The sequence below is a fragment of the Aurantimonas sp. genome, from assembly GCF_964217435.1.
GTDB lineage: Bacteria > Pseudomonadota > Alphaproteobacteria > Rhizobiales > Rhizobiaceae > Aurantimonas > Aurantimonas coralicida.
This window is the reverse complement of sequence record NZ_CAXPJM010000012.1, coordinates 1-56833: the sequence shown is the minus strand read 5'-3', so window position 1 is coordinate 56833 and position 56833 is coordinate 1. Positions and strand designations below refer to the sequence as shown.

General features: G+C 66.9%; 51 protein-coding genes, 1 tRNA gene, 1 other RNA gene and 3 pseudogenes. 43 read left to right on the top strand and 13 right to left on the bottom strand.

The window, feature by feature from the left end; all coding sequences use genetic code 11:
• Window positions 1-441: 441 nt before the first annotated feature.
• Window positions 442-1515, bottom strand: a complete 1074-nt coding sequence (locus ACEQX1_RS06455) for a serine/threonine protein kinase (RefSeq protein ID WP_370196629.1) — start codon at window positions 1513-1515, stop codon at window positions 442-444.
• Between ACEQX1_RS06455 and ACEQX1_RS06450 the strand changes: the two genes are divergently transcribed.
• From ACEQX1_RS06450 to ACEQX1_RS06435, 4 genes are all read left to right on the top strand, one after another.
• Window positions 1514-2128: a cupin domain-containing protein gene (locus ACEQX1_RS06450; protein WP_370195973.1), complete on the top strand. Its 615-nt coding sequence runs from the start codon at window positions 1514-1516 to the stop codon at window positions 2126-2128. The two genes, ACEQX1_RS06455 and ACEQX1_RS06450, sit on opposite strands and share 2 nt — an antisense overlap.
• Before the next feature lie 128 nt (window positions 2129-2256).
• On the top strand, window positions 2257-4068 hold the full coding sequence (locus tag ACEQX1_RS06445; RefSeq protein WP_370195974.1) for a chloride channel protein: 1812 nt from the start codon (window positions 2257-2259) through the stop codon (window positions 4066-4068).
• Window positions 4069-4273: 205 nt separating this feature from the next.
• A complete protein-coding gene (locus ACEQX1_RS06440) occupies window positions 4274-4738 on the top strand; it encodes a DUF2231 domain-containing protein (RefSeq protein WP_009209083.1) in 465 nt (154 codons plus the stop codon).
• A complete protein-coding gene (locus tag ACEQX1_RS06435) occupies window positions 4731-6443 on the top strand; it encodes a PQQ-dependent sugar dehydrogenase (protein WP_370195975.1) in 1713 nt (570 codons plus the stop codon). The genes ACEQX1_RS06440 and ACEQX1_RS06435 overlap by 8 nt, the downstream gene beginning before the upstream one ends.
• A gap of 165 nt (window positions 6444-6608) precedes the next feature.
• Here ACEQX1_RS06435 and ACEQX1_RS06430 read toward each other — a convergent pair whose 3' ends face one another.
• Together ACEQX1_RS06430 and ACEQX1_RS06425 are read right to left on the bottom strand one after the other, a co-directional pair.
• Window positions 6609-7736: a diguanylate cyclase gene (locus tag ACEQX1_RS06430; RefSeq protein WP_370195981.1), complete on the bottom strand. Its 1128-nt coding sequence runs from the start codon at window positions 7734-7736 to the stop codon at window positions 6609-6611.
• 156 nt (window positions 7737-7892) lie between these two features.
• The gene (locus ACEQX1_RS06425; RefSeq protein ID WP_228238600.1) at window positions 7893-8384 is read right to left on the bottom strand and encodes a thioesterase family protein; all 492 of its coding nucleotides are present in this window, start codon (window positions 8382-8384) and stop codon (window positions 7893-7895) included.
• Window positions 8385-8541: 157 nt separating this feature from the next.
• On the opposite strand from ACEQX1_RS06425, the gene ACEQX1_RS06420 reads away from it, so the two are divergent.
• Both ACEQX1_RS06420 and ACEQX1_RS06415 read left to right on the top strand, forming a co-directional pair.
• Window positions 8542-9951, top strand: a complete 1410-nt coding sequence (locus tag ACEQX1_RS06420; RefSeq protein WP_370196628.1) for an FAD-binding oxidoreductase — start codon at window positions 8542-8544, stop codon at window positions 9949-9951.
• 140 nt (window positions 9952-10091) lie between these two features.
• A complete protein-coding gene (locus ACEQX1_RS06415; protein ID WP_370196627.1) occupies window positions 10092-14063 on the top strand; it encodes an AsmA-like C-terminal region-containing protein in 3972 nt (1323 codons plus the stop codon).
• Window positions 14064-14144: 81 nt separating this feature from the next.
• Here ACEQX1_RS06415 and ACEQX1_RS06410 read toward each other — a convergent pair whose 3' ends face one another.
• The 4 genes from ACEQX1_RS06410 to ssrA form a co-directional block, all read right to left on the bottom strand.
• The gene (locus ACEQX1_RS06410; RefSeq protein WP_370193230.1) at window positions 14145-14366 is read right to left on the bottom strand and encodes a ribbon-helix-helix domain-containing protein; all 222 of its coding nucleotides are present in this window, start codon (window positions 14364-14366) and stop codon (window positions 14145-14147) included.
• Entirely contained in the window at window positions 14363-14587 is a 225-nt protein-coding gene (locus tag ACEQX1_RS06405; RefSeq protein WP_370193232.1) for a DUF4169 family protein, read from the bottom strand. Before ACEQX1_RS06405 ends, ACEQX1_RS06410 begins: the two co-directional genes overlap by 4 nt.
• Window positions 14588-14615: 28 nt before the next feature.
• A complete protein-coding gene (locus tag ACEQX1_RS06400) occupies window positions 14616-15185 on the bottom strand; it encodes an SspB family protein (RefSeq protein ID WP_370193234.1) in 570 nt (189 codons plus the stop codon).
• 63 nt (window positions 15186-15248) lie between these two features.
• Window positions 15249-15619, bottom strand: a transfer-messenger RNA (tmRNA) gene (ssrA, locus tag ACEQX1_RS06395).
• 76 nt (window positions 15620-15695) lie between these two features.
• Here ssrA and ACEQX1_RS06390 point away from each other — a divergent pair.
• The 7 genes from ACEQX1_RS06390 (at window position 15696) to ACEQX1_RS06360 (ending at window position 22063) form a co-directional block, all read left to right on the top strand.
• Complete coding sequence (locus ACEQX1_RS06390; RefSeq protein WP_370193236.1) at window positions 15696-15998, top strand: DUF2853 family protein; 303 nt, start codon at window positions 15696-15698, stop codon at window positions 15996-15998.
• Window positions 15999-16078: 80 nt separating this feature from the next.
• A complete protein-coding gene (locus tag ACEQX1_RS06385) occupies window positions 16079-16873 on the top strand; it encodes a thymidylate synthase (protein ID WP_370193238.1) in 795 nt (264 codons plus the stop codon).
• 46 nt (window positions 16874-16919) lie between these two features.
• The gene (locus ACEQX1_RS06380; RefSeq protein ID WP_370193240.1) at window positions 16920-17444 is read left to right on the top strand and encodes a dihydrofolate reductase; all 525 of its coding nucleotides are present in this window, start codon (window positions 16920-16922) and stop codon (window positions 17442-17444) included.
• Window positions 17445-17632: 188 nt separating this feature from the next.
• Window positions 17633-18820, top strand: coding sequence for an FtsH protease activity modulator HflK (gene hflK, locus ACEQX1_RS06375; RefSeq protein ID WP_024348533.1), 1188 nt, complete (start codon window positions 17633-17635; stop codon window positions 18818-18820).
• On the top strand, window positions 18820-19929 hold the full coding sequence (hflC, locus tag ACEQX1_RS06370; protein WP_370193243.1) for a protease modulator HflC: 1110 nt from the start codon (window positions 18820-18822) through the stop codon (window positions 19927-19929). Before hflK ends, hflC begins: the two co-directional genes overlap by 1 nt.
• Window positions 19926-20111: a DUF2065 domain-containing protein gene (locus tag ACEQX1_RS06365; RefSeq protein WP_024348531.1), complete on the top strand. Its 186-nt coding sequence runs from the start codon at window positions 19926-19928 to the stop codon at window positions 20109-20111. The genes hflC and ACEQX1_RS06365 overlap by 4 nt, the downstream gene beginning before the upstream one ends.
• A gap of 266 nt (window positions 20112-20377) precedes the next feature.
• A complete protein-coding gene (locus ACEQX1_RS06360; RefSeq protein ID WP_370193245.1) occupies window positions 20378-22063 on the top strand; it encodes a Do family serine endopeptidase in 1686 nt (561 codons plus the stop codon).
• Window positions 22064-22075: 12 nt separating this feature from the next.
• On the opposite strand, the gene serB is transcribed toward ACEQX1_RS06360, so the two are convergent.
• Complete coding sequence (gene serB / locus ACEQX1_RS06355) at window positions 22076-22969, bottom strand: phosphoserine phosphatase SerB (protein WP_370193247.1); 894 nt, start codon at window positions 22967-22969, stop codon at window positions 22076-22078.
• Between serB and miaA the strand changes: the two genes are divergently transcribed.
• The 4 genes from miaA to ACEQX1_RS06335 all read left to right on the top strand — a co-directional run bounded on the left by miaA (window position 22968) and on the right by ACEQX1_RS06335 (window position 27699).
• Window positions 22968-23894, top strand: a complete 927-nt coding sequence (miaA, locus tag ACEQX1_RS06350; RefSeq protein WP_370196626.1) for a tRNA (adenosine(37)-N6)-dimethylallyltransferase MiaA — start codon at window positions 22968-22970, stop codon at window positions 23892-23894. The genes serB and miaA overlap by 2 nt on opposite strands.
• Window positions 23895-23970: 76 nt before the next feature.
• Window positions 23971-24786: a GGDEF domain-containing protein gene (locus tag ACEQX1_RS06345; RefSeq protein WP_188077385.1), complete on the top strand. Its 816-nt coding sequence runs from the start codon at window positions 23971-23973 to the stop codon at window positions 24784-24786.
• Between the two features lie 39 nt (window positions 24787-24825).
• On the top strand, window positions 24826-25632 hold the full coding sequence (locus tag ACEQX1_RS06340) for a DUF1206 domain-containing protein (protein WP_370193251.1): 807 nt from the start codon (window positions 24826-24828) through the stop codon (window positions 25630-25632).
• 282 nt (window positions 25633-25914) lie between these two features.
• On the top strand, window positions 25915-27699 hold the full coding sequence (locus ACEQX1_RS06335; protein ID WP_370196625.1) for an acetolactate synthase 3 large subunit: 1785 nt from the start codon (window positions 25915-25917) through the stop codon (window positions 27697-27699).
• Between the two features lie 70 nt (window positions 27700-27769).
• Here ACEQX1_RS06335 and ACEQX1_RS06330 read toward each other — a convergent pair whose 3' ends face one another.
• Window positions 27770-29824: a hypothetical protein gene (locus tag ACEQX1_RS06330; protein ID WP_370193255.1), complete on the bottom strand. Its 2055-nt coding sequence runs from the start codon at window positions 29822-29824 to the stop codon at window positions 27770-27772.
• 190 nt (window positions 29825-30014) lie between these two features.
• On the opposite strand from ACEQX1_RS06330, the gene ilvN reads away from it, so the two are divergent.
• The 3 genes from ilvN to ACEQX1_RS06315 all read left to right on the top strand — a co-directional run bounded on the left by ilvN (window position 30015) and on the right by ACEQX1_RS06315 (window position 33962).
• On the top strand, window positions 30015-30587 hold the full coding sequence (ilvN, locus tag ACEQX1_RS06325; RefSeq protein WP_187391451.1) for an acetolactate synthase small subunit: 573 nt from the start codon (window positions 30015-30017) through the stop codon (window positions 30585-30587).
• 96 nt (window positions 30588-30683) lie between these two features.
• Window positions 30684-32669: a PAS domain S-box protein gene (locus tag ACEQX1_RS06320; protein ID WP_370193258.1), complete on the top strand. Its 1986-nt coding sequence runs from the start codon at window positions 30684-30686 to the stop codon at window positions 32667-32669.
• A gap of 165 nt (window positions 32670-32834) precedes the next feature.
• On the top strand, window positions 32835-33962 hold the full coding sequence (locus ACEQX1_RS06315) for an ATP-dependent RecD-like DNA helicase (RefSeq protein ID WP_370193256.1): 1128 nt from the start codon (window positions 32835-32837) through the stop codon (window positions 33960-33962).
• Window positions 33963-33995: 33 nt separating this feature from the next.
• On the opposite strand, the gene ACEQX1_RS06310 is transcribed toward ACEQX1_RS06315, so the two are convergent.
• Together ACEQX1_RS06310 and ACEQX1_RS06305 are read right to left on the bottom strand one after the other, a co-directional pair.
• Window positions 33996-34397: a hypothetical protein gene (locus ACEQX1_RS06310; RefSeq protein WP_187391448.1), complete on the bottom strand. Its 402-nt coding sequence runs from the start codon at window positions 34395-34397 to the stop codon at window positions 33996-33998.
• A 226-nt stretch (window positions 34398-34623) separates the two neighbouring features.
• Window positions 34624-36231: a hypothetical protein gene (locus ACEQX1_RS06305; RefSeq protein WP_370196624.1), complete on the bottom strand. Its 1608-nt coding sequence runs from the start codon at window positions 36229-36231 to the stop codon at window positions 34624-34626.
• 198 nt (window positions 36232-36429) lie between these two features.
• Between ACEQX1_RS06305 and ACEQX1_RS06300 the strand changes: the two genes are divergently transcribed.
• The 13 genes from ACEQX1_RS06300 (at window position 36430) to ACEQX1_RS06240 (ending at window position 45937) form a co-directional block, all read left to right on the top strand.
• Window positions 36430-37173, top strand: a complete 744-nt coding sequence (locus ACEQX1_RS06300) for a pyridoxine 5'-phosphate synthase (protein ID WP_370195132.1) — start codon at window positions 36430-36432, stop codon at window positions 37171-37173.
• Between the two features lie 136 nt (window positions 37174-37309).
• Complete coding sequence (locus ACEQX1_RS06295) at window positions 37310-37960, top strand: TetR/AcrR family transcriptional regulator (protein WP_370195134.1); 651 nt, start codon at window positions 37310-37312, stop codon at window positions 37958-37960.
• 40 nt (window positions 37961-38000) lie between these two features.
• Window positions 38001-39020 carry a ketol-acid reductoisomerase gene (gene ilvC, locus ACEQX1_RS06290; protein WP_009209110.1) on the top strand — a complete coding sequence of 340 codons (1020 nt, stop codon included), beginning with the start codon at window positions 38001-38003 and terminating at the stop codon, window positions 39018-39020.
• Window positions 39021-39177: 157 nt separating this feature from the next.
• Window positions 39178-39615, top strand: a complete 438-nt coding sequence (locus ACEQX1_RS06285; RefSeq protein ID WP_187391445.1) for a PilZ domain-containing protein — start codon at window positions 39178-39180, stop codon at window positions 39613-39615.
• A gap of 165 nt (window positions 39616-39780) precedes the next feature.
• Window positions 39781-39856 (top strand) — tRNA-Lys (locus ACEQX1_RS06280).
• Window positions 39857-40821: 965 nt separating this feature from the next.
• Complete coding sequence (locus ACEQX1_RS06275) at window positions 40822-40986, top strand: hypothetical protein (protein ID WP_154653360.1); 165 nt, start codon at window positions 40822-40824, stop codon at window positions 40984-40986.
• A gap of 17 nt (window positions 40987-41003) precedes the next feature.
• The gene (locus ACEQX1_RS06270; RefSeq protein ID WP_024348516.1) at window positions 41004-41192 is read left to right on the top strand and encodes a hypothetical protein; all 189 of its coding nucleotides are present in this window, start codon (window positions 41004-41006) and stop codon (window positions 41190-41192) included.
• 196 nt (window positions 41193-41388) lie between these two features.
• Window positions 41389-41769: a hypothetical protein gene (locus ACEQX1_RS06265; protein ID WP_024348515.1), complete on the top strand. Its 381-nt coding sequence runs from the start codon at window positions 41389-41391 to the stop codon at window positions 41767-41769.
• Entirely contained in the window at window positions 41762-42367 is a 606-nt protein-coding gene (locus ACEQX1_RS06260) for a metallophosphoesterase (RefSeq protein ID WP_370195327.1), read from the top strand. Before ACEQX1_RS06265 ends, ACEQX1_RS06260 begins: the two co-directional genes overlap by 8 nt.
• A 152-nt stretch (window positions 42368-42519) precedes the next feature.
• Complete coding sequence (locus tag ACEQX1_RS06255) at window positions 42520-42846, top strand: hypothetical protein (RefSeq protein WP_156421800.1); 327 nt, start codon at window positions 42520-42522, stop codon at window positions 42844-42846.
• Window positions 42847-43288: 442 nt separating this feature from the next.
• Complete coding sequence (gene istA, locus ACEQX1_RS06250; protein WP_187392770.1) at window positions 43289-44788, top strand: IS21 family transposase; 1500 nt, start codon at window positions 43289-43291, stop codon at window positions 44786-44788.
• A complete protein-coding gene (gene istB, locus ACEQX1_RS06245) occupies window positions 44788-45516 on the top strand; it encodes an IS21-like element helper ATPase IstB (protein ID WP_370196623.1) in 729 nt (242 codons plus the stop codon). The genes istA and istB overlap by 1 nt, the downstream gene beginning before the upstream one ends.
• 157 nt (window positions 45517-45673) lie before the next feature.
• The gene (locus tag ACEQX1_RS06240) at window positions 45674-45937 is read left to right on the top strand and encodes a hypothetical protein (RefSeq protein WP_024352448.1); all 264 of its coding nucleotides are present in this window, start codon (window positions 45674-45676) and stop codon (window positions 45935-45937) included.
• Window positions 45938-46216: 279 nt separating this feature from the next.
• Here the strand turns inward: ACEQX1_RS06240 and ACEQX1_RS06235 are convergent, their stop codons facing one another.
• Window positions 46217-46570, bottom strand: a complete 354-nt coding sequence (locus ACEQX1_RS06235; protein WP_024352447.1) for a metalloregulator ArsR/SmtB family transcription factor — start codon at window positions 46568-46570, stop codon at window positions 46217-46219.
• Window positions 46571-46674: 104 nt separating this feature from the next.
• Here ACEQX1_RS06235 and ACEQX1_RS06230 point away from each other — a divergent pair, with 104 nt between their 5' ends.
• The 8 genes and pseudogenes from ACEQX1_RS06230 to ACEQX1_RS06195 all read left to right on the top strand — a co-directional run bounded on the left by ACEQX1_RS06230 (window position 46675) and on the right by ACEQX1_RS06195 (window position 53772).
• Complete coding sequence (locus ACEQX1_RS06230) at window positions 46675-47508, top strand: cation transporter (protein WP_370194194.1); 834 nt, start codon at window positions 46675-46677, stop codon at window positions 47506-47508.
• A 16-nt stretch (window positions 47509-47524) separates the two neighbouring features.
• The gene (locus ACEQX1_RS06225; RefSeq protein ID WP_009209123.1) at window positions 47525-48271 is read left to right on the top strand and encodes a cytochrome c biogenesis CcdA family protein; all 747 of its coding nucleotides are present in this window, start codon (window positions 47525-47527) and stop codon (window positions 48269-48271) included.
• A gap of 52 nt (window positions 48272-48323) precedes the next feature.
• Entirely contained in the window at window positions 48324-49325 is a 1002-nt protein-coding gene (locus ACEQX1_RS06220; protein ID WP_024352445.1) for a sodium:calcium antiporter, read from the top strand.
• The gene (gene lspA, locus ACEQX1_RS06215; protein ID WP_009209125.1) at window positions 49325-49852 is read left to right on the top strand and encodes a signal peptidase II; all 528 of its coding nucleotides are present in this window, start codon (window positions 49325-49327) and stop codon (window positions 49850-49852) included. The genes ACEQX1_RS06220 and lspA overlap by 1 nt, the downstream gene beginning before the upstream one ends.
• Window positions 49853-49862: 10 nt before the next feature.
• Complete coding sequence (locus tag ACEQX1_RS06210) at window positions 49863-51128, top strand: cytochrome P450 (RefSeq protein WP_009209126.1); 1266 nt, start codon at window positions 49863-49865, stop codon at window positions 51126-51128.
• Window positions 51109-52017: an IS5/IS1182 family transposase gene (locus ACEQX1_RS06205; RefSeq protein WP_024352443.1), complete on the top strand. Its 909-nt coding sequence runs from the start codon at window positions 51109-51111 to the stop codon at window positions 52015-52017. The genes ACEQX1_RS06210 and ACEQX1_RS06205 overlap by 20 nt, the downstream gene beginning before the upstream one ends.
• A 25-nt stretch (window positions 52018-52042) precedes the next feature.
• Window positions 52043-52806, top strand: a pseudogene (locus ACEQX1_RS06200) (IS5 family transposase).
• Between the two features lie 360 nt (window positions 52807-53166).
• Complete coding sequence (locus ACEQX1_RS06195) at window positions 53167-53772, top strand: transglutaminase-like cysteine peptidase (protein ID WP_009209130.1); 606 nt, start codon at window positions 53167-53169, stop codon at window positions 53770-53772.
• Between the two features lie 174 nt (window positions 53773-53946).
• Here the strand turns inward: ACEQX1_RS06195 and ACEQX1_RS06190 are convergent.
• Window positions 53947-55096: pseudogene (locus ACEQX1_RS06190) on the bottom strand (IS3 family transposase); the annotation flags it as partial.
• A 279-nt stretch (window positions 55097-55375) separates the two neighbouring features.
• Between ACEQX1_RS06190 and ACEQX1_RS06185 the strand changes: the two are divergent.
• Together ACEQX1_RS06185 and ACEQX1_RS06180 are read left to right on the top strand one after the other, a co-directional pair.
• Entirely contained in the window at window positions 55376-56143 is a 768-nt protein-coding gene (locus ACEQX1_RS06185; RefSeq protein WP_081451349.1) for a heparan-alpha-glucosaminide N-acetyltransferase, read from the top strand.
• A gap of 520 nt (window positions 56144-56663) precedes the next feature.
• A pseudogene (locus tag ACEQX1_RS06180) lies at window positions 56664-56833 on the top strand (IS256 family transposase); the annotation flags it as partial.

The following is a 56833-nucleotide window of genomic DNA, read 5'->3' as shown; positions in this document are numbered from 1 at the left end:
GCGCCGCCGCGGCGTTGCCGAACAGCAGCCCTGCAAACGGCGGCTCATCTCATGGCAATCGCCACGTGTATCGATAGCCCCGGCTAACGCTTGATGAAGTCGCGGCGGTCTTCCGCAATGCGCTGCGGTTATGGCGAAGGTGCCGGCCTGTCACCGTCGCGGCGGTGTCGGCGCTGAGGCATGGGTCCTCGGGTCAAGCCCGAGGATGACGCGGAGAGGAAGGGCGGAGCCAGTCGCGGACGCCGGTGGGCGACCCGCGCGACCGTGAGCGAGCCGTCTGGGCTGCAGGATGATCGCGCCCTCAAACACGGGCGTCATCCTCGGGCTTGACCCGAGGACCCATGCCAAGCCCTCCGCGTTGCCGCAGCGTTGCCGAAAGCCCCCCGCCAAACGGCAGCTCACCCTGCGGCTATCGCCCGCACATCACCCGCCATCGCGCCCCTACCGCTTGAAGCGGCGGTCGGTGAAGTTGCGGCGGTCTTCGGCGATGCGCTGGGTGATGGCGAGGGCGGTGTCGTCGCCGGCGACGGCGGCGAGGCGTTCGACCTGGTTGATCGCCACCAGCCGCAGCAGATCCTCGCGCACGGTGCCATTGGTGTCGCGGGGCAGGGTCGCGACCATTTGGACGAGGTCGGGACGGGGACGCGGCGCGTCGCGCAGGCGTTGCTCCAGCGCCGGCGCATCGGTGCCCGGTGCCGGTTCGGCGAAGAGATAGAGGCCGACGCCGCGCTGGCGCGGATAGGGATAGGGCACGAGGGCGAAGCCCGCGATGGCGGGATCGGCGGCGACCCGCGCCTTGATCGCCACCCCGTCGGTGTCCATCCGGTCGCGCGTGCCCTCGCCATCCGACCAGTTGAAGATGCCCCGGGTGACCATGTTGTAGACCGGCTTGAAGGTGGCCATCCAGACCCGCGCCGGCAGGCTCTTGGTGGCGAGCATGCGCTTTTCGGACGCCGTCAGCGCCTCGCGGCAGAAGCTGCGCTTGTGCTTGAGGAGATGACGCAGATCCTCGCGGGCCAGGAGCCGGAACAGGCGCGTGCGGCGCGGAAAGAAGGTGGCGAGCTGCATGTCGATCAGCGCCGCTTTGCCGTCCGGGGTCATCAGCCAGTTCTGCGGCTTGGCGAGATCGTTATGGGTGATGCCGGCCCGGTGCAGCGAACGCAGCAGCCGCTTGGCGTCGCGGAAATAGGCGGTGTTGCCGATCGGACGGGCGACGTGCAGCGGCGTGCCCTCGATCCAAGACCGGTAGAGCGCCTCGGAATCGACGCCGAGAAGGGTCGGGGTCCCGGCGACTGGACCCAGCGTCTGCAGCGCCCGGATCTCGCGCCCGGCAAGGTGCCAGGCGAAGCGGCGGACCCACCGGGCGGCGCTGCCCACACGACGACGCGTCACCGGAGTGTCGGGTGCATTGGCGAGGTGACCGGCGGCGATCTCGCCGAAGACGTCGCGTTTGAGTACCGTATCGACAACGAAGGGCGCGGCAAGAACGGGAAGCGGGGGACGATGCTGGGGCATGGATCTCGTGGACTGGGCAGGAATGTCGCCTAGCTTCCGCCAAGCAAGCGCAATCGCGCGGCGCCGGACGCGCGACCGATCTTTGCGGAATTATCGACCCTTGCGAGGCGAAATGGAAGTCGAAACCCACCTGTTCCCGGCGCGGGACCATATTCCCAACAGCTCCTTGCCACTGCTTGTGTTGCGCGAGGCTGTCGGTGCGGAAGACGCGACCGCGTCCGCAATGACCGAACGCTTTCTGGATCATGGCTGGCAGGGCTGCTGGACCTACACGGTCTTCGACTACTGGCACTATCATGCCGACGGCCACGAGGTGCTCGGCTGCGTCGGCGGCGAAGCGGAAATCGGCTTCGGCGGGCCGGGCGGGATCACGGCGCGGATGCGGCCGGGCGACGTGGTGGTGATCCCGGCCGGCGTCGGGCATCGGCGCCTGTCGGCGACGCCCGACTTCGCCGTGGTCGGCGCCTATCCGCCCGGCCAGAGCGGCACCATCCTGCGCGCCGGCGACCGCGAGCTGGCGGATGCACGGAAACAGATCGCGGCGCTGGCCCTGCCGCCGCGCGATCCCGTGACCGGCACGCAGCCGGGCTGTCTGGCGGCGTGGCATGGCTGAGGGCCGACCCCAGCCCTGGTGGAGAAGCTGCGAATCTTTCGCCCGCAGCCTTTCAATCGCCGGGCGAGGGTGGAATAGAAGGGCGACTTACAGCCTGTCCGATCCATCCCAACAGCGTTCCCGTGATCATGTCCGTCGATAGCCCGTCCGTCCCGTCCGCTGCGTCGCCCGCACCGGAGGCGGAGGCGCCGCCGGACCGGGAAGTGTCGCTGCCGTCCATGCTGTTGCTGGCGCTGGTCGTCGGCATCGTCGCCGGCGTCGGCGCGATCGTCTTCAAGTATCTGATCGCCTTCATCTACAATCTGGCCTTCTACGGCGAGCTCAGCCTGCATCTCGAGCCGAACGCCTATGGCGCGCCGAGCCCGTGGGGCATGGGCATCATTCTGGTGCCGGTGATCGGCGGTCTGGTCGTCGTCTGGCTGGTGCGCAGCTTCGCGCCCGAGGCCAAGGGCCACGGCGTGCCGGAAGTGATGTATGCGATCTATCACCAGAACGGGAACGTGCGCGGCGTCGTCGCGGTGGTGAAGTCGCTGGCCTCGGCGATCTCCATCGGCACCGGCGCCTCGGTCGGCCGCGAGGGGCCGATCATCCAGATCGGCTCGTCCTTCGGCTCGACCTTCGGCCGGGCGCTGGGCCTCGTACGCCACCAGAAGATCACGCTGCTGTCGGCCGGGGCGGGCGCCGGCATCGCGGCAACCTTCAACACGCCGCTCGGCGGGGTGCTGTTCGCCTCGGAAGTGCTGCTGCCGGAAATCTCGGCCCGCACCTTCCTGCCCGTCGTCGTGGCGACGGCGACCTCGACCTATGTCTTCCGCCTGGCGATGGGCATCGAATCGGCCTTCATCGTGCCGCTGGGCGGCCTGCCGGAGGGGGCTGCGGTCAACGGCGCAGAGCTGCTGCTGGCGGCGATCCTGGGCGCGGTGATGGGCGTTGCCGCCTGGGCCTTCGTCAAGCTGCTGGCAAAGTCCGAGGACGTCTTCGAGCAGTCGAACCTCAACCCCTATGTCCAGAACGTCATCGGCATGACCGCCGTCGGCGTGATGGGCTACCTGTTCCTCTCCTGGACCGGCCACTACCACATCTATTCGGTGGGCTACGCGACCATCCAGGACATCATCAGCGGCGCCGACATGACCGTCGCGGTGCTGATCATGCTGTTCGCCGGCAAGCTCGTGGCCACCTGTCTCAGCCTCGGGGCCGGGGCGTCGGGCGGCATCTTCTCGCCGAGCCTGTTCATGGGCGCGGCTCTGGGCGGCGCGGTCGGGCTGATCGGCAACGCGATCCTGCCGGGCGCCGGCCTGACCATGGAAACTTTCGCGATCATCGGCATGGGCGCCATGGTCGGCGGCGCCACCAGCGCGGCGATGACGGCCATCGTGATGATCTTCGAGATGACCCGCGACTACGAGATCATCCTGCCGCTGGTGCTGGCCGTGGCGATCGCCATCGGCGTGCGGCGCTCGCTGACCCTGGCCGACATCTACACGATCAAGCTGCGCAACCGCGGCCGGCCGATCCCGACCGACAGGACCACCAACATGTTCATGGTGCAGCCGGTCACCGAGGTGATGTCGAAGACCTTCGAGATCCTGCCCGGCGCCATGACCGTCTCGGAAGCGCTGAAGCGCATCGACGTCGAGACCTCGCGGGTGATCCTGACCGATGGCAACCGGATCACCGGCTTCGTGCGCTTCGGCACGATTCCCTACCGGGCCGATCGCTTCGCCACCCAGACCCTCGACGACATCGGCTCGTCGGAGTTCATCCTCGCCTCGACGGTTCACAATCTGAATACGGTCATCACCCGGATGAACCGGCGCAATCGCTCCTACGCCATCGTCGTCAGCGAGACCCGCGGCGTGCCGCGGCCCGAGGACATCGCCGGCGTCATCAGCCGCGAGGAACTGGCCAACGCGGTGGTGCGCAACCACTACGGGTGATCGAGGCGGATCGGGAGGGCCCGCCGGCACGGTCCGGCGCGTCCTGATGCCGGGTGGTCGCGGGGGCGCGTGAAGCCCTGCCGCGCAGGCTCTCGGCGTCAGTGGTTCTGCCCGGAATCCTGCGCCACCCGGCTTCGCGCCGCGGACTTGGAACCAAGCACGAGCCCACTCGTATTGTCAGTGGTTTACCACCTGACAGATCGAGATGCTCTCCATGGATTTCCCGCACCCTCCAGTGACCGCGACGGTCGGCGGACAGCCGATCCACGCGATGCTGATCCCGTTTCCCTTCGTCTGTTTCACCCTGACCCTTCTGACCGACATCGCCTATTGGCAGACCGGTCACCTGATGTGGCACAATTTCTCGTCCTGGCTGCTGTTCGCCGGTCTGATCTTCGGTGGTTTCGCGCTGCTCGCCGGCCTCGTCGACTTCATCGCCCAGCCGCGCCTTCGGGCCCAGCCACCCGCCTGGGCCTATGCGATCGGGACGGTCTTCGTGCTCGCGCTCGGCTTCCTCAACAGTCTCGTCCATGCCGGTGACGGCTGGACGGCGATCGTTCCCTACGGTCTCGCCCTGTCGGCCGTGAACGTGATCCTCATCTTCGTCACGGCCTGGCTCGGCCGTTCGATGGTCTTTCAGTACGGTGTCGGAGTGCGTAACCATGATTAATCGCAAGCCATCCATCCGGACCGCCATTCTCGGCGGCAGTGCCATGGTGCTGCTGGCGATCGCCGGCTGCAGCGACGAGGGCGGCGATTTCGACGTGTCGTCCCAGATCGGCCCCGATCCGGTCCTGCCGGAGCCGAGCACCGCGCTGCTGCCCGATCTGAAGGTGGCCGAGGTCGTCGGCTGGGAGGAGGGGCAGACCCCGACCGTTCCCGAAGGCCTGACGATCACCCCCTACGCCACCGATCTCGCCAATCCGCGCACGGTCCACACGCTGCCGAATGGCGACGTCCTGGTGGTGCAGTCGCGCGGCCCGTCGGGCAAGCCGGTGGAGCGGCCGAAGGACGTGATCCGCGGCTGGATCATGTCGCTGTCCCACGGCAGCACAGGCCCGCAGAAGGAGAGCAACCTCATCACCCTGCTGCGCGACACCGATCGCGACGGCACGGTGGACGAGCGCACGGACCTTCTGACCGGCCTGCATTCGCCCTTCGGCGTCGCCTGGGCCGACGACACGCTGTATGTCGCCGCCGCCGATGCGGTGCTCAGCTATCCCTACGAGCTGGGCCAGACCGAGCTGACGGCCGAGCCGACAGTGCTGACGCCGCTGCCGGGCGGGCCGATCAACCATCACTGGACCAAGGATCTGGCGCTGAGCCCCGACGGCACGATGCTCTACGCGTCGGTTGGCTCGAACTCCAACGCCGCCGAGCGCGGCATGGAAGCCGAGAAGGGCCGCGCCGCGATCTGGCAGATCGACCGCGAGACCGGGGCCAGCAAGGTCTTCGCCTCCGGCCTGCGCAACCCCAACGGCCTGGCGTTCCAGCCGGATACGGGCGAGCTCTGGGCGGTCATCAACGAGCGCGACGAGCTCGGGCCCAACCTCGTACCGGACTACATGACCTCGGTGAAGGAGGACGCCTTCTATGGCTGGCCCTACAGCTATTACGGCGACCATGTGGACGAGCGCGTCTATCCCCCGCGGCCGGACATGGTCGAGAAGGCGATCGCTCCCGATTATGCGCTGTCGAGCCACGTCGCGGCGCTCGGCCTGACCTTCACCAACAACTCCGCCCTGCCGGAAGCCTATGCCAATGGCGCCTTCATCGGCGAGCATGGAAGCTGGAACCGCAGCAACTTCAACGGCTACAAGGTGGTCTATGTCCCGTTCACCGATGGCAGGCCGGACGGCATGGCACAGGACGTGGTGACCGGCTTCCTCGACGGTGACCAGGCCCGGGGACGTCCGGTCGGTGTCGGGATCGACGGCACGGGCGCGCTGCTCGTGGCCGACGATTCCGGCAACACGGTCTGGCGCGTCGCGGCGGCCGACGGCACCGTCTCCGACCAGCCGGTCGGGACGGATCAGATCGCCGGCAGTGCCGCCGCGCCTGCAGAGGGTGACGCTGCGGCTGCGCCCGATGCCGGTGCGGACGCCGCAGCGCCCGCAGAGACGCCAGCGGCTGCGGGCGAGGATGCTGCCACGCCGGCAGCGCCGACCGACGCCGGCACGGCCCCGGCAACCCCCGACGCCGAGACCGCGCCGGCTCCGGCCGACGACGCAGGTTCGGCGGCCACGGACGAGCCGGCAGGTGACGCACCTGCGGAGACCGAGGCCGACACGGCGCCGCGCCCGGCACAGACCGAGATCGCGCCGGCCGTCCAGCCGAGCGGTTCGGTCGAGCAGGCGCCGGAACCGCAGCAGTAGCGTTTCCGCACTTCCCAGCGCGTTCGATCTCAAGACGACGGCGTCCGGTCTCACCGGGCGCCGTTTTCATGTGCATGGGGCGTTCGGGAAAGTGAGAGTCGCACCCGTCGGTTACGCGGCGCTCTGAATCCGATGGACGAACTGCAGAAATGCGCTCGGCTGCGATCAGGCCGCGTGGCGAAGTTCGGCTGCGGTCTCGGACGGGGCAGAGATGACGACGCGGTTGCGGCCGTTGTCCTTGGCCCGGTAGAGGGCGCGATCCGCCGCGAGCAGCACGGCGTCCATCGTGTCGGCGGGGGCAAAGCCGGCAATGCCGAAGCTGGCGCTGATCCGGTGGCCGGTGGCCAGCGCCTCGTGCTCGGTGCGGTAGAAAGTCAGCCGCAGTGTCTCGGCCACCCGTGCCGCCTGCCGCGCGCTGCAATCCGGCAGGATCAGCGCGAATTCCTCGCCGCCGATGCGGCCGGCCCGGTAGCCGCTGCGCCCGATCAGCTCGCCGAAGGCCCGGATGATCGTGTCGCCCACCGCATGGCCGTAGCTGTCGTTGACCTGCTTGAAATGGTCGATGTCGCACAGGACCACGGCGCCGCCACGCTTCAGCGTACGGGTCAGCGACTGGTCGAAGCCGCGACGATTGAGCAGCCCGGTCATGGCGTCGCGCTCCGACCTGCGTCGGTAGTCGGCGATGACGCCGCTGATGATGCGGGCGAGCAGCAGGAAGACCACCAGCGGCGTGACTAGGCCCGACAGCGTCAGGAGGGTGGTCTCGAGGCCGGAGGTCTTCACCGCATGGTAGCTGGCCGTGCCATCGAAGAGCATGGGAAACAGTGGCAGGCGAACGAGGAAGATGCCCGACACGAGGCAGAGCGCGATCGCCAGCGCCGTATCGAGCCAGCTCCGCTCTTCGGCTTTGGCAAGGCGCCAGACGCTGTCGAGGATGGCCAGCGCGCAGGCGGTCTGCAGCGGCAGGGTCTGGTAGATGAAGGGCACCTCGAATGCCAGCAGCACCAGCGACATCGCGGCGAGGCCGGCGACCGTGCCGATCAGCGCGCCATGCCGCTGCGCGCTGCGCGTGGTCAGCCGGATCGACTGGCCGACGCACAGATAGGCGGCCGGCAGAAGCAGGGTAATGGCAACGAGTTCGGCGTTGGAACTCTGCAACTGGCTGAGGACCAGGACTTCGACGCTGCCGATGAGCAGCGCGGCGGCCAGCCAGGCCAGCGCCGGCTCGGTCCGCATCCCGGCATAGATCGCCGCGCACAACACCGAAAGACCGCCGAAAACGACGATATTCACTGCGCTCAACGTTACCGTCACGTCCATCGTGGCGCAGCCCCTCCGCCTTGTCCCCGGCGGCAATCATAAGCATCACGGGTTAACGATCTGCCGGATTGTGTGAGGACGGTCAGGGTGCTGTTGGGAGCCTCAGGACGTTGCGCGGAAGGCTCCGCGTCAGCGGCGCGGCATTCCGATCGACCGGCCGAGGCGCTCGGGCCGGGCGAGTTCGGCATGGGCGGCGGCGGCGGCCGAGACGCGGGCGAAGGTCTCGGCGGGGAAGGGCGCCACCTTCGGCGTCTCGCCGCGCTGGTCGATCGACAGGCTCAGGCTTTCCAGCGTTGCGGCGGCCCAGCCGTCGGAGTGGTGCAGTTCCTGGAAGATGTGCAGCCGCTTCTCGTCGAGCCCGACGATCTGCGAGGTCACGTAGACTTCCGCCTGCGGCGGCACTTCGCGCAGGTAGCAGACATGGGCTTCCGCCGTGTAGGTGGTGTAACCGCGTTCGGCACGATAGGTCTCGCCGAGGCCGATCGAGTCGAACAGGCCGTCGATCCCCTTGTCGAAAAGGACATGGTAATAGGCAAGGTTCAGATGCCCGTTATAGTCGATCCATTCCGGGCGGACGGCCATCAATCCTGAACGATAGGGCAACGCGGTCGGCGACGTCATGGTGGCTCCTGGCAAGATGGCGCTGGGTCAGGCAAAGCGTGCGGGGCACGGGAAGTCAAACCGGCTGACGGTGCCGCAGCACGCGGCGAAACGGAATGCGGCAAGGGCCGCGCAGGCGCTGCCGGGGGGCGGCGCAGGGACGGAGAGGGAGAACGACATGGCGCTGGCGGATATTCTGGCCGAGCGGCCGGCAAGGCGCGAGGGGATCGCCGGGGCAGTCGCGGTGCTGAAGCAGCGCTTCGGCGAGCGGCTGGTGACCGGCGAGGACGTGCGCCGGGCGCATGCCCATTCGACCACCTACATTCCGAACCAGATGCCCGATGCGGTCGCCTTCGCCGAGAGCGAGGAGGAAGTGCAGGAGATCGTGCGCATCTGCGCCGAATACCGCACACCGATCGTCGCCTTCGGAACCGGTTCGTCGCTGGAAGGCCACGTCAACGCGCCCCAGGGCGGCATCTCGCTCGACCTGTCGCGCATGGACCAGGTGCTGGCGGTGCATCCCGAAGATCTCGACTGCGTTGTCCAGCCGGGCGTCACCCGCGAGGCGCTGAACGCGCATCTGCGCGACACCGGCCTGTTCTTCCCCATCGATCCCGGCGCCAATGCCAGCCTCGGCGGCATGGCGGCGACGCGCGCCTCCGGCACCAATGCGGTGCGCTACGGCACCATGCGCGACAATGTCATCGGCCTGACCGCGGTGATGGCCGACGGCAGCCTGATCCGCACCGCCCGCCGCGCCCGCAAGACCTCCGCCGGCTACGATCTGACCCGGCTGCTGGTCGGCTCGGAGGGCACGCTCGGCATCATCACCCAGCTCAATCTGAAGCTCTACGGCATTCCCGAGACGATCCTGTCGGGCGTCTGCCCCTTCCCGGACGTGCGCAGCGCCTGCGACGCGGTGATCCAGACCATCCAGATCGGCATACCCGTCGCCCGGATCGAACTGCTCGACGCCCAGTCGATGCAGGCGGCGATCGCCTATTCGCAGCTCGATCTGCAGCCGCAGCCGTCGCTGTTCGTCGAGTTTCACGGCTCGCAGGGCTCTGTCGCCGAACAGGCCGAGATGTTCGAGGCCATCGCCGACGAGCATGGCGGCGGGCCGCTGAAGAGCGCGGCGCGCACCGAGGACCGGGCGCAGCTGTGGAAGGCGCGCCACCAGTTCTACTGGGCGGCGCTGGCGCTGCGGCCCGGCGCCAAGGGCATTGCTACCGATGTCTGCGTGCCGGTGTCGCGGCTGGCCGACTGCATCGCCGAAACCCAGGCCGATATCGACGCGGCCGGTCTCGTCGCGCCCATCGTCGGCCATGTCGGTGACGGCAATTTCCACGTCACGCTGCTGCTCGACATGGAATCGCAGGCCGAGATCGATGCCGCTGAGGCCTTCATGGCGCGACTCGCCGAGCGGGCGGTCGCCATGGACGGCACCTGCACGGGCGAGCATGGCATCGGCCAGGGCAAGCGCTCCTATCTGCGCAAGGAACTGGGCGGCGCTGTCGACGTGATGAAGACCATCAAGAGCGCGCTCGACCCGCTCGACATCTTGAACCCCGGAAAGATCCTCCCGTAATCTCAGACGGATAGCCCTGGGGCGCGCGAGGGCGCGCTGCGCCGCGCGCATTGGTTCGACCACCGGTCGCCGGGCGCCGCGCCGGTTTCGCGCCGCCCCCGCGTCCTCTAGGATCAGCGTCGGACAAGCGGCGGCGGCCATTGTCGGGCCTGTCGACCGGGCATCTTCAGGAACAGCAGGAAAAGGAGCCCGTACTGGTCAGAGCCTTCGTCTTCCTCGGCGGACTTCTCGTTCTCGCGCTGCTCGGCGCGTTGTTCGCACCGTATTTCATCGACTGGACCGCCTATCGCACGGATTTCGAGCGTCAGGCCTCGCAGATTCTCGGCCGCAAGGTGGTGGTCGAGGGCGAGGCCGAGGCGCGGCTGCTGCCGTTCCCGTCGGTGACCTTCGGCGACGTGACGGTGCTCGGCGACGACGGCGAGGCGCTCCTGACCATCGCGCGCTTCCGCATGGACGCCGAACTGGCGCCGTATCTGTCCGGCGAAATCCGCATCTACTCGATGACCGTCGACACGCCGGACATCCGGGTGCCTGTGCTGGCGGACGGCACGATCGACTGGGTCGTCGAGCGGCCGGCGATCCCGCGCGGCGCGACGGTGGTCCTGGAGAATGTCGCCGTCGAGAACGGCACGGTGACGGTCGAGAACGGTCTGACCGGTCGGACCCACCGGCTGGAAGATCTCAACGCGACCCTCTCGGCAGGCTCGCTGGCCGGTCCGGTGGACGGGCGCGGCAGCATCGTGGTCGGCGGCGAGGTCATCGCCTTTTCGGTCGGCATCGGCACGCTGCAGGAAGGCGGCGACCTGCCGGTGCGCATCGAGACGGCGAACGAGACGCTGGCGACCTCGCTGACGCTGGATGGCAGCGCCAGTCTGAAGGGCGGCCGTCCGGGCTTCGCCGGCTCCATTGCGGTGACCCGTCCGCTGCCGCCGGCCTCGGCCACGGCGGAAGAACTCGCGGCGCGCGATCCGTTCGCGCCGGCAGCGCCTGAGGCGGCCGGTGAAGCCGCGTCCGAGCAGCCCGCCGTGATGCCGGTGAAGGCGGTCGGTGCGATCGTCCTGTCGCCGACGGCGGCTGAGGTCAGCGACATCCGCGTTCAGGCCGGCGAGGCGACCCGCCCCTATCTCCTGACCGGCGAGGGCCGTTTCGATTTTGCCGGCATCCCGAAATTCCTCCTGAATCTCGAAGGCGAGCAGATCGACGTGGACCGGATCGCCGCCGAGGAGAATGGCGACGCTTCGCAGGTTCTCGGGCTTGCCGAACGGGTCGAGGCGATGCGCGCGGTCCTTGCCGAAATCCCGCGGCCGACGATCCCGGGCACGGTGGAAATCTCGCTGCCGGTCATCATGGCCGGCGACACGATGATCCGCGATGCGACCCTGGCGGCGAGCCCGACCGAGACCGGCTGGTCGCTGTCGCGGCTGATCGCACAGCTTCCGGGGCGGACCCGGCTGGAAGCCACCGGCCTCGTCGATCTGGACGAGAGCTTCGGCTTCACGGGCGATCTGCTGCTGGCCTCCAACCAGCCCTCGGGCTTTGCCGACTGGCTGACCGGCGAGATCGACCCCGCCATCCGCCGGCTGGGCCGGGCCGGACTGTCCGCAAAGGCCGAGCTGAGCGCCGAGCGGCAGGCCTTCACCGAGATGGAGATCGATGTCGGCGGCGACCGGATCACCGGCTCGCTGGAACGCGCGCGCGCGGACGACCACACTCGGATCACCGCCGACCTCGACGGCAAGGCGGTCGATCTCGACGCCTTCATGGCATTGTCGCAACTCTTCACCGGCAATGCCGATTCGCTGGCCAATGCCGACCGCTTCGACGTGGCGCTGACCGCCGGTCCGGTGAATCTGCGCGACGCGTCAGCCGACCGGATCGATGCCGATGTGAGCTTCGACGGCGATACGCTGGCCATCGCCACCTTCGCGGTCGAGGGGCTGTCGGGCGCGACGATCAACGCCTCGGGCGAGTTGTCGGACCTTGCCGGCGAGGCGCAGGGCCGTCTGGCAGTGTCGCTGCAGTCGGATGCGCCGCAGCGCTTCTTCGATTTCCTCCTGAAACGCTTCCCCGACGTGCCGCTGCTGAAGACGCTGGACAGCCAGGCCGCGCATCTGGCGCCGCTGGCCCTGTCGGGCGAGGTCGAGACGCTGGAGGGCGAGACCGGCAAGAAGCCGACGCTGTTCGTGCGGCTCGACGGCACCGCTGCCGGCAGCAAGATCGACCTGTCCTCGTCCATCGAGAATGGCCTTTATGCGCGCACGGAGAGCGGCCGGTTCGGCCTTGACCTGCGGCTCGAGAACGATGCGCCGACGGTGCTCCTGTCGCAGCTCGGCATTCCGGCCATCGACATCGGCGCGCCGGCGCCGCTGGAGGCGGAACTGTCGCTTTCGGCGGCCGAAACCGGCCCGGTCGTGACCACTGCGACGCTGCGCGCGCCGGGCAGCGAGGTCAGCCTCGACGGTCTGCTGGAGGTCACGCCGGAGGGCATCTCCGGGGCGGAGATCTCGGCCTATCTGCGCAGCGAGGACGCGGCGCCGTGGCTCCTGACCGGCGCGATCGATCTCGGCCAGTCGCTGGACGCGGTGCCGCTGCAACTCAACGGCGCCCTCGTCTATGACGGTGGCCACTGGAGCCTCAACGATCTCTCCGGCGAGGTCGCCGGCACCCGCATTGCGGCCAGTCTCGACAAGGCCGTCGACGAGGAGGTGACGGGCCATGTCGATCTCGACCGCCTGTCGCTGCCCTGGATCGCGCATCTCGTCTTCGGCCGGCCGGTGACCAAGGGGCTCGGCGGCGACGCGTGGCCGACCGAGGCCTTCCGCGACAGCCTGATGCCCTCGCTGCCGTTCTCGCTGCGGATGACGGCCGACAATGTCCTTGCCGGCGACCATACCTTCACGGATTTCTCGGCGACGATGTCGGGCGGGGCCGGGGAGGCGGCGTTCTCAGATGCGAGCCTGACCCTGCCGGGTGGCACGCTGGCGGGAACCTTCGCCCTGCGCAATGCCGACGGTCTCGGCCGCGTTACCCTCGATGTCGCCACCGAAGGTTTCGCGCTCGACAGCGTCTGGCCGGCGCTTGCGGCCTTCGAGGCCGACCCGCGGATGGATGCCACGATCCGGCTGGAGGGCACCGGCCAGTCCTATGCCGCCCTGGTGTCGGGCCTCACCGGCGCCGGCCGCGTGGAGGCGCGCGACCTGGTCCTGCCGGGCATTCCCCAGGAATTCTTGTCGCCACTGCTCGCCGTCGCCGATCAGGAAGGGTTCAGCCCCGATACCGATACGCAGGCGGCCCTTGCGATGGTCAGCGGCGGGGCCGGTTTCGCCATCGCCGAAGCGGCGTCGGATTTCGCCGTGACCGCGGGCCGGGTGCGGTTCTCGCCGGTGACGGCGCGCGACGACGGCGCGACGCTGACCATGAATGGCAGCGTCGATCTCGGCGAAGCGATCGTGGACGGGGAATTGCGGCTGGAGGCAGCGCCCGGCGACGACTGGGTGGAGGGGGCGGACCCGAGCGTCAGCTACGATGTCGCCGGTCCGCTGGCCGCGCCGCGCCTGACCGCCAATGTCGCGCCGCTGGCCAATTACCTCTCGGTGCGGGCGCTGGAGCGCGAGCAGGCGCGGGTCGAGGCGATGCAGGAAAATCTGCAGGAGACGCTACGGCTGCGGCGCGAGACGCGGTTCTATCGCTGGCGCGAGGCGGAAGCCGCTCGCATCGCGGCCGAGCGCCGGGCTGCCGAAGAAGAGGCCGAAAGGGCCCGCCGGGACGCCGAGGCCGCGGCGAAGGCCGCCGCGGAGGCGGAAGCCGCGCAGGCAGCGGCGGCGGAAGCGGAAGCTGCCGAGGCACGTCGGCGCGAGGCGGCGGCGGCCGAAGAACAGCGCCGCCAGGATGCGCAACGACAGCAGCAGGGGGCGGAGGAACAGCGCGGACGCGCTGCCGCGCAGGCCCGCCAGCAGCGAGCGGCACCGCCGACCGCACCCGAGGCGCCCACGGAACCGGACTCCACGCTGCCGCCCGGCGTCAATTTCAGCCGCCCGATCCCGGAAGCGCCGCCGGGAGACAGCAGCCGGTTCCCGTCGCTGCCCGGCGTTGCCAATCCCCTGGAATTCTAGGCTTCATCGCAGCCAGAGTGGCCCCCGCGACGGGCCTGCAGAAGCACGAGAAACCGGAGGTGGCGTCGATCGACGCGTGGCTCAGTCGCTTGCGCGATGGGCGAGGGCGTCGTCCAGCACGAAGAGGCGGATGGCGGATGACAGATTGCTGGCCGGATCGCGGGCGGCATCGATCTCGGCGATCATCGCGGCGATCGGCAGGTCGCGGCGGCCGGCAATGCGCCGCAACTCGTCCCAGAAGCGATCCTCGACGCTGATCGAGGTGGCGTGGCCGCTGATGGCGACCGAGCGTTTGACGATCATGCGGGATCGCCGGAGGGATCGTCCATGCCGGCGTCCGGGTCATCCCGGCGCTCGCGTTTCAGCCCATCCAGCTTGCGGGCCGCGTCGCTCCGCTCGGCCTCGGCCACCTGCCGGACGGCCTTCGGCGTGCCGTGGCGCACGCGATTGTCCTCGGCCACCCGCGCATCCGCCGCGCGCGCCTTGCGCTTGCGGGCGGTGCGGAGATTGATGATGTCGGCCATGGGCGGGATCCGGCGGTGCCGGCAGATATCAGGGTTTCTTGCGGAACGCGTCGAGGGACACGACTTCGGCGTCCTTCTTTTCCTCTGGCTCGGATGCGTCGTCCGAGGCCGGGGCGGCCGCTACCTTTTCCTTGGCCTGAAGCTTCGTCGGCGTCAGGATCTGCGCCGGCGGGGAGGCGGTCTCGATCTCGTCCGCGTCGCCGTCATCGGCGCCCTCGGACTGCTCGTTGGCCGCATCCATGCCGCGCACGTCGAACTCCAGCTCGAAATTCACCGCCGGATCGTAGAAGCCGCGGATCGCCGCGAAGGGGATCAGCAGGCGCTCGGGAATGTCGGAGAAGGACAGGCCGACCTCGAAGGAGGTGTCGGTGACCTGCAGGTCCCAGTACTGGTGCTGGATGACGATGGTCATCAGCTCCGGATATTTCTCGCGCAGCCGCGAGGAAATCCGCACGCCGGGGGCCGTCGTCAGGAATGTGATGAAGAAATGGTGGTCGCCGGGAAGGCCGGTCTTCACGACCTCGCCTATCACCTTGCGAATGACGCCACGCAGGGCGTCCTGTGCGAGAACATCGTAACGGATATGATCCTGGCCCATTGCGGTGTCCCGATCCTGCATGCCTGATGATGGTGGCGGGCGCCGCCCGGACCATCTCGTAATAGTGGAGGCTTCTGTTGCCAGGTGCCTCCGGACCCCGCCTAGAAGTGCGAACCTCCAGGGCTTGAATTGAAGCGATCGCGCAGCTTACGCTGCGAGACGTGCTTCCGCATAGTTGTCGTTTGCAACTACAAATAGGCCCGATAACGGCGGAACCATGCCGAGCAAAAGTCCGATCTTTACACCCTCGTCGATCCTATTTCGCCCCCGCCTGAACCCATCGCCGCGGGATCGCCGCGAGGGGATGGGTTCAGGTGGAGGCGCCGGGTACCGCCCCCGGGTCCGAAAGGTTTATTTCATCGGCCGTTTATCGCCATAGCCGGCACGAAGCCGGCACGCGCAATATAGGCAGGGGATTCCGCCATGAAAAGCCCATGACGCTTCCGAAACCGCAGGGAATCGGACAAAGTCTGCGGGCAGGCATTCCGCCATGCCATCGAGGAGCCCCGCATGGACTATCTCGCCAAGGTCAAGGAATATCAGCCGGACGCCGATGAGGAGCGCGTGAAGCGGCTCGAGCAGCGCCTCCGGCTGGTGCTCAGCAAGCGCGACACGGCGGCCGTATCGGCCGGCGACCCCAAGGAAGTGGAGCGCGCGGCCGCCTGGGTGCAGAAGGCCTGTTCGGTCTCGGCCGAAGCTGCGCGGGAGGCCATCGACGGCGTCCTCGAGCAGATGAAGGGCGACCGCATGAAGAGCCGCCTGGTGGTCTATTACCTCGCCGCCGACCGGCTCGGAAAGCTCGCCGACATCTAGTCCAGCCGGCGCGGGCACTCCGCGCGGCTCATCCAACAAGCGAACGACCGGCTGGCTGCGGCCCCGGAAGGGTATGTGACATGCGCCAGTATCTGGATCTTCTGACGAGAGTCATGGAGACCGGTTCCGATCGGCCTGACCGCACGGGGACCGGCACCCGCTCGGTCTTCGGCCATCAGATGCGGTTCGACCTCGCCGACGGCTTCCCGATGCTGACAACGAAGAAGCTGCACTGGAAGTCGGTCGTCCACGAATTGCTGTGGTTCCTGAAGGGCGACACCAACATCGCCTATCTGAAGGCCAATGGCGTGCGAATCTGGGACGAGTGGGCCGACGAGAACGGCGATCTCGGTCCGGTATATGGCGCCCAGTGGCGCTCCTGGCCCGATTATGACGGCGGCCATATCGACCAGATCGCGAAGGTGGTGGAGGCGATCCGCCGCACGCCGCAATCGCGCCGGCTGGTGGTGTCGGCCTGGAACCCGGCGCTGGTCGACGAGATGGCGCTGCCGCCCTGCCATTGCCTGTTCCAGTTTTACGTCGCCAACGGACGCCTGTCCTGCCAGCTCTACCAGCGCTCGGCCGACATCTTCCTGGGCGTGCCGTTCAACATCGCCTCCTATGCGCTCTTGACGGCGATGGTCGCGCAGGCGACCGGCCTGAAGCCGGGCGACTTCGTCCATACGCTCGGCGACGCGCATCTCTACAGCAACCACGTTGAACAGGCGCAGCTGCAGCTCACCCGCACGCCGCTGCCGCTACCGACGCTGACGCTCAATCCGGCGATCGACGATCTCTTCGCCTTCGGCTTCGACGACATCGCGCTGGAAGGCTACGAGGCGCACCCGCATATCAAGGCCAAGGTGGCGGTCTGATGCGCGACGACGGCGCGATGCTGTGCGAAGAGGCGAGGGCGACGGTATGGCGGTGAAGGATCCGGCGCTCGTCGCGGTGGTCGCCATGGCCGAGAACGGGGTCATCGGCGATGCCGGCGCGATGCCGTGGCGCATGCCGAGCGATCTCAAGCGCTATCGCCGCCTGACCATGGGCAAGCCGATGATCATGGGGCGCAAGACCCTAGACTCCATCGGCCGGGTGCTCGACGGGCGCGACAGCATCGTCCTCAGCCGGGCGGAGCAAGTGCCGTATGAGGGCGCAATCCTCGCCGGCACGCCGGACGAAGCGCTGGAGCGCGCCCGTGACGCGGCGGCCGCCCGCGGGGCGGACGAGATCGTCGTCGCCGGCGGCGCCGAGATCTATCGTCTGTTTCTCGACCGGCTCGACAGGCTGTACGTGACCCTGATCGCGGTCGATGTGAGCGGCGACACGGTGTTTCCGCCGATCGATCCGGCAATCTGGGCGGTCGAATCGGACGAGCCCTGCGAGCGGGGGCCGAAGGACAGCGCCGACAGCCGCTTCACCGTCTATGTCCGGCGCGACCGATAGCGGCTGGAGCGCCGTTGGAGCGGGACAGAACTGCCGCATTGTTCACCATTTGCGAACACCCCTGGGCAAATTGGTCACACTCGCGTTGAAAGCCGATTTGGCAGTTCTTATAAGGGTCGTACGGATCTGCGCGTGAAAAGCGGGAGGCTCGACGCCCGCAGAAATCCCTGAAATTTGGAAGGACAGCGATGCCCTGGAGCAATCAGACTGGCAATGGCGGCTGGAAAGGCGGCGGCAGCGGCGGCGGCAACGGCGGCCCCTGGGGCCAGCGTCCGCAGTCTCCGCGCCCCGGTGGGAACGGCGGTTCGCCGGATCTGGAAGACATCCTGCGGCGCGGCCAGGACCGGCTGCGGCGCGCCATCCCCGGTGGTGGTGGCGGTGGCAGCGGTCCGGGCTCTCCGGCCGGCATCGCCGGTTGGGGCATCCTGTTCGTCGCGGGCCTCGCGGTGCTGTGGCTGTTCAAGGCGGTCTATACCGTCCAGCCGGACGAGATCGGCGTCGAGCTCCTGTTCGGCAAGCCGCGCCAGGAACTGTCAGACCCGGGTCTGCACGTCGCCTTCTGGCCGTTCGAGACCGTCGAGACCGTGCCGGTCGTCGAGAACCAGATCACCCTCGGCAGCAGCCAGAGCGGTGACAATTCCGGCCTGATGCTGTCCGGCGACCAGAACATCGTCGATGTCCAGTTCGCCGTCCTCTACCAGGTCGACGATCCGCAGAACTATCTGTTCCAGGTCGACGATCCGATCGCGATGCTGCAGCAGGTGTCCGAAAGCGCCATGCGCGAAGTCGTCGGCCGCCGTCCGGTGCAGGACGTCTTCCGGGACGACCGCGCCGGCATCGCCGAGGAGGTCCGCCAGATCACCCAGGACACGATGAACGAGTACCAGGCCGGCCTGCGGGTCAACGGCATCTCGATCGAGGACGCGGCCCCGCCGAGCCAGGTCGCCGACGCCTTCGACGAGGTGCAGCGCGCCGAGCAGGACGAGGATCGCTTCATCGAGGAGGCGAACCGCTATCGCAACCAGCAGCTCGGCCAGGCCCGAGGCGAGGCGGCGCAGATCCGCGAGGATGCCGCCGGTTACAAGAACCGCGTCGTCCAGGAAGCCGAGGGTGAGGCGCAGCGCTTCAGCTCGATCCTCGCCGAGTTCGAGAAGGCGCCGGAGATCACCCGCAAGCGTCTCTTCCTCGAGACCATGGAGGGCGTCCTGAAGGGATCGACCAAGATGATCATCGAGCCGGGTGCCGCAGGCGGGCAGGGGGTCGTTCCCTATCTGCCGCTCAACGAGCTGCAGCGTCCCGGAACGGCCGGCGCCCAGCCGCAGGCCCAGCGCAACACGACCACCGGTAACGCGACGGTCCAGCAGGGAGCGAACTGATGAGCAACCGCTTCTACGCGATCGCCATTGCGGTCGCCGTCGTCGCCCTCGTGGTGTGGAACTCGATCTTCATCGTCAACGAGAAGGAGCAGGCGATCGTCCTGCGCTTCGGCGAGATCCAGCGCGTCGTCGACGAGCCGGGCCTCTACTTCAAGTGGCCGGCGTCCTTCGTCGGTGCCGACCAGGTCCGCAAGCTGCCGGACCGGCTGCTGCGCTTCGATCTGGACGACATCCGCGTCCAGGTCTCGGGCGGCAAGTTCTACGAGGTCGATGCCTTCCTCGTGTACAACATCTCGGACGCGGCCCGCTTCCTGCAGGCGGTCTCGGGGTCGATCCCGGCCGCCGAGCAGCGGCTGCGCACCCGTCTCGATGCGGCGCTTCGCCGGGTCTACGGTCTGCGCGGCTTCGAGGCGGCGCTGTCGGCCGAACGCGCCGACATGATGCGGCAGGTGCGTGACCAGTTGCGCCCGGATGCGGCCTCGCTCGGCATCGAGCTGACCGACGTGCGAATCCGGCGCACGGACCTGACGCAGGAGGTCTCGCAGCAGACCTACGAGCGCATGCAGGCCGAGCGTCTGGCCGAGGCCGAGCGCCTGCGGGCCCGCGGTCAGGTTGCTGCCCGCGAGATCCGCGCCGCCGCCGATCGCGGCGTGGTGGAGACGGTGGCCGAGGCGCGCCGCGAGTCGGAGATCCTGCGAGGCGAGGGCGAGGCCGCACGAAGCGGTATCTTCGCCGAGGCCTATGGCGGCAATCCGGAGTTCTTCGACTTTTACCGGTCGATGCAGGCTTACCGGGAGTCGCTGGAAAACTCGGGCACGACGATGGTGCTGTCGCCGGAGTCGGAGTTCTTCCGCTACTTCAGCGGCGATGGCGGAGCCGGGCTTGCCGGTGTTGCGGCAACCGGCGCGACGCCGGGCACGCCGACCTCCGATGCCGCGCCGGCATCGGACGCCGACAACGCTGCCGCCGCCGACACCGCGGCGGCACCGGCAGACGCCGCGCCGGCGGATGCGCCGGCCGCGGACACCGCCGGGACCGCCACCGATCCGGCCGCTTCGGCGGGCGCCCTGGCAGGCGACGCCGAGCAGACCGGTTCCATCGCCCAGTGAGCGATTTCGTCGCCGCCCTCGGTCTCGTTCTGGTGATCGAGGGCGTCGTCTACTGCCTGTTTCCCGACGGGGTCCGGCGCATGGCCCGTACGGCGGCCATGCTGCCGGACCGCTCGCTGCGGATCGGCGGCCTGGCCGCCGCCATCGCCGGCGTCGGCATCGTCTGGCTGGTGCGCCACTAGACCCGGCCCGCATGACGGGTGTCCCGCCTGCGCCCACGAGAGCTGCCGGCCCTCCGGCAGCGCCGCGATTGGCGGCCTCCTCCCGGCTCCCTCTTCATCACCATTGCGTCGGCGACAAGAAACCTTCTTGATTCGGACGCGGTTTTCCGGTCCCGTCTCGCTCACCCGAGTACGGGCGCCGCGTTTGATCTGCGGGACGCGGCTGCCGCACGGGACGATGCCGTCGCGCGGCAGCCGCGTCCCGCGCCGATGCGAGAGGATTTGACATGAGACTTCGGACGACCGGAACGATGCGCCGCTCCGCCGGCCAGGCGTCGGCGGCAATGGCCGTCGCCGCGATGGCACTCCTGCATCCGCTGGCCGCGCAGGCGCAAACAGAGGCTCAGGCGCAAACCGAGGCGGAAGCGCCGGAGAGCGGCGAGGTCCAGGCCGACGCGCCGGACACGGCCGTTCCGGCACTGCCGGTCCCGCCGGTGGACAATGGCCCGACGCAGGAAGCCCGTCCCGCTCCCCCAATCGCGGCGCCGGGCGCCGGCGCGGCGCGGGGACCGGCCTCGGTCGCCGATCTTGCCGAGGGGCTGCTCGACGCCGTCGTCAACATCTCGACCTCCCAGTCGGTCGATGTCGCCGGCCGGGGCGTTCCGCCGCTCGAGGCGCCGGAAGGCTCGCCGCTGCAGGATTTCTTCGACGACCTCCTGCAGGACCGGGACGGTCTGGGCAACCGGCGTGTGCAGTCGCTGGGTTCGGGCTTCGTGGTCGATCCCTCGGGCGTCGTCGTGACCAACAACCACGTCATCGCAGACGCCGACACGATCACCGTCAATTTCGCCGATGGCACCCAGCTCGACGCCGAACTGATCGGCACCGATCCGAAGACCGACCTCGCGGTGCTGAAGGTGGAGCCGGAAGAGCCGCTGGTGTCGGTGAAATTCGGCGATTCGGAAGCCCTGCGGATCGGCGACTGGGTCATGGCCATCGGCAACCCCTTCGGCCTGGGCGGCTCGGTGTCGATCGGCATCGTCTCGGCCCGCGGCCGCAACATCAATGCCGGCCCCTACGACAATTTCATTCAGACCGACGCGGCGATCAATCGCGGCAATTCCGGCGGCCCGCTGTTCGATCTGAATGGCGACGTCGTCGGCATCAACACGGCGATCATCTCGCCGACCGGCGGCTCGATCGGCATCGGCTTTTCGGTGCCGGCAAACCTGGCCGTCAACGTCATCGACCAGCTGCGCGAATTCGGCGAGACGCGGCGTGGCTGGCTGGGCATTCGCCTGCAGGCGGTGACCGACGACATCGCCGAAGGCCTCGGGATCGGCGAAGCGCGGGGCGCCGTGGTCATGGGCATCGTCGAGGGTGGCCCGTCCGACAACGGCCTCCTGAAGGTCGGCGACGTCATCGTCTCCTTCGACGGCACGGCGGTGGAGAGCTCGCGCGACCTGCCGCGCATCGTCGCGGAAACGCCCGTCGGCAAGGCCGTCGCGGTCGAGGTGCTGCGCAAGACCGCCACCGACAAGCCTGCCGAGCGGACCAGTGTCGAGGTGACGCTGGGCCGGCTGGAGGATGGCGAGAAGCTGATGGCCGAATCCGAGGACGCAGCGCCGACGAGCGATCCTGACGCGGCCGAGACCGGCGACACGGATGCCGGACCGGTGGAAACGCTGGGCATGACGCTTACGGAGATCGACCCGACGCTGCGCGAGCAATATGCGCTGGCCGAGGACGCCAAGGGCGTGGTCGTCACCGCCGTCGCACCCAACTCGAATGCCGCCGAAAAGGGCATCGAGGCCGGCACGCTGATCCGCGAAGTGGCGCAGGAAGAGGTCGCGACGGCGCGCGAGGTGGCCGACAAGATCGCCAAGCTCAAGGACGAGGGCCGTCGCAACGCGCTGCTGCTGCTGGCCGCCAGCAATGGCGATCTGCGCTTCGTCGTCGTGCCGATCGAATAGTCCGGCGGGCGATCAGCCGGGCCGCACGATCTCGTCGGTCCGGTAGCCCTGGATGAACAGCAGCGCGGTCAGGTCGCCATGGTCGACCCGGTGGGGCGCACGGGCGGCGACGGTCGGCTTGGCGTGCAGCGCGACGCCGGTGCCGGCCCGCTCGATCATCGGCAGGTCGTTGGCGCCGTCGCCGACGGCAATCGCATCGGCGACGGCGAGCCCGAGCCGTGCCGCGAAATCCTCCAGCGCCGCGACCTTGGCGGCGGAGCCGAGGATCGGTTCCGCGACGCGCCCGGTGAAGGCGTCGCCCTCATGCTGCAGGGTGTTGGCGCGGTTCTCGTGGAAGCCCAGCTTCTCCGCGATCGGTCCGGTGAAGACGGTGAAGCCGCCCGAGACGAGGGCGGTGAAGGCGCCGTTGGCGCGCATGGTGGCGACGAGTTCGGCACCGCCGGAGGCCAGCGTGATGCGCTCGGCGATGACCTCGGCAACCGCGGCGGTCGGCAGCTTCTCCAGCAGCGCGACGCGTTCCTTCAGGGCCGGTTCGAAGGCGATCTCGCCGTTCATCGCGCGGGCGGTGATGCCGGCGACGCGGTCCTTGATGCCGATCGCGTCGGCAAGCTCGTCGATGCACTCCTGATCGATCATGGTGGAATCCATGTCGGCGATCAAAATCCGCTTGCGCCGCTGGTCGTGCTGCTGCACCACGCAGTCGAACCCGCCATCGGCCGCGATCGCGGCGAGATCCTGCCGCCAGGTCGGGGCCGCCGGTGCATCGAAGCGAAGATCGGCGGCATAACCGGGGGCCAGCCACGCGGCCCGGTCCGGCGTCGTGCCGACCGCCTCGGCGATCGCGGCGAGGCCGGAAGCGGGCAGACCGGCACCCTTCGGTGCGGCAATGAGCGTGGCGACGAGCATGAAGCGACAGTCCGAAATGGCGGGAAAACAGGCGATCCTGATAGCCGGGCCGACCGCCAGCGGCAAGTCGGGCCTCGCGGTGGAACTGGCCGAGCGTCACGACGGTGTCGTGGTCAACGCCGATTCCATGCAGGTCTATGACGGCCTCAGCATCCTGACCGCGCGGCCAGACGCCGATGCGCTCGCCCGCGTGCCGCACCGGCTCTACGGGCATGTCGCGCCCGACCGGATCTATTCCGTCGGCGCCTGGATTCGCGATGTCGCGCCGGTGCTGGAGGAGATCCGCGCGGCCGGCAAGCTGCCGATCCTGTGCGGCGGCACTGGCCTCTACTTCAAGGCGCTGCTCGGTCTTCTGGACGACCTGCCTGAAGTGCCGCCGGAGATCCGCGACCGCTGGCGCAACCGGCTGGCGGAGGAGGGCGCTCCGGCTCTTCACGGGCTGCTGGCGCGATCCGATCCCATTGCCGCGCAACGGATCGATCCGGCCGACGGGCAGCGGATCGTCCGGGCGCTCGAGGTGGGCGAAGCGGCCGGGCAGCCGCTGTCGGCCCTTCAGACCGGCCGGCGTCCCGGTCTTCTGGACCCGTCCGCCTGCGTAAAGCTCGTGACGGCGCCGGATCGCAGCGTGCTGCGCCAGGCCATCGCCGAGCGCTTCGCCCAGATGATGACGGCAGGTGCGCTGGAGGAGGTCGCGGCGTTCCGCACCATCCCCGGCGCGATGGAGGGATCGGCGGCCAACGCCATCGGCGTCGCCGAACTGTCGGCGGTGCTCGACGGAACGATGGCGCAAGATGTCGCGGTGGCCCGTGCCGCGACCCGCACCCGCCAATATGCCAAGCGCCAGGAGACCTGGTTCCGGCACCAGTTCGATGCGAGCTGGCGGCGGCTTGCGTCCCCCGACATCGCCGCGATCGAGACGATTTGAGCAATCGCCTTAAGTGATCGGACAGCTTCTCGTCGTATCAGTTCCCATGGGGAAGAATCGGGAAGTCGGGCGGTCGATGAAGGTCACCAAGGCAGAGCTTTCGGTCGGGCTTTATCTGGCTGCGATCGTCGTTGCGGTCGCCTGTACCGTCAAGGCGCATGCGGTCACCGTGGCGATCCTCGCCCGGGTCGGCGACAGTGAGCCGCCGATCATGAGCGGCCTGTTTGCGGCGACCATCGCCAGCCTCGTCGTGGCGCTGGGCACCGGCCTGTTCCTGATCCTGCCGACCATCCGCGCGCAGCTGCGCGAGCAGGGCAAGCTGCGCTCGCTTGCCGGCACGCTCGAGCAGCGCTCCCAGCATCTGGAGCAGGCGGCGCTGACCGACCCGCTCACCGGCCTGCGCAACCGGCGTTGCTTCGACCGGATGTTCGAGGAATATGTCGTGGCCTTCGACCGTGTCGGCCGCCCGGTCGGTCTGCTGCTGTTCGACCTCGACAAGTTCAAGGCCGTCAACGACACCTACGGCCACGATGTCGGCGACGAGGTGCTGAAGGCGGTCGCCGGTTGCCTGACCGATTTCGCGCGCCACCGCGACGTGGTCGCCCGTCTCGGCGGCGAGGAGTTCGCCATCATCGTGACCAACATGTCGGCGCCTGGCCTTGTCTCTTTCGCCGAGCGGATCCGCCAGGCGATTTCGGGGCTCACCATCCGGGTCGGAGACGTCAAGCTGCGCACCACGGTATCGGTGGGGCTGGCCTCTTCGGAGCCGGGCGATGGCTGCGCGGCGATCTTCAAGCGGGCCGACGTCAATCTCTACAAGGCCAAGCAGGCGGGGCGGAACCGGGTCAGTGCCGGGTCGGCCGCCGGGGTGCTCCTCGGAACCAACGCCTGAGCCGCCGCGTATAGGCTCTTCACAAGGCGAGGAGCGACATTGACCACACTGGACATTCCCCACCAGCATCACGACTGGCTCCGCAAGGCAGCACGGGCCGGCTACGCCGCTCGCGGGCTAGTGTATCTCATCGTCGGCTATTTCGCGTTTCGCGCCGCCTACGCCACCGGCCGGGCCATGGGGACCAAGGACGCGGTCGACACGGTCGCCGGCTCCGCCTTCGGGACGGTCGCCCTCGTCGCGCTCGTCGCGGCGCTGACCTGTTTCACCATCTGGCGGCTGATTCAGATGTTCTTTGACGTCGACGAGCACGGTCTCGACGCCAGGGGCGTGTTCGCGCGTTTCGGCCTGCTGATCAGCGCCTTCGCCTATGGCGGTACCGCATTCTATGCGGCGACGGTCCTTGCCGGCATGCGGTCGGACGGAGGCGGTGGCGGTGTCGTCGCGGCGGCCTACGATTCCGGCTACGGCGTCTGGATCACCTATATCGTGTCGCTGGGCATGGCGGTCGCCGGCGCGGCCCACATCTACAAGGGCGTGGTCGCCGGCTTCGAGAAATACATGACCATTCCCGCCGGCAAGCGCGCCTGGCTGCGGCCGATCTGTCGCTTCGGCCTGATTGCCCGGGGCGTGACCTTCTTCGTTCTGGCCGGCCTCCTGTTCACCGGTGCCGTCTCCTATGGCGAGGGCGATACGCCGGGGCTGGAAGCCGCGCTGCAGGCGATGTCGGACTGGAGCTATGGCTGGGTGCTCCTGTCGCTGACCGGGCTCGGGCTGATTGCCTTCGGCGCCTATGCCTGCGTCGAGGCACTCTATCGCCGCATCCACATCGAGAAGGTCGGCTGAGCTCAAGCTGCCCGGCGGCAGGACCGCCGCCGGGCACGGGCGCAAGATAAGTCGTTGACGGACGCGCTGGACGGGCTTAGCTTCCGCCCCATGACAAAGATCAACATTCTCGTAGTAGGACGGCGCACACGCGAGGCGGTCTAGGGACCGCCCGGCGAGAGCCACGTGTGCGCAACTCAAAGGGCCCCAGCGGCCCTTTTTTATTGCGCCGAGTTCCGACACAGCATCCGGACCGGGAGCGGCGCCAGACCAACCCGGCAGGCACGAGACGGAAGACGAGCCATGAACGCGACATCGGACACACGGGAAATGACAGGCGCGGCGATGGTCGTGCAGGCGCTGAAGGATCATGGCGTCGCCGACATCTTCGGCTATCCGGGCGGCGCGGTTCTCCCGATCTATGACGAGATCTTCCAGCAGGAAGCGGTCCGCCATATCCTGGTGCGGCACGAGCAGGGGGCCGGCCACGCCGCGGAGGGCTATGCCCGCGCCACCGGCAAGCCGGGCGTCATGCTGGTGACCTCAGGCCCCGGCGCGACCAATGCGGTGACCGCGCTGCAGGACGCGCTGATGGATTCGATCCCGCTGGTCTGCATCACCGGCCAGGTGCCGACGACGCTGATCGGCTCCGACGCCTTCCAGGAATGCGACACGGTCGGCATCACGCGGCCCTGCACCAAGCACAACTGGCTGGTGAAGGACGTCAACGATCTGGCGCGCGTCCTGCACGAGGCCTTCCACGTGGCGACCACCGGTCGCCCGGGTCCGGTCGTCGTCGACATTCCCAAGGACGTGCAGTTCGCCACCGGCCTCTACACGCCGCCGGCACCGCAGACCCAGCACGAGAGCTACCGGCCGAAGCTGGTCGGCGACCGCGACCGCATCGAGGCGGCGGTGGCGATGCTGGCGAGCGCCAAGCGGCCGATCATCTATTCGGGCGGCGGTGTCATCAATTCCGGCCCCGAGGCCGCGCAGCTCCTGCGCGAGATGGTCGCGCTGACCGGTGCGCCGATCACCTCGACGCTGATGGGGCTCGGCGCCTATCCGGCCTCCGGCGAGAGCTGGCTGGGCATGCTGGGCATGCACGGCACCTACGAGGCCAATCTGGCGATGCATGGCTGCGACGTCATGCTGTGCGTCGGCGCGCGCTTCGACGACCGCATCACCGGCCGGCTCGACGCCTTCTCGCCGCACTCCAAGAAGATCCACATCGACATCGACCCCTCGTCGATCAACAAGAACGTGCGCGTCGACCTGCCGATCATCGGCGATGTCACCCATGTCCTGCGCGACATGGTCGGCATCTGGAAGGAGCGCGGCACGGCGATCGACCCGGCCTCGCTCGCCGGATGGTGGGACGAGATCGGCACGTGGCGGGCCCGCGACAGCCTGGCGTACCGGCCGAACGACGACGTCATCATGCCGCAATACGCCATCCAGCGGCTCTATGCGCATACCAAGGATCGCGAGACCTACGTCTCCACCGAGGTCGGCCAGCACCAGATGTGGGCAGCGCAGTTCTACGGCTTCGAGGCGCCGAACCGGTGGCTGACCTCAGGCGGTCTCGGCACGATGGGCTATGGCCTGCCGGCGGCGATCGGCGCGCAGATCGCCCATCCGGACGCGCTGTCGGTCTGCATTGCCGGCGATGCGTCGGTGCTGATGAACATGCAGGAGATGTCGACGGCGGTGCAGCACGGCGCCAACGTCAAGATCTTCATCCTGAACAACCAGTATATGGGCATGGTCCGGCAGTGGCAGCAGCTCCTGCACGGCAACCGCCTGTCGAACTCCTACACCGAGGCGCTGCCGGACTTCGTCAAGCTGGCCGAGGCCTATGGCGGCCACGGCATCCGCTGCCAGAAGCCGGGCGATCTCGACGCGGCCATCGAGGAGATGCTGGCCGTCGACAAGCCGGTGCTGTTCGACTGCCGGGTGGCCAACCTCGCCAATTGCTTCCCGATGATCCCGTCGGGCAAGGCCCACAACGAGATCCTCCTGCCGGACGAGGCGAGCGACGAGGCCGTCGGCAGCGCCATCGACGCCAAGGGCCGGGCCCTGGTCTGACCGGGCTGGCAGACGCAGTATAGACGACTGGAGAAGGGCGGCGGCAACGCCGCCCTTCGTCGTTTCAGGTCTATGACGGGCGGTCGAAGGCGACGCTGCGGCCGTCCGAGCGGATTTCGAGCTCGAAGCCGTCGCCGCGCGCATCGAGCCCGCTGAAGACGAAGAAGCTCTTGTAGTTGTCGCGGTTCGACAGGGTCACGCGCAGGATCTCGGCGTCCGGCATCAGCGCCTCGGCGATCCGCAGGATCCGCTCGGGCACGTCCTCCTGCAGGATTTCGCGGTCGATCTTCACGACCGCGCCGTCCTCGGCGACGGTCACCGCCACGTCGCGGCCGCTGCGCATCTCGCCGCGCAGGGCGTAGACTTGCTGGTCGCCATCGTCGCGGATCGCCACGGAGCGGAACTGCGCGCCGGGCAGGGCCAGTTCGGCGCTGCCGATGACCGCCAGCGGCACCGCGATCATGTCGGGCTCGGATGCCTGCGGCGCCGCAGCGTCCTCCGCCTCGTCCATCGCCGGGTCTTCGGTGGCGGCGAGCCGATCGGCCTGCTTCGCCTCGCCGGGGCTCGCGACCTCGCCGTCAGGCGCCGCGTCCTCGGGCGCGACCGCCGGCTTGTCCATCGCCGCCATGCCGTCCTCCTCGGCCATGGTGGCCGGTCCGGTCGGTTCGGCATCCTGCGGCGCCTCGGTGACCGAGGATTGCGGCATCGTGCCCGCGACACCGGCGGCATTGCGGGCGGTGTCGGTCAGTTCTTCCGGCGGCGAGTCGAGGGCGTCGATGTCCAGTTCGCTCGCAGCGTCGTCGGCGCTGTCGGCAATGATGTCGACCGCATCCTCGTCCTCGGCGTCATCCGCGAGGCTGTCGGCGGCCATGGCGCCGGACATCGCCGCGTCGGCCGGGTCTTCGACGTCGCCATCGATCCCGTCCAGCGCGGTATCGGCCATATCGCCATCCTCGCCGACCTCGGACTCCGAATCGTCATCGGACATGGCGTCGGCCATCGCATCATCCTGCGGGTCCGCATCGACTGTGTCCGCAGCGCTGTCGTGCAGATCCATCTCTTCGGCCGCATCGGCCTCCGAGATATCGGCGGCATCCGCCTCCAGTTCGCCCGCGGCGTCGTCGGCACTGTCGGCGATGATGTCGGCGGCATCCTCGTCCTCAGCGTCATTCATGGCACTGTCTGTGGCCATGTCGCTGGGCATCGCGGCGTCGTCGGCGTCGACCTCTGCCGCGTTTTCTACATCGTCATCGATCTCATCCAACGCGGTGTCGGCCATATCGCCATCGTCGCCGATGTCGGTCTCCACCTCATCTTCGGACATGGCATCGGCGGTTTCGGTATCGGCCTCGGCCGGGCTGTCCTCTTCGAGGACGTCGGCCATCACATCATCCTGTGGGTCCGCATTGGCGCTGTCATGCGAATCCATCTCGTCGGCCGCATCCGCCTCGGGGGCATCGGCGATGTCCGCCTGGTCGTCCGGCTGCGCGGGATCGGTGGAGGCTTCGCCCAGGGCGCCGGCGTTGCCGGTGTCGCCGATCAGGTCGTTGATCGCAGCCGATGCGGTGCCGGGAGCACGCGTATCCTCATCGTCGGCTTCGGTGCCGGACGCCTGGCTGTCCGTCTCGGGGTCGGTCGGCGCTTCGCCGGACGAACCTTGCGCGGCGGCAACGCTGTCCTCGATGATCGTCCCGGCGTCTTTCGCGTCCGTCTCCGCGTCGGGAGCGGTCGGCGCTTCGTCGCTCGCCATCTTGTCGCTCGCGTCGCCATCGGGCGCTGCGGAGAGTTCGGTGGGCGGTTCGGCGAGTTCCTCGCTTGCGCCGAGTTCGGATCGCGCGGCTTCGCCGCTGGCGTCGATCTCCCTGGCCGCCGTCTCGGATGTCGCGTCCGCTGTCGGCGCAAGGGCCTGTCCGACCACCGCATCGGCGGGAACGGCGACGAGCGAACCGTCGCGGCAGGTCAGACGGAAGAGGCCGTCTTCGCCTTCGACCCGGATCGTCAGGGCAAAGCCGCCATCGGTGAGCGCAGGCACGCACTGGGCCCGGCCCGGCTCCTGCGCGATCGCCGCACCGAATGCCGGCAACGCCAGTGCAGCCGTGGTGCCCAGAAGCATGATCGTCTTCATGTCCGTCTCTCCCTCTTGGTTGCCACCGCGTCCGGCGCCTTCATGGCAGGTGAAGATGCGCTTCCGATGACGCACGTCCATCCTGCGTCGCACAAGCGGACCGTCCGCGCGCTGCCGCGAAAGCCGCCTTGGCCTTTCGGCGTCGCGGCTCTATGGTGCCGCAACGCCAAGAACCTGCTGAGTTTCCGACATGAACCAACCCGTCCAGCCGCCCGCATCGGCCTATTTCATCACGCCGGAGAAGGAGGCGAACGAGACCCGCACGCTCGCCGTCCTGGTGGACAACGAGCCGGGCGTTCTGGCCCGGGTCATCGGCCTGTTCTCGGGGCGCGGCTACAATATCGAGAGCCTGACCGTTTCGGAAACCGAGCACGAGAAGCACCTGTCGCGGATCACGGTGGTCACCCGCGGCGCGCCCCATGTCATCGAGCAGCTGAAGAGCCAGCTCGACCGCATCGTGCCGGTGCACCGGGTCGTCGATCTGACCCGCATGGGCGGCGCCAACGGCGACAACGATCCGATCGAGCGCGAGCTGGCGATCCTGAAGGTGGCGGGGCAGGGCGACAAGCGCGTCGAGGCGCTGCGCCTCGCCGACGTCTTCCGCGCCAAGGTGATCGATTCCTCGATCGAGCATTTCGTCTTCGAGCTGACCGGCCGGCCGTCAAAGCTCGACAAGTTCGTGGCCATCATGCAGCCGCTGGGCCTCGTCGAGGTCTGCCGCACGGGCGTTGCCGCCCTGTCGCGCGGCAAGGACGGCATGTAGGTTCTTCGCGCAGGTTCCGCGGGCGCCCTGCGCCATCTTGGCGCGGGGCGTTCCGCTGCTATGTCTGTGATGGACAGATGCGTGAGGTATACGGGGATGGAGCGAACGGAGCGGGCGACCGCGTCGGCCAGTGACGAGGGCCGCTACCGGCTGCTCGTCGACGCGATCACCGACTATGCCATCTACATGCTCGATCCGGACGGCATCATCACGAGCTGGAACGCTGGTGCGCAGCGCTTCAAGGGCTATACGGCGGACGAGATTCTCGGCTCGCATTTCTCTCGCTTCTTCGTGCCGGCGGATCGCGATGCCGGGCTGCCGCAGCGCGCGCTGCGCATCGCCGCCGCGGAAGGGCGCTTCGAGACCGAAGGCTGGCGCGTGCGCAAGGACGGCGGCCAGTTTTGGGCGCATGTGGTGCTCGACCCGATCCGGCACGCCGACGGCACCCTCATCGGCTACGCCAAGATCACCCGCGACCTGACCGAGCGCAAGCAGGCGCAGGAGGATCTGCAGCGTAGCGAAAAGCAGTTCCGGCTCCTGGTCAACGGGGTCAGTGACTACGCCATCTACATGCTCGATCCCGAGGGCCGGGTGACCAACTGGAATTTCGGCGCCGAGCGGATCAAGGGCTACAGCCGCGACGAGATCGTCGGCCAGCATTTCTCCCGCTTCTTCTCGCCCGAAGACCGCGAGCGGGGCGAGCCGCAGCGCGGTCTCGCCGCTGCGCTTGAGGATGGCCGCTTCGAAACCGAGGGCTGGCGCATCCGCAAGGATGGCAGCCGCTTCTGGGCCAGCGTGGTGGTCGACCGGGTCGACGACGAGGCAGGCAGGGTGATCGGCTTTGCCAAGATCACCCGCGACGTCACCGAGCGCAAGGAAGCGCAGGAGGCGCTGGCCAAGGCCAACGAGGCGCTGGCCCAGTCGCAGAAGATGGAGGCGATCGGCCAGCTCACCGGCGGCATCGCCCACGACTTCAACAATCTGCTCACCGCCGTCATCGGCAGCCTGGAAATAGCCCGCAAACGGGTCGGCATCGACCCGCCGGCCGTCCAGTCGCTGATCGACAATGCGCTGGAGGGGGCCCGCCGCGGCGCGTCGCTGACCCAGCGCATGCTGGCCTTCGCGCGCCGGCAGGATCTGGCGCCGCGCACCGTCGATCTCGCCGAACTCGTCGCCGGCATCACGGCTTTCCTGGAGCGCTCGATCGGGCCCGAAGTCCGCATCGAGACGCGCTTTCCCGCCGGACTCGCACCCGCCCATATCGATCCCAACCAGCTCGAGACGGCGCTTCTCAATCTGATGGTCAATGCCCGCGACGCGATGGATGGCAGCGGCGTCGTCGTCATCGAGGCGGATGAGGCGGCCATCGACACGGCACGGCCGGGCGGGCTCGCGGCGGGGCGCTATGTCCGGCTGGCGGTGATCGATACGGGCGAAGGCATGGATCCCGAGACCGCGAAGCGCGCCGCCGAGCCGTTCTTCACCACCAAGGGCGTCGGCAAGGGCACCGGGCTCGGCCTCTCCATGGTGCACGGGCTGGTCAGCCAGTCGGGGGGCGGCCTGCAGATTTACAGCCGCAAGGGCGAGGGGACCCGCGTCGAACTGTGGCTGCCGGTCGCGACGGCCGCGCTCGCGCCGGCGCCGGCTCCGGCGCGCGCGCCCGAAGCGCCGGTTGCCCCGGCTGAGGACCGGCCGCTCGCCATCCTCGCGGTGGACGATGACGGGCTGGTGCTGATGAACACCGTCGCGATGCTGGAGGACATGGGCCACCGCGTCTTCGAGGCGACGTCGGGCATGGAGGCGCTCGACATCCTGCGGAGCGAGGCGGATATCGAGCTGGTGATCACCGATCACGCCATGCCGCGGATGACCGGCAGCCAGCTTGCCGAGGCGATCCGGGGCGAATGGCCCGGGCTGCCGATCATCCTGGCCACCGGCTATGCGGAGCTGCCCCCCGGCGGCGACAACAGCCTGCCCAAGCTGTCCAAGCCGTTCGGCGAATACGAACTCGCGAAAGCTATCACAGCGATCCTCGGCTCCGGCAAGGCGGCTTCGCCGGGGGCGGCCATCGCCGGCTCCTGAACCGGGGATCCGCGCGCCCTGCAGCGGCGTTCGTGGTGCGTTTGCCACCGACGGTGGGCAAGCGCACGGCGCATCGGCGGCGAGGGTGAAAAACCGCGCCGGGACCTATAAGGCTGTCCGCAATGGGAATCGGGCCGCGTGCCCGGCTGGCAACCGGAGATCGGCTTGAAGCTCTCACCACAGCAGGACGATGCGCTGAAGGCCGTGGCCGACTGGCTGGCGGACGGCGAGACACCGATCTTCCGGCTGTTCGGCTATGCCGGAACCGGCAAGACGACGCTGGCGCGGCATTTCGCCGAGGGCATCGACGGGGCGGTGCAGTTCGCCGCCTTCACCGGCAAGGCGGCGCAGGTGCTGCGCTCGAAGGGCGCCAAGAGCGCCCGCACGCTGCATTCGCTCATCTACCGCCCGCGCGGCGAGGAGACGATCTCCGACGAGACCAGCGGCCTGTCGCGGGTCTCGCCGACCTTCTCCCTGAACCGGCAGAGCCCGGTCGCCAAGGCCAAGCTGATCATCGTCGACGAGTGCTCGATGGTGGACGAGGCGCTCGGCCGCGACCTGATGTCCTTCGGTACGCCGATCCTGGTGCTGGGCGATCCGGGGCAGCTGCCGCCGGTGTCGGGCGGCGGCTTCTTCACCGAGGCCGAGCCGGACTTCCTCCTGACCGAGATCCACCGCCAGGCGCGCGACAACCCGATCATCGACCTTGCCCTGCATGTGCGTGAAGGCAAGGAGCTGATGCATGGCGACTGGGGCGCCGCGCGCATCATCGGCAAGCGCGAGGTGGAAACCGAAGAGGTGCTGGCCGCCGACCAGGTGCTGGTCGGGACCAACCGCACCCGTCGGCGCTACAATGCGCGGCTGCGCGAACTGAAGGGCTTCGAGGGCCCGTTGCCGATGTCGGGCGACAAGCTGGTGTGCCTGCGCAACGACCCGGCCAAGGGGCTGCTCAACGGCTCGCTCTGGCAGGTGATGACGGCCTCGCGCGAAACCACCAAGCCGGGCGTCAATCTGATCGTGAAACCGGACGACGACGACATCGACCAGGGCGCCGCCAAGATCCGGCTGCTGAAGGCCGCCTTCGAGGATCCCGACGCCGACATACCCTGGCCGACCAAGAAGCGTTTCGACGATTTCGACTATGGCTACGCGCTGACCGTGCACAAGGCGCAGGGCTCGCAGTGGAACAACGTCATGCTGTTCGACGAGAGCTGGGCCTTCAAGGAAACGCGCGAGCGCTGGCTCTACACCGCCATCACCCGCGCGGCCGAGCGGCTGACCATCGTCAAATAGCCCCGCCGGGTCCTGCCGGCCGGGAGGCGCGGCCTATTCGGCTGGCGAGAGGGTCGGCGCGTCGCTCGCCTCCGAGCCTTTGACGAACAGCCAGAGGAACATCAACGCCCCGAGGATGACGGTGATCGAGCCGACGAACAGGAACAGGTTTTCCTCGCCGGTCGCGTCGACCATGATCTTGCCGAGGATCAGGAACGCCGTGCCGATCTCGTAGACTGCCAGTTGCGGCAGGGCGAGGCGGCGGGTGCGCAGTTCGGGCCAGACCTTGTGCACCAGGCCGAAGAGGACCGAGGCGACGAAGCCCAGAAGCCCAATATGGGCGTGGGAATTGGAGAAATTGTGGTGCCCGGTCGCGCCGAGCCACGTGCCGAAGACCGCGCCTGCGAGCAGCCACACAATGCCGATGATGACGTAAAGTCTGTCGATCCTGACCATGGCGAAACTCCCGATCCTGCCGAAACAGCTGTGATCCGATGCCGTGCCGCAAGCGACCGGCAGACATGCGCCGTCGCCAGGGCAGTCTAGTCGCGTTGGCGCGTAATATCGACAGGATTTTCGAACTGGTCTGGCATGGTATTCCGTTGGGTCAGTCAGGGGGCATGAAAAAGGGCGGGAGCCTCGCGGTCCCGCCCTTTCCGGTCATCGACGCTTCGCTCGGCTGTCAGCAGCCATTCGCCGTCAGATATACGGTGCGGTCCTCGATCCGGTCCACCGTGACCGCGCAGCCGTCGCCGAGATCGGCGGAGCCGCCGGCCTCGACCTGCTGGCGCCCGCCGCCGACGACGTAGAGCGTCGCGCCATTGTCGCCGAGGCCGGAGACGAAGACCTTCTTCTCGCCGAAGGTCGCCGTCTGGCCGACCGTGATCCCGCCGTCACCGGCGGCCGCATCGCCTTCGCTGGCCGGTTCGGCCGGCGCGGCTGCGGCGTCGCCCTCGGCCGGCGCGGCGCTTGCCGCTGCATCCGGCTGTTCGGCCGGGGTCTCCTGCGGCGCCGCGGCGGCGTCATCGGAAGCCGGCGCCGCGCTGTCTTCGCTGGTCGCGGAAGCGTCGCCGGTGCAGCCGTCGCTGGCGAGGGTCACCTGACCGTCCTCGATCGCCTCGACCGTCACGCTGCAGCCATTGCCGGCATCGAGGGCCGAGCCGACGGCGACCGTCTCGCGGCCGCCACCGCCGACGGCGAAGAGCGTTGCGCTGTCCTCGGCGATGGCGGAGACGAAGATCCGTGTCTCGCCGAAGCTCGCCGTGCCACCGACCGGCACGGTCTGGCTGTTGGCGCTTGCCGCGGCCGGCTGTTCGGCGGGCGCGTCAGCAGCGGCGGGTTGAGCCGTTTCGGCGGCCTCGGGCTGTTCCGCCGCAGCCGTGGTCTCGGCAGGGGCGTCCTGCGCTGCCGCGTCGGGCGCCGTCTCTGCTGCGGCCGGCTGGGCCTCCTGCGTTGCCGCGTCAGGCGCGGCTTCGGCCGCTGCCGGCTGGGCCTCCTGTGCGGGCGCCGCTTCCGCCTGCTGCGGCTCGGGCGCGGCGGGTTCGGCCGCGGCGGCGCTCTGGTCACCGCCAGCCGGCGCTGCCGTACCGCCGCAATCCTGCGATCCGAGATAGGCCGCGCCGGCGGCCACGCCGGCCAGCGTCACCTGGCAGCCATTGCCGGCGTCGATTGCGCTGCCGGACGTCACGTCCTGGGGATCGCCGCCGGCGACCGCCAGCGTCGCGCTGCCGCTTTCGGCGGAGATCGACATCAGCTGCACCGGATTGCCGCCGAAGATCGCCGACTGGCCCGGCAGCAGGATCGCACCGGTGTTGCCGACCTGGCTCGCCAGTGCCGCCGGGTCGCCGCCTGCGGCATCCGATCCGCCCTGTGGCGCGGCAGCCGGTGCGGCGGCGATGTCGCCCTTCAGCCCCTCGATCGCGGCGGCGAGCTCGTCGAGCTTGGCGGCGGCCGCATCGCGGGCCTCGCCGGCGCCGCTCTGCAGCGACTGGCCGAGCGCCTCGGTGCGACTCTGGAAGTCGCCGCCCATCTGGTCGAGACGGGCGCCCAGATCGGCGATGGCCTGCTGGGTCTGCGCCACCGCGTCGTCGGCGGGCGCTGCCGCCTGCTGGCTCAGCTCCGAAACGCTGGTCTGCAGTTTCTCGATCTCGGCCTGCATCCGGCCGGCGACGCCCTGCATCTGGTTGCCCAGATCCTCCTGCAGGTCGTCATAGTCGGGGCCGACGGCCCAGCCGATCGCAATGCCGACGACCCCGGCGACGACGATCGGTATGAAGTTCGAACCACGCATGCTGTCTCTCCCTCGCAACGCGTCCCGGGGGGAGCCCCCGGGCATTGGTAACGTGTTCAACAGACTAGCGGTCGGGAAGGGGCTTTCAACACGCATTCGGCGCGTGAGCCCGGATCGGGAGGTTTTCTCGCCCGGCCGTTGACCGGTCGCCGGGGATCGCACACTTACGGGGCGCCGAAACGTTTCCGCGAGGCCCGCATGTCGACCGCTCTTTCCGTCAATCTCAATGCCGTCGCCATGCTGCGCAATCGCCGCGACCTGCCATGGCCGAACGTGGTCGATTTCGGCCGGATCGCGCTGAGGGCCGGGGCCCATGGCCTGACCGTGCATCCGCGTCCGGACCAGCGGCACATCCGGTTCTCCGACCTGCCGGACCTGCGGGCCCTGATCGACACCGAGTTTCCGGCGGCCGAATTCAACATCGAGGGCTATCCGACCGAGGACTTCCTCGCGCTGGTCGAGACCGTCAGCCCCGAGCAGGTGACCTTGGTCCCCGACGATCCCTCGCAGCCGACCTCGGACCATGGCTGGGATTTTGCCGGCGAAGGGGCGTTCCTGACGCCCATCGTCGCGCGGTTGCAGGCCGGCGGCGCGCGGGTCTCGCTGTTTGCCGATGCCGATCCGTCGGCGATGGTGGACGCGGCGGCCACGGGCTGCGACCGGATCGAGCTCTATACCGGCCCCTATGGCGGCACCCATGCCGACCCGGAAGCGGCGAAGGCCGAGATCGAGCGCCTTGGCGCGACGGCCGATGCAGCGCTTGCGGCGGGGCTGGGCGTCAATGCCGGGCACGACCTGACCGTGGCGAATTTGCCGGCGCTGGTCGCGCGGATTCCGGAGCTGGCCGAGGTCTCGATCGGCCACGGCCTGACGGCCGACGCGCTGGAATACGGCATGGAGACCTCGGTGCGGCGGTTCCGGGCCGCCTGCGGCCAGGGCTGAGTCCCCAGCGAATACCGGGCACTCGAATGCGAAACGGCGGGCTCTGCGGATTTCCGCTTGCGTCCGCCACCGACAGCTCCTAGAAGCCGTACCGTAACGTACGGTACGGCTCTCGCGAGCCGCCCCTGGAGGCAGTGTGTCGGCAACCGAAACCATCGCCGTGGAGAGCATGACGGAGCGCCAGTGCGATGTGCTGGACGCGGCGCTGCGCCTGCTCGTCGAGGCGCGCCGGCCGCTGACCATGACTGCCGTGGCGCGTGCCGCGAGCTGCTCCAAGGAAACGCTGTACAAATGGTTCGGCGACCGCGACGGGCTCTTGACCGCGACGGTGCAATGGCAGGCCGCGAAGGTCCGCGGCGTGCCGGTGGGGGCGGAGGCGGCATCGCGCGAGCGCCTTGCCGCGCATCTGACCCAGTTCGCCCGCGACTGGCTGACCGTCCTTAGCGGTCCGACGTCGGTGGCGCTCAACCGGCTGGCCATTGCCGAGGCCGGTTCGAAGACCGCCGATCTCGGTGCCATCGTCCTGCATAACGGGCCGTTCGCCATGGCCCGCCGGCTGAAGCCGGCGCTGGAGGCCGGTCGCAATGCCGGGCTGGTGCGCTTCGAGGACGCCGACGACGCCTTTCGCAGCTTCTTCGGTCTCGTCGTGCGCGACGTGCAGATCCGGCTCTTGCTCGGCGACGGGCTGACGCTCGACAAGGCGGCCGTCGCCCGCGACGCGGAGCGCGCCACCACACAGTTCTTCGCTCTTTACGGAGTGGACGAGGAGAGGCCGGTCACGGCCTGAATTCACGACAACAAGCAAAGCATCCAAAGGAGGATACAGCATGCGCGTCTATTACGATCGGGATGCCGATCTCAACCTCATCAAGTCCCGCAAGGTCGCGATCATTGGCTATGGCAGCCAGGGCCGCGCCCATGCGCTGAACCTGAAGGATTCCGGCGCCAACGACGTCGCCGTCGCCCTGCGCGCCGGTTCGGCGACCGCCAAGAAGGCCGAGGCCGACGGCTTCAAGGTCATGACCGTCTCCGAGGCGGCCGGCTGGGCCGACCTGATGATGATGGCCACCCCGGACGAGCTCCAGGCCGACATCTACCGCGACGAGATCGCCCCGAACATCCGCGACGGCGCGGCGATCGCCTTCGCCCACGGCCTCAACGTGCATTTCGGCCTGATCGAGCCGAAGGCGACCGTCGACGTCGTCATGATCGCGCCGAAGGGCCCGGGCCACACCGTGCGCGGCGAATACCAGAAGGGCGGCGGCGTGCCGTGCCTCGTCGCCGTGCACCAGGACCCGTCGGGCAACGCGCTTGACCTGGCGCTGTCCTACGCCTGCGGCGTCGGCGGCGGTCGCTCGGGCATCATCGAGACCAACTTCAAGGAAGAGTGCGAGACCGACCTGTTCGGCGAGCAGGTCGTCCTGTGCGGCGGTCTGGTCGAGCTGATCCGCGCCGGCTTCGAGACGCTGGTGGAAGCCGGCTACGCGCCGGAAATGGCCTATTTCGAGTGCCTGCACGAAGTGAAGCTGATCGTCGACCTCATCTATGAGGGCGGCATCGCCAACATGAATTACTCGATCTCCAACACCGCCGAGTGGGGCGAGTACGTCTCCGGCCCGCGCATCATCACCGCCGAGACCAAGGCCGAGATGAAGCGGGTTCTGGCCGACATCCAGACCGGCAAGTTCACCTCGGACTGGATGCAGGAGTACCGGGCCGGTGGCGCGCGCTTCAAGGGCATCCGCCGCCTCAACGACAAGCACCAGATCGAGGAAGTCGGCGAGAAGCTGCGCGGCATGATGCCGTGGATCAAGTCGAACGCGCTGGTCGACAAGGACCGCAACTAGGCGCCCGGCGCCTGGCCGATTCGGCAATTGTTTGAGCGCCGGCGGGACCTGTCCCGCCGGCGCTTTGCATTTCGCTTGAATTTCACCGGGTTTGGTTCAGGAATTGCAAAGGAGTTCCTGCGACAACCGGACCGACTGTCCTGGCATGGAGGCCGATATGGCTGCGCTTCCCGAACATGAACCGGACGATTCGGAACGCCGCGTGGCGCCCCGCACGCGCACGCTCAAGCGCGCCAAGGTCATCTTCAACGGCGGCTTCTCCACCTTCGACTGTATCGTGCGCAACATCTCGGCGACCGGCGCCCTGCTGACCATCGACGACGCGGCGCATCTGCCCAAGGAATTCCAGATCCGGATCGGCGAGGAGCGCGACGAGCGCCCGGCGCGTTTGGTCTATCGCCGCGCCATGTTCGCCGGCATCCGCTTCCTCGATGTCGAGCCCGGCCCGGAGGCGGGGGACCAGCGTCCGCTACCGCCGCAGACGACGGCCAGGCCGCCCGAATCGCAGCCGGCCCAGGCTCCGGCCGGCGGCATCCGCAAGATCACGCCGGAGGCGCTGCCAGCCACCCTGACGCGCCTCTTCGCCTGGTCCTGACCGGCGCCGAAACCCACCCTGCGCGGCACCTGACGCCCGGTCCCGGCCACTTGCCGCGCGCTCTGCAAAAATAACCGTCATCGCACTGCAAAAAATGCCCGCTGACGGGTGGACAGCCACCGCGCTTCCGCTTATGTAGCCGCTACCGAACGCCACCGGCGTCGTGGGTGATTAGCTCAGTTGGTAGAGCAGCTGACTCTTAATCAGCGGGTCGTAGGTTCGAACCCTACATCACCCACCAAATTTTCTTGATATAGCAGGCACTTGGGGGCCGCAGGTGTGACCTTGCGGTCAGCGCGATGGCTTCTCAGGTCACGTACAGGTCACAGCCAAAATAGTTTACGAGCCCCCGCTGGGCCTGATTCCAAGTTGCGGGGCCTGCTGCCGCTTCGGGTTCACTGCCACGATCTTCAAGCGGACCACGGACAGTCGTCCAATGCCCAGCGCCCTCGCGAAGGTCTTGTTCATCTGCTTCCCCTTTTGTGGGTCGAGGCGCGTGACCGGTCAGGTCACGCCTGTTGCGATCAGGCACCCCGCGCGTCGCGGTGCCCGCCGTGATTTCGCTCCGCCGAAGTGTCGCCACCCGGGGAGTGAAGGCCTACGGGTTAGCGCCCCTGCCGGTCGGCGCCCGGTGGGGTGGGTCCCACGATTCCCCTCGCAGAGGGGGCCGAACTGGTAGACCTCGGCGGCCGCGTTCACCGTGACGGCCCATCCCGCAAGATTCGAGGTCGCCATCCCGCCCTCCGCCGGCGGTTTCGCGCCCGCGCCTCGGCGCCCCGTGCTGGTCCACCAACACCAGGAGGACACCATCGACGACCCCAACTCCGACCACCTCTACGCCCTGCTTGAGATCGGCTTTGGCCCGATCCACGAATGGCCGCGACCGGACGACGGCCCGGCGGCGGAGGCCGCCATCAACCGTGCTCTCGACGTCGCCTTTCGGCCGCCCATCGACGCCGCTTCCGGGAGGAACTCCGCTTCGGCCAGCACGGCGAGGACGCAGGGGGCTTCCTGTGGCGTTGCTGGTGCCGCGCGATGCAGCAGCCGAACGTCTTCCTCGATCGCTATGGCCGTGGGTACGCGTCGCCGGGAGAGGCAGCCTGATCTCTGCCGCCGATCCCCCTCGAATCTGACGCCAGCCCGCCGGCGCCCAACGCTTCTCTTGGGGCACGCGGGGGACCGGGTCCGCAACGAGGGAGAGAGACAATGACCGACCATACGCATGACATCGCCGTCCGAAGGGCAAACGGCCTCGGCTGCACCCCGGCCGTCGCCGCATACATGCTCGCATTGGAGGCGCACCTCGAGACGCTCGAGGAGAAAGTGGGCGAGCTCCGCTACGACGTCCGCAGAATCCGGCGCGCAGCTTGAGAAGCGAGGGAGAGACCATGACGTACCGTTCCGCCGCCGAAACCATCGCCGCGCTCGACTTCGAAGACAGGAAGTCCTTCCAGTCGGTCATCTACAGGATCCGGCTTGCCGAGCGTGGCGCGGCTGCCGCCATGGCGTACCTCGACACCGAGGTCGCGGCGGGCGACCGGGCCGAGGTCCTGCGGCTGTCGGCGCAGGCCGCCTGATCCACCCCACCCCGTCGACGACACCAGCCCCGGCCACCGCGCCGGTTTGTTTGCCCGCCGGCCGGCTTGACGCCAACCCTCCCGACGCCGCACAAGGCTCTCATGATCTCTCGCTCGCAGCTCATACGTCGCCGTACTGCCTGACGGTCCCTTCCGGGCCGCGCCGACGCACGCCCCGACAGATAGAGCGACCGCCATGACGAGAGACATCCCGCCCAACCCGTTCAAGACGCAATTGCGGTCCGCCGCCCGACACCTCTCGATGGCGCTGCGGCTGCTCGACCGGGAGAGCCGGGCGATGGTCGACCTCGCCCGCGACAGTTATGAGGGCTACCGGGCGCGACATGCTCTAGCGAGCGCTCTAGTCTGCGCCAGCCAAGCGCTCATCACCCCGTATTGGCCCAGGGCGTTTGCCGACGCGGAGGCGTTCAAGGTTGCATTCCGAGACCTGAACCTTTTGCGAGTCCGGGCTCGCGACGCGGAGGTCACCTCCTCGGTGATCGGCGACGCAACTCCGCATCTGCGAATGCTCCTCGAAGCGACCCATCAAGCGATGGAGGATGCGAGCCATGGCTGAGATCTTCTTCACCGCCGACACCCACTTCGGCCATCGCGGCATCATCGCGATGTGCGATCGCCCGTTCTACGATGTCGAGGACATGGACGAGGGTCTCATCCGCCGCTGGAATGACCGCGTGCGGAAATCCGACATCGTCTACCACCTCGGTGACTTCACCATGGGCGCAACGGCGGGACGCGGCCGCGAGATCTTCGACCGTCTGAACGGCCGCAAGCACCTCATCATCGGCAACCATGACCGGGAGAAGGTGCGCACGCTCCCTTGGGCGTCTCCGCCGCGTGACCGCCTGATGCTCCGGCACCCGGAGGAGAAGATGCCCGTGGTGCTCGACCACTACGCCCTTCGCACCTGGCCCAGCCTCCATCACGGTGCCATTCATCTCTACGGACATTCGCACGGCAGCCTGCCGGGCATCGGGCGCTCGGTCGACGTCGGCGTCGATGTTTGGAATTACACGCCAGTGACGCTCAACGAGATCCGCCCGACGCTGGAGCGGCAGCAGGCGGTGCTCGACGACGCGAGGGCGGCGCGGGCAGTCAGCGAAATGGACGACGAGGCTCTCGGCGATGCGCATACGAGTGAACTGCCACTATAGCAAATGTCCGACCGGTTCCTTTCGGCAGCTAATTCCCGTTGTCTCGACTTATTCGAATCCGGTGAGCCCTTCGCCGGTCATGCCGGAATGCAGTCGTTGACGTCGATTCCCGAGCCCTCCAAGTTGCCGTTCTCAAACCGGAGGCGATCCCCATGGCATTCACGAATCCTCACGCAGTCCAGGGCGGCGCTCTCGCCACCGGAGCCATCGCTGCAGTCGTAATGCATCAGACAATCTTCGGCTTGATCGACGCGATCCGCGCCGGCCGCATCGCCCGTGAAGAAGAGGCTGCCCATGGCGCGTGGGACCACGCCCTGTCGTCGGCGCGCCATGATGCCGGTCAGATGTCCACGCTCGCCAAGGCTGCGGTCACGATGGCCCTCGACGCGCAAGACGAAGCCGCCGAACTCCGCGCCGAGATCGCCCGCCTCCGCCGCGCCGTCGACCAGCGCGACGCCGTCATCCGGTCGCTCGGCTGATGCCGTATCTCCCATGGCTCCACCAGACTCTGGTTGACCTCGTAGAGTGGCCGGAGGCCCAAGAAGTGGCCATCGCTCTCCATACGAGCCACGTAAAGGCCACTGAGAACGACGTTGACGGGTCGGGCGGGGTAAACCCTACCTCGCGAAAAGACGTCGCTCTTAGGAAGTGCTCCTCCTAGGCGAACGCGAACGGCGAGGGTGCCGGCTGGTTTTCGACGCTGTGGATTGGTCGCGGGGCAGGGGCCTCGAACAAACGCTCTCATTGTTTGCGGCTTTTGCCGATGGCTCCTGACCGCTGTATTCGAGGCTTCTCCACGGCGGATTGTCATTCGGCGTGCAATTTTGACCCCCTAGGCGGGGTTATCGGCGTCCAAAATTGACCCCCATCCGATGCATCTGAACAGTCCGCGTTTTCCTCTGGAAGACGGGCGGGCGGGGGATGAAGGGCGTGGATACAATTGCGCGCATCCGGCGCGAGTTTTTCGTTCGCGGCCGGACGATCAAGGAGATCGTCCGCGAGCTCCATGTGTCTCGCAACACGGTCCGGAAGGTCGTTCGCTCGAACGAGACGGCCTTCGAGTATGAGCGCTCGGTGCAGCCGAGGCCCAAGCTCGGTGCCTGGAAGCCGGAGCTGGACCGGATGCTGGCGACCAATGACGCCAGACCGGCACGAGAACGCCTGACCCTGATCCGGGTGTTCGAGGAGTTGCGCGGGCTGGGCTACGAGGGCGGCTATGATGCGGTCCGCCGCTACGCCCGTGGCTGGCAGCGCGATCAATCCTCGCTGTCGGCCTCGGCCTTCGTGCCGCTGAGCTTCGATCAGGGAGAAGCCTACCAGTTCGACTGGAGCCACGAGGTCGTTCTGATCAACGGCACGACTGTGACCGTGAAGGTCGCCCACGTCCGGCTCTGTCACTCGCGGATGCTGTTCGTGCGGGCCTATCCCCGCGAGAGCCAGGAGATGGTGTTCGACGCCCACGACCGGGCCTTCGCCTTCTTCAAAGGCGCCTGCACGCGCGGCATCTACGACAACATGAAGACGGCGGTGGAGACGATCTTCGTCGGCCGCGAGCGCGCCTACAACAGACGCTTCCTCCAGATGTGCGGTCATTACCTGGTGGAGCCCGTGGCCTGCACGCCGGCATCGGGCTGGGAGAAGGGCCAAGTCGAGAACCAGGTCGGCCTGGTGCGTGAGCGCTTCTTTGCGCCGCGTCTGCGGGTGAAGAGCTACGAGGAGTTGAACGCCTGGCTGCTCGACCGCACGATCGCCTTCGCCAAGGCCCATCGCCACCCCGAGTTCCGCGACAAGACGGTCTGGGAGGTGTTCGAGGCCGAGCGGCCGAAGCTTGTCTCCTATCGCGGTCGCTTCGACGGCTTCCATGCGGTGCCAGCATCGGTATCGAAGACCTGTCTCGTGCGCTTCGACAACAATCGCTACTCCGTCGCCGCCAGCGCCGTCGGACGCCCGGTTGAGATCCGCGCCTATGCCGATCGCATCGAGCTACGTCAGGACGGGCGGGTTGTCGGTGAACACCCCCGCTGCTTCGGCCGGGATCAGACGATCTACGATCCCTGGCATTATGTGCCGGTTCTGGCGCGGAAGCCCGGCGCCCTGCGTAACGGCGCGCCGTTCAAGGACTGGATCCTGCCGGCGAGCCTCGAGCGCGTCCGGCGCAAGCTCGGCACTGCACCTGACGGCGGGCGTCAGATGGTTGCCATCCTCACCGCGGTGCTGAGCGATGGACTTCCTGCCGTCGAGGCCGCCTGCGCGGAGGCGCTCGGTGAAGGCGTCCACTCAGCGGACGTGATCCTCAACGTTCTGGCGAGAGCCCGCGAGCCCGCCCCCATGATCACCATCATGACCCCGGACGCGCTTCGCCTTAACCACGAGCCGGCGGCTGATTGCGCCCGCTACGACAACCTCAGGAGAGCAGTGTGATGGAACGCTCCGAGATCCTCGGCGCCATGGGCGAGCTGAAGCTTTATGGCATGAAGGCAGCCTTCGACGAGATCATCTCCACCGCCGTGAAGCGCCAGCACGAACCGAGCCGTGTCGTCGGCGATCTGCTCACGGCGGAGATCTCCGAGAAGCAGGCGCGTTCGATCAAATACCAGATCACCATCGCCAAGTTGCCGCTTGCCCGAGACATCGACGACTTCGTCTTCGACGACACGCCGATCAACGAGACGCTGGTGCGCGATCTCGCCTCCGGCAACTTCATGGCCCATCAGCGCAAGGCCGTTCTGATCGGCGGCACCGGCACCGGCAAGACCCACCTGGCCATCGCTATCGCCCGGGCCTGCATTCGATCCGGCGCCCGGGGGCGGTTCTTCAATGTAGTCGATCTCGTCAACAGGCTCGAGGCCGAGGGGCGTGCTGGCCGCCAGGGCCGAATGGCGGAGTACCTGACGCGGATGGACTTCATCGTTCTCGACGAGCTCGGCTATCTGCCCTTCGCCCAGTCTGGCGGACAACTCCTGTTCCACCTGATCAGCCGGCTCTACGAACAGACCTCGGTGATCGTCACGACGAATTTGGCGTTCGGCGAATGGCCATCCGTCTTCGGCGACGCCAAGATGACCACCGCGCTGCTCGACCGCCTGACCCACCACTGCGACATCGTCGAAACCGGCAACGAGAGCTGGCGCTTCAAGCACCGCCTCTGAGCCCTTCCAGCACAGAACGCGCCCGGTCCGATCTCCTCTTCGCCTCCGGCTCCGATCCGCTCGGACCGGGCAAGCAGCCATCGCCCTAGGGGGGCAATTTTGGACGCCGATCGGGGGTCAATTTTGAAGGCCGTTTGACAAAGTTGCGGGAGCCTGAATGATCTATGTCGCCGACGCGATTGACCTGTTCAGCGATGGCTCGATGATCGGTGTCGGCTCCGTCGTTTCACTCGGTCTGACGTGCATCCTCGCGCTCGGCCAGATCATGGCTGATGTGCCCGAAGACTTTGTCACCATCGCCAATCTCAAAGAAAAGGCGCGTCCCGCTGCCGCCGCATCCTCCTGTCCGCCTCCTACGTCATTCCCTGCCTCCTGGGCGCCAGCATCGACTACTGGCTGCTGCGGGCAGGCGAAACGTTGAAGCTTGCCGCCCTCGCCTTCAGCGCGGGTATCCTTCTCCTGGCCGCCGTCGAGGAGATGTTGGAGGAGGCGCAGGAGGCGTCCGAGGACACGCGCTATTCGGCCGCTTTCTCATCGACGGCTGTGCCCTGTTCACGCTGATCGCGTCGTATTTTGAAGGCTAGCCCAACGAGAGCGCCTCGCTGGTCTGGCATTCGGCAGTCATACCACAGCCGCCCTGACTGATCGCCGCGCCCGCAAAATACGTCACTAACGCCGCCGACCACTCTAAGGCGCGGCATCACCGGGCGCCGTAGTTCCCGCAAGCGTCGACGCCGCAGGCCGTCTCGCCTAGCAACTCATCGGCGAGGACCAGCAGCTCGTTGAGACGCGGATCGCTTAGGCGGTAATGAACGAAGCGCCCGCGCTGCTCGCCGGCGACGAGACCGCATTCACTGAGGCACCGCAGATGGTTGGACGCGTTCGATTGCGACAGGCCGGTGATCGCGACGATCTCGCCCACGGACAAGGACCCCGCGCGCAAGGCGTCCAGGATCGACAGGCGCGAGGCGTCTGCCAACCCCCGGAACAATTTCGTCCGTAGGGCAACGGTCGGAAGATCGACCCGCTCGATCAGTTCGGCATCGCTCGACATATCAGTCACGAATGATATATAGCCATTTTCGATCAGGGAAGATGGCCGTGAGCGTAGCAGCTTCAACGAATGATGCCGAGACGGCGCGTTACCGCGTCACCGGCATGGATTGCCCCACCTGCGCGGCGAAGATCGAGAAGGCGGTGCGTTCGGTCGGGGTCGAGGATGTGAAGGTCTCGACGGCCACGCAGATCATGACGCTGCACGTGAATGATCCCAATGCCCGTCTTCCGGAGGTTGAGCGCGCCGTGACAGGAATCGGCTATAGGCTCGATCGCCTGGACGCGCCGAGTCTCCACGCCGAAGGCGACATTGACGACCTACCGAAGGACCTTTCCCACATCACGCCGGCCTACAAGCGGGCGCTCTGGATCGTCGTGGTGCTCAATGTCGGCTACGGCGTCATTGAGATGTTCGGCGGCTTCCTATCAGGATCGCAGGCGCTCAAGGCCGATGCGCTCGACTTCCTGGGCGATGGCCTGATCACCTTCCTCGGCATCCTCGCTATCGGGTGGAGCCTTGTTTGGCGCGCCCGGTCGGCCCTGATACAGGGGCTGTTTCTTGGCGCGCTTGGTCTCGGGGTTCTCGCCAATACCGCCTATCGCGTGCTGGTGCAGCAACAGCCCGAAGCCGAGCTGATGGGTCTGTTCGCGGTGATTGCGCTCGTCGTCAATGTGGTCGCGGTACTTCCGCTGCTGCCTCACCGGACCGGCGACGCCAATGTCCGCGCGGTTTGGCTGTTCTCGCGTAACGATGCGATTGGCAACGCCGTCGTCGTCGTTGCGGCGGGGCTGGTGGCCTGGACCGCCTCTCCCTGGCCTGACCTTGTTGTCGCCGTCGTGATCGCCGGGCTGTTCCTGCAATCCTCCTGGTCGATCATCCGGGATGCACGCGCGGACCTGCGGGAAGCCGCCGCGGCCAGCGGCGCCAAAGCCTGACGGAGGTGCTGCTGTAGTGGACTTCTCCGGCATCGGCATAGCCACGGCCTTTGCCGCGGGCGTCGTTTCCTTTCTATCGCCTTGCGTGCTGCCGCTCGTGCCGGGCTACGTCTCCTATGTCGCCGGGCGCACGATTAGCCCGGATGGGCTTGCAAGCAGTGGGGGAAGTCTCAAGGAGACAGGTCGTACACTTGGCCTGAGCCTTTGTTTCGTGCTCGGCTTCACCACCGTCTTCGTCCTGCTCGGAGCCAGCGCGACGGCCCTGAGCGGGCTTTTGCGCACGCACCTCTATGAAGCCAACCTGATCGGTGGCGTGATCGTCATCGTCTTCGGCCTGTTCACGACCGGCCTAGTGCCCATGCCCTGGCTCGAGCGCGATGTGAGATTTCATTCAGGCCCACATCACGGCGGCCCTTGGGCGAGCTATCTCCTCGGTTTGGCCTTCGCTTTCGGCTGGACACCCTGCATCGGGCCGGTCCTCGGCGCCATCCTGGGACTTTCGGCCGTAAACGCCACCGCCGGAAGTGGAACAGCGCTCCTGGCCGTCTATTCGCTCGGTCTCGGCCTTCCCTTCATCCTCGCCGCCCTGTTCATGCGCGGCTTCATGGCGCGGATGACGGCCATGCGCAGAACAGGCCGGGTTCTGAAGATCGTCGCTGGCGGGATCATGGTGGTCATGGGCATCGCGATGATCACTGGCCATCTCACAAACTTTGCGATCTGGCTCCTCCAGACGTTTCCGGCGCTTGGACGTATCGGATGAGCGCAATCGCGATGTTACCGAGCGCGCAAGGCGGCCTGGAAGTGGAGGCGAAATGAGCGTTTGGATCTGGGTAGTGGTTCTGCTTGTAGCCGTCTATGCCGCGCATTGGGGGTCGGAGCACCTCGCCGACCCCTTCAAGAAGGTGCGCCGGCAATGGGGTATCTCGGCCGCAGCAGGTGGCTCGCTGATCGGCATCGCGACCGCCAGCCCGGAGGTCGGAATCAACATTACGAGCGCGGTCCGGGACGCATCCGGCATCGGTCTCGGCGCTGTCCTCGGATCGACCGTGATCGGCATTCCGACCCTCGTCACGATCGGCTATCTGGCGACCCGCAAGCGCGATCTCCCCAATGATCCCGGTCACGACCGGCACCTGCAAGAGCACCTTCTGCGGGTCGATCCGGCTGCTGTGGGCGTGCAGGCGCTGCCTTACCTCGGAATCCTCGTCCTGCTCGCCGTGCTGACTTTGCCCGCGGCCTGGCGCGGCCTTCAGCCGATCGACGGTTGGCTGCTGTTCGCCGCCTATATCGCTTACCTCGCCCAAGCGTTCCTGCGCGGACGCGGAGAAGGTGAGCAGGTCGACTGGTCAAAGCGCGAGATCTGGCTCGCCGTTGCCGGCGTGTTGGTGCTCGCGCTGGGCGCCTATTTTACCGTCATCGCCACCCAGAACATCGTCAAGGCGCTCGGCATCTCGGCGATCGTTGGCGGTCTTTTCATCACTGCACCTGTGGCGGCCCTGCCAGAAGCCTTTGCGGCCTGGACCGTCGCCCGGTCCGGCCAGATCACGCCGGCGCTCACCAACATCATTGGCGACCACGCCATGGCCGTGACCGTGGGGTTCCTGCCTCTGGCGCTGGTCGGGACCTCCATCGAGAACTTTCATCTGTTTTGGGTCAGCTTCGTCTTCGTCGCGCTTATGCCTGTGCTCTATGCCGCCTTCATCCGCTGGGGCGGCTCCGAGCCCGGATTCCGGCGCTGGCAGGTCTTCGCTCTGGTCGGCACCTATGTGGTTTACGTGCTGATCGTCCTCTTCTGGGTTCTCAAGGTCTTCTGATGGTGCAGACGCAAACAGCCCCGCATACGTCCGCCTCCATGCTGCGGCTGGGGTTGCCCATTGCCGCCGCCTGGTTCCTGATCGATCAGGTCAGCAAATGGTGGATCATCAATAGCGTGATGCAGCCGCCTCGGGTGATCCCGGTGACCGAGTTCTTCAACCTGGTCCTCTGGCACAATACCGGCGTGAGCTTCGGGCTTTTCGGCGACACATCACCTTGGATGCTGATGACTTTCACGCTGGCGATGGTCATCGGTCTCATCATTTGGCTGATGCGCGCCGCAAACCGCCTGACCGCCATTGCGCTGGGGCTCATCATCGGCGGCGCTCTCGCCAACATCCTTGATCGCCTGCGGCATGGCGCAGTCACCGACTTTCTGGATTTTTACGTCGCTGCCTATCACTGGCCGGCTTTCAACCTCGCCGATGTGGGGATCGTGAGCGGCGTCAGCCTTCTGCTGCTCGAAAGTGTATGGCCGAGGGGCGAGGGGAGGGTGCGCAAGGCTGACCCGAACTCCATCCGATGAAGGCGCTCTGATGCCGCAACTTCCCCGTGATACCCGACCAGACGCAACGCTCTCGCTTCTCGCTGACCCCTACAGGTTCATCTCGAAGCAGTGTCGGGCGTATGGATCGGACCTGTTCGAGACCCGGCTTATGCTGCAGAAGGCGACCTGCATGACAGGGCCGGAGGCAGCCAGGCTCTTCTACGACCAAAGTCGATTCATGCGACATGGCGCCATGATCGGGCGCATCCAGAAGACGCTGCTCGGAAAGCACGGCGTGCAGGGGCTGGACGACGAGGCCCACCGACTGCGCAAGCAGATGTTCATGTCGCTGATGACGCCCGAGCGTATCGAAGTGCTGATGGCGATCACTGCGGAGGAGTGGCAGGCACGCGCTCGCCTATGGGCGCTGAGAAACGAGATTGTCCTTTACGACGAGCTTCACGAACTCCTGACAAGAGCGGCCTGCGCCTGGGCCGGGGTGCCGCTCCCCGAGTCTCAGGTTCGACAGCGAACACACGAGATCACGGCGCTGTTCGACGCCGCAGGATCAGTCGGCCCCGCGCACTGGCGGGCGCGGTGGGCGCGCAAGCGGGCCGATCGCTGGATCGAGAATATCGTCGGGCGGATCCGTTCCGGGCAAATCCGCCCGCCGGAAGGATCGGCTGCTTCGATCATTGCGGAGCATCGGGGCTCGAACGGCGAACTGCTGAGCCCGCACGTTGCCGCTGTGGAACTCCTTAACGTGATCAGGCCGATCGTCGCCGTTGGCGTCTACATCACCTTCGTCGCCCATGCCCTCCACCAGTTTCCTGAATGCCGGCGCAAGCTCGAAGCTGGCGACGACACGAGCTTTACGGAAATGTTCGTCCAGGAGGTTCGGCGCTTCTACCCCTTCTTCCCCGCTGTCGCTGCGCTGGTGCGCCGCGATTTCGAGTGGGGGGGATACCGTTTCCCCCGTGGACGACGCGTAATCCTGGATCTTTACGGAACGAACCGCGACGCCAGGACGTGGGACGAGCCTGAGGCGTTTCAACCAGAGCGATTTCGCAAATGGGACGGAAACCCCTTCAACTTTATTCCCCAAGGCGGCGGGGATCACGATTTGGATCACCGCTGCCCAGGCGAGTGGATCACGATAGGGCTCATGAGTCAGGCGACGAAGGTTCTGTCTAGGCACATCGAATACGACGTGCCGGAGCAGGATCTTCGGATCGACTATTCCAGGCTGCCGGCCCTGCCCCGAAGCCGGTTCATCATCTGCCGAGTAAAGGAGAATGCGAACGATCCTATCTAGCGCCGAGCTGGACACCCGCAAGAATCTGGCCTGGGAGCAGCGGTCGTTTTTCGGGCTCTCGGAGCATCTGGAACGCCTGAGCAAGAACGGCGATCCGCTTGAGACGCTCGAGACGACCGTGGATTTCGAGCATCTCCGCGGCTGGTTGGTCGAGGGGCTAGGCTACGGCGACGGCTCCAAAGGCGGGCGGCCGCCGTTCGACCCCGTAGCGATGTTCAAGGCGTTGATCCTGCAGGCGCAACACAACCTCTCCGACGCGCGCATGGAATTCATGATCCGTGACCGGCTTTCCTGGATGCGATTCCTTGGGTTCGACCTGGGCGCTCCGACACCGGACGAGAACACCATCCGGCACTTTCGCAACAGGCTGACCGAGACGGGAACTTTGAAGCGGCTGATGAAGGCCTTCGACTGGCAACTGCAGAAGAAGGGCTACGTCCCGATGGCTGGCCAGGTCGTCGACGCCTCGCTGGTTCCGGCGCCGAAGCAACGCAACACCGAGGGCGAGAAGGCGGCGATCAAGGCCGGAGAGTCCGCCGGCGAAATCTGGACCAACGAGCCGGCCAAGGCGGCTCAGAAGGATGTCGACGCCCGCTGGACGCTGAAGATCGGCGGCAAGGTTCGCTATCGCCCGGACGGTACGCCGCTGCCGATGATCGCGACGCCGGTCTTTGGCTACAAGTCCCACATCAGCATCGACCAGCGCTTCGGCTTCATCCGCGAGAGCGCGGTTACCTCTGCGGCGGCCCCGGACGGACGGCAACTTCGGCATCTCGTGAGCCGACAGAACACCGGTTCGCAAGTCTGGGCCGACAGCGCCTATCGTTCGGGGGAGAACGAGAAGTGGCTAGAGAGCGTCCGCATAAACGGGTTCAGCGAGGTGGCGTAATCTGATTCAATCTCCTGGAAGGGAGATTGCCATGCGTTGCCATGAACTGTCGGATCAGGAATGGGCTGTCATCGAGCCGCTGCTGCCGCAAAACAGCCGCGGCGTCGCCCGGGTCGACGACCGGCGGGTGATCAACGGCATCCTCTGGCGGTTCCGCACCGGCTCATCCTGGCGCGACGTCCCGGAGCGTTACGGTCCTCGGACCACGCTCTACAACCGCTTCACGCGCTGGCGGACCGCCGGTGTGTGGGATCGCCTCCTGGCAGCGGTATCGAAGGCTTATGACGGCGACATCGTCATGATCGACAGCTCCTGCGTTCGCGTCCACCAGCATGGTGCCGGCGCGAAAAAGGGGGATCTGCCGATCCTTGCATGGGACATTCCCGTGGCGGCCTGACCACCAAGATCCATGCTCTCGTCGACGCCGAAGGGCGCCCTGTGCGCCTCGAGCTGACGGCCGGACAGGCCGGCGACGCGCCGATGGCGACCAAGCTGCTCGACGCCGTCGCGCCCGGAGCGACCGTCATCGCCGACAAAGCTTATGACGCGGACGGCATCCGCTCCTTCGTCGCCAGCCGCAATGCCTGAGCGAACATCCCGCCGCGCTCTATCCGCAAGGGCACCTTCGCCTTCAGTCGATGGGTCTACCGCCAGCGCAACCTCGTCGAGCGCTTCTTCAATCGCATCAAGCAGATGCGGGGCCTTGCCACGCGCTACGACCGGCGCGCCGACAACTTCGCCGCCGCTCTCAAGCTGGCTGCCGTCCGCATCTGGATCAATGCCCAATGAGTCCGCTCCCTAGGCGAACGCGAACGGCGAGGGTGCCGGCTGGCTTTCGACGCTGAGGATTGGTCGCGCGGCAGGGGCCTCGGACAAACGCTCTCACTGTTTGCGGCTTTTGCCGATGGTTCCTGACCGCTGTATTCGAGGCTTCTCCACGGCGGATCAGGCATGGGTGCCGCGATCTGCCAGGTGAAACTCGCTCGTCCTGGAGCGGAGTTTACGATCGCATTTGATCTGACCGGGGTTTCGTTCAAATCGAATGTAGTGAATAGATTGTATAAAAATCGCTTCGAAATGCGGTGTCGATTTTGGCTGTAGAGTAAAATCGGTATGCCACTCTTCTCATCATCAGGGAAGGAGGCGGGAATGTTAAAAAAATACAAACTAGTTATTAAAACAATACTTGCAATACTGGTTGCTGCTATCTTCGTGAACACCGCGTTGGCACAGCCATCGCAAATGCCGATGCTGGAGCGCACATCGCAGCCCGTCGGCCACTACGAATTCTGCCAACGATATCAAAGCGAGTGCCAGCCGAATCTGCCGGCTGTCGTTCCGACCCTGACCGAGGATCTCTGGTCGCAGTTGATCGAGGTGAACGGCTCCGTTAACACGGTCATCATCCCGCGAACCGACGAAGAGATTTTCGGTGTAGCCGAGCGCTGGGCCTACCCCACTAAGCAAGGTGATTGCGAAGACTTCGCGCTTCTGAAGCAGTATATGCTCCAGCGTGCAGGTGTTCCTCGTTCAGCCCTCCTTATCACCGTTCTTCGTCAGCGCAACGGTGCCGGCCATGCGGTACTGACAGTGCGAACCAGCGAAGGCGACTTCGTGCTCGACAACCTGGACGAGCGGATCCTTCCTTGGAACGAGACGGATTACCTTTATCTAAAGCGGCAGTCGGAGCTGGACTCCGGAAAATGGATCGGCATAGCGGACGACCGCGACATCCTCGTCGGTAGTGTGCGGTGATCAGCTACTGGATAGGATGACTATCGAGACGGGTTTTCGCGGGGTTTCTGGCGATATCGTTGCAGGCATCACCGATGAATCTTGAAGTGGACTCCGTTTCGCATTTCGCCGGACAGGCGGCGGTTGGGTTTAGGCACTGAGCGAGATGAACTCTCGCGGCGATCGGAACTTCTATTCTGAGTGCGCGTGGACCTCGCAAGAATCCTCGACCCAGTCGGGGAGCAAGGCGAGAATAGTGGCGGCGTCGGACAGAACGGTGATGCTGGCATAGTCGCGCTTCACCGTCTTAACGAAGGCCTCCGACATGCCGTTCGACTCCGGGCTGCGGACGGGCGTGAAGAGCAGAGTCAGGCCGACAGCTCGGGCGGTGTCGGCGGTGTCGTTGGCAAGGTAGGCGCTGCAGTAGTTGTCCGGCAGCCATCCGGCCTGCGCCACGGCGGACCATGCAATGACCTCGCGGTCGCAGACATCCAGGACGAAGAAGATGCGCACGACCTCGCGGTTCCTGGCATGGATCTCCAGATGGTCTGAGCAGTGAGTCAGCGGGGCCACCGGTTCGAGCCCGCTGGTGAACGCACGTTCGAGCGCAGCGCAATGACGACGCAGTCATACGTTCGACCAGGCCGCCGGGCGGTATGGCGCTCCAGCGTCAGGCCATGATGCTGCATGATCCTCAGCACCCGCTTTGCATTGACCGCCGGGCGGCATTCCGCCCGCAGGCGACGGTTCAACAGCGCCGTCACACGCCGGTAGCCATAGGTCGGCCGGGCGTCGACGATGGCCCGGATGGGCGCCAGGAACTCGGCATCCTCGGCCTTGCGATACGGGCCCCGCGGCTTCACGGTCCTACCGCGTCGCTCGTTGATCTGGGAACGAGCGACGTCAAGCGTCCGCGCCACGACGCTCACCGTGAACCGCCCACGGGATCGCTCCAGGACAGCAAGGACGATGTCCGTTTTTTTGGGCGAGCGACGTCGAGCGCCTCTTTGAGGATCTCGTTCTCCATCGTCTTGCGGCCGAGCAGCCGCTCAAGGTCGCGGACCCGCTTTTCAAGATCGCGGACCCTCGACGTGCCGACGACGTCTTCGTCGGCCTGGACGGCCGCATGTCCGCCCTCCAGCATCCGACGCTTCCAAGCAAAGAGCTGCGACGGCGAGACGCCTGCCTGCCGCGCTACGAAGGACACGCTCATCCCAGGCTGCATCGCCTCCTCGACGAGGCGGACCTTCTCGGCCGTCAACCATCGACGCCGGCGCTGCACAGAAGTGATCACTTCAACCCGAGAATACGGGCCATCAGGAGCTTTCGACATAGTCGTACTCATAGGCGGATGCCTATGCCTTATCGGCTATACTACCTGGCTGGTCAAAAACGGGGTGCGCTCCAGCCCCATTCTTTTTCAGCCATTTATCCCTTGCGCCTCCAGTGGGTAGAGGAGCTAGGGGGTGGCCGAATGCCGAACAAGGAGTCCATCGATGACGTCCATCCTCCCGAAACAGTTGGCCAGTGACAAATCCGGCTGTCTCTCCGAAAACCCGGCAGGCGCGATAGCTGGAATTTCAGCCGCCGCTGGCCAAAGCCTCTGATGTCAGCGACAGTAAAGATGGCAGGTTCTGCCGTGCCTGAGGTTCCGAGCAGCTCTTGCAGTCCTACGCGCTACGTATTTGTCGATGTGTGGCGCGGATTGGCGATCATCGGTGTCGTAATCTATCACTTTGGCTGGGACCTGAGCTTTTTCGGGTATGTTTCGCCCTCACTGATGTTCAGTATTCCGGTCACTATATTTGCTCGCAGCCTCGCCGGCTCGTTCATGTTTCTCGTTGGGGTCGGGCTCGTGCTGGCCCATTTCCGCTATACCCACTGGCAAAAATTCCTCACGCGCCTTGCCAAGATTGTCGTGGCGGCTGCCGCGATATCAGTGGTCACGTATGGTGCTTTTCCTACCAGTTTCATTTACTTCGGAATTTTGCACTCCATCGCGTTGGGATCTCTCCTGGGACTCCTCTTTTTGAGGTTTCCAATTGGCTTGGTCTTCTTCGCCTCATTCGCAACGCTGGCGGCGCCGCTCTTTCTCGAAACCCCGACCTTCAACACACGGTTCCTGGCCTGGATCGGATTTGCTGCTGCGCCACCATTTTCGAATGATTTTGTGCCTGTGTTCCCGTGGTTTGGGGTGACACTTGCGGGCATAGGCTGCACCCGGCTCCTTGTGGCCAGGCCATCAAAGCGGGACCGGAAGCCCCATAGCCCCAGGGCACATCTTGGCGGGGTACTGACGTGGGTGGGGCAACGAACGCTGCCCATCTACCTGTTCCATCAGCCACTGCTTTTCGCCGGATTTGTTGTCCTCACCCGCCTCTTAGCGGAGTAGCCGAATCGCCCCCCCCCCATAGACCCGGTTATCGAACCAGGAAGATCGGCAATTGATCTAGCTTATCCGCCAAACCGACCGAGCCGTGCTATCTTTGTAGTCTTCTCGAAAAGCCGCCAAGCTGAGCAGGGGCCTTTTGTCCTCGTCCTCGTCGGATGCTCCGCGATTGCGAGTACAATGGCAGCATCCCAGCCGACGAACGAAGCCGTCAATGCCCAGACTTTCGTGCCTCCCGCAGGGCCACCCGGCCGCACCGAAGTCCCGGAGCCGATGGGATCGTTGGACATCGACAAACTGATGGCCGAAGGCCACTGCCGGACATCGTGATCGATGATCCGAATGCGCCGGTAACGATTGTCGAATAGGTCGTGTCCCCATCCGTGGTGTAGCTCGGCGGTAGCGTCGTCGATCTCGTCCGCGCATTTCATCGCGCTGTAGGACGGATCGGCGGCGCGGTGGTCACCAGCGGTTTCCGGTTAGGCTTGGGTTGCGACATCCAACCCGGACCGGAGATCCCCTGATGACCGACGACATGATGAGCCTGCGCAGCCTTCTGGAGAAGACCCCTGATGCCGATCTGCTGCGCGAGATGATCGGCTTTGCCGCCCAGCGGCTGATGGAACTGGAGGTCGGTGCTGCGACCGGCGCCAGCTATGGCGAGAAGAGTGCCGAGCGCCTCGCCCAGCGCAA

Coding starts and splice junctions, on each gene's coding strand:
- ACEQX1_RS06450 (WP_370195973.1), top strand. CDS start 1,514: ATGGATCTCGTGGACTGGGCAGGAATGTCGCCTAGCTTCCGCCAAGCA.
- ACEQX1_RS06455 (WP_370196629.1), bottom strand. CDS start 1,515: ATGCCCCAGCATCGTCCCCCGCTTCCCGTTCTTGCCGCGCCCTTCGTT.
- ACEQX1_RS06445 (WP_370195974.1), top strand. CDS start 2,257: ATGTCCGTCGATAGCCCGTCCGTCCCGTCCGCTGCGTCGCCCGCACCG.
- ACEQX1_RS06440 (WP_009209083.1), top strand. CDS start 4,274: ATGCTCTCCATGGATTTCCCGCACCCTCCAGTGACCGCGACGGTCGGC.
- ACEQX1_RS06435 (WP_370195975.1), top strand. CDS start 4,731: ATGATTAATCGCAAGCCATCCATCCGGACCGCCATTCTCGGCGGCAGT.
- ACEQX1_RS06425 (WP_228238600.1), bottom strand. CDS start 8,384: ATGACGTCGCCGACCGCGTTGCCCTATCGTTCAGGATTGATGGCCGTC.
- ACEQX1_RS06420 (WP_370196628.1), top strand. CDS start 8,542: ATGGCGCTGGCGGATATTCTGGCCGAGCGGCCGGCAAGGCGCGAGGGG.
- ACEQX1_RS06410 (WP_370193230.1), bottom strand. CDS start 14,366: ATGATCGTCAAACGCTCGGTCGCCATCAGCGGCCACGCCACCTCGATC.
- ACEQX1_RS06405 (WP_370193232.1), bottom strand. CDS start 14,587: ATGGCCGACATCATCAATCTCCGCACCGCCCGCAAGCGCAAGGCGCGC.
- ACEQX1_RS06400 (WP_370193234.1), bottom strand. CDS start 15,185: ATGGGCCAGGATCATATCCGTTACGATGTTCTCGCACAGGACGCCCTG.
- ACEQX1_RS06390 (WP_370193236.1), top strand. CDS start 15,696: ATGGACTATCTCGCCAAGGTCAAGGAATATCAGCCGGACGCCGATGAG.
- ACEQX1_RS06385 (WP_370193238.1), top strand. CDS start 16,079: ATGCGCCAGTATCTGGATCTTCTGACGAGAGTCATGGAGACCGGTTCC.
- ACEQX1_RS06380 (WP_370193240.1), top strand. CDS start 16,920: ATGGCGGTGAAGGATCCGGCGCTCGTCGCGGTGGTCGCCATGGCCGAG.
- hflK (WP_024348533.1), top strand. CDS start 17,633: ATGCCCTGGAGCAATCAGACTGGCAATGGCGGCTGGAAAGGCGGCGGC.
- hflC (WP_370193243.1), top strand. CDS start 18,820: ATGAGCAACCGCTTCTACGCGATCGCCATTGCGGTCGCCGTCGTCGCC.
- ACEQX1_RS06360 (WP_370193245.1), top strand. CDS start 20,378: ATGAGACTTCGGACGACCGGAACGATGCGCCGCTCCGCCGGCCAGGCG.
- miaA (WP_370196626.1), top strand. CDS start 22,968: ATGAAGCGACAGTCCGAAATGGCGGGAAAACAGGCGATCCTGATAGCC.
- serB (WP_370193247.1), bottom strand. CDS start 22,969: ATGCTCGTCGCCACGCTCATTGCCGCACCGAAGGGTGCCGGTCTGCCC.
- ACEQX1_RS06345 (WP_188077385.1), top strand. CDS start 23,971: ATGAAGGTCACCAAGGCAGAGCTTTCGGTCGGGCTTTATCTGGCTGCG.
- ACEQX1_RS06335 (WP_370196625.1), top strand. CDS start 25,915: ATGAACGCGACATCGGACACACGGGAAATGACAGGCGCGGCGATGGTC.
- ACEQX1_RS06330 (WP_370193255.1), bottom strand. CDS start 29,824: ATGAAGACGATCATGCTTCTGGGCACCACGGCTGCACTGGCGTTGCCG.
- ilvN (WP_187391451.1), top strand. CDS start 30,015: ATGAACCAACCCGTCCAGCCGCCCGCATCGGCCTATTTCATCACGCCG.
- ACEQX1_RS06320 (WP_370193258.1), top strand. CDS start 30,684: ATGGAGCGAACGGAGCGGGCGACCGCGTCGGCCAGTGACGAGGGCCGC.
- ACEQX1_RS06310 (WP_187391448.1), bottom strand. CDS start 34,397: ATGGTCAGGATCGACAGACTTTACGTCATCATCGGCATTGTGTGGCTG.
- ACEQX1_RS06305 (WP_370196624.1), bottom strand. CDS start 36,231: ATGCGTGGTTCGAACTTCATACCGATCGTCGTCGCCGGGGTCGTCGGC.
- ACEQX1_RS06300 (WP_370195132.1), top strand. CDS start 36,430: ATGTCGACCGCTCTTTCCGTCAATCTCAATGCCGTCGCCATGCTGCGC.
- ilvC (WP_009209110.1), top strand. CDS start 38,001: ATGCGCGTCTATTACGATCGGGATGCCGATCTCAACCTCATCAAGTCC.
- ACEQX1_RS06285 (WP_187391445.1), top strand. CDS start 39,178: ATGGCTGCGCTTCCCGAACATGAACCGGACGATTCGGAACGCCGCGTG.
- ACEQX1_RS06275 (WP_154653360.1), top strand. CDS start 40,822: ATGACCGACCATACGCATGACATCGCCGTCCGAAGGGCAAACGGCCTC.
- ACEQX1_RS06270 (WP_024348516.1), top strand. CDS start 41,004: ATGACGTACCGTTCCGCCGCCGAAACCATCGCCGCGCTCGACTTCGAA.
- ACEQX1_RS06265 (WP_024348515.1), top strand. CDS start 41,389: ATGACGAGAGACATCCCGCCCAACCCGTTCAAGACGCAATTGCGGTCC.
- ACEQX1_RS06260 (WP_370195327.1), top strand. CDS start 41,762: ATGGCTGAGATCTTCTTCACCGCCGACACCCACTTCGGCCATCGCGGC.
- ACEQX1_RS06255 (WP_156421800.1), top strand. CDS start 42,520: ATGGCATTCACGAATCCTCACGCAGTCCAGGGCGGCGCTCTCGCCACC.
- istA (WP_187392770.1), top strand. CDS start 43,289: ATGAAGGGCGTGGATACAATTGCGCGCATCCGGCGCGAGTTTTTCGTT.
- istB (WP_370196623.1), top strand. CDS start 44,788: ATGGAACGCTCCGAGATCCTCGGCGCCATGGGCGAGCTGAAGCTTTAT.
- ACEQX1_RS06240 (WP_024352448.1), top strand. CDS start 45,674: ATGATCTATGTCGCCGACGCGATTGACCTGTTCAGCGATGGCTCGATG.
- ACEQX1_RS06235 (WP_024352447.1), bottom strand. CDS start 46,570: ATGTCGAGCGATGCCGAACTGATCGAGCGGGTCGATCTTCCGACCGTT.
- ACEQX1_RS06230 (WP_370194194.1), top strand. CDS start 46,675: ATGGATTGCCCCACCTGCGCGGCGAAGATCGAGAAGGCGGTGCGTTCG.
- ACEQX1_RS06220 (WP_024352445.1), top strand. CDS start 48,324: ATGAGCGTTTGGATCTGGGTAGTGGTTCTGCTTGTAGCCGTCTATGCC.
- lspA (WP_009209125.1), top strand. CDS start 49,325: ATGGTGCAGACGCAAACAGCCCCGCATACGTCCGCCTCCATGCTGCGG.
- ACEQX1_RS06210 (WP_009209126.1), top strand. CDS start 49,863: ATGCCGCAACTTCCCCGTGATACCCGACCAGACGCAACGCTCTCGCTT.
- ACEQX1_RS06205 (WP_024352443.1), top strand. CDS start 51,109: ATGCGAACGATCCTATCTAGCGCCGAGCTGGACACCCGCAAGAATCTG.
- ACEQX1_RS06195 (WP_009209130.1), top strand. CDS start 53,167: ATGTTAAAAAAATACAAACTAGTTATTAAAACAATACTTGCAATACTG.
- ACEQX1_RS06185 (WP_081451349.1), top strand. CDS start 55,376: ATGGCAGGTTCTGCCGTGCCTGAGGTTCCGAGCAGCTCTTGCAGTCCT.